The sequence below is a fragment of the Polaromonas sp. genome, assembly GCF_030680935.1.
Taxonomy (GTDB): Bacteria; Pseudomonadota; Gammaproteobacteria; order Burkholderiales; family Burkholderiaceae_C; genus Polaromonas.
Map to the genome: position 1 here is coordinate 1 of NZ_JAUXUP010000057.1, position 56,240 is coordinate 56,240.

The following is a 56,240-nucleotide window of genomic DNA, read 5'->3' on the forward strand; positions in this document are numbered from 1 at the left end:
GCTGAGGTTGCCTGCCAGCGTGATGCTCGGCGTGCCTCCCGCCGCGTCCAGCGTGATGGTCCCGGCGTTGCCGCCCGAGGCCACACCTGCTACTGCGTTGCCGCCGCTGGTGGTGATCGATCCTGCCGTGACGTTGCCGCCTGTGGAGCTGACGCTCACCGCAGCACCGTTGCCGCCTGCCTGGTTGGCACCCACCCCGTTGCCGCCTATGGCGCTGATCGCTCCGCTGCTGGTGATGGCACCGGTCGAACTGATCGTGACGGCACCGCCGTTGCCGCCTGCGCCCAGTGTGCTGCCGACCGTGCCGTTGGCGGTGATCGTGCTGGCGCCCAGCGCCAGGGCTGCGCCACTGATGCTGACGGTGCCGGCGTTGCGCCCGTTGGTCGTGCCGTTTGCAGTACCGCCGCTGCTTGCAATGTTTCCAGTCACCACCGTGCCGCTGGCTGCCGCAACCGTGATGTTGCCGCCGTTTCCGTTAATGCCGCCTGTGGTGGTCAGCGTACCTGTCGTCAGGTTGCCTGCCGCATTGCTCACGCTGATCGAGCCTGCCGCACCGCCTGCGCCCGAGCCTACCGCCGCTCCCGTCTGCGCGGCCAGCGTGCCCAGGCTGATCGCGCCCGCTACCGTGTTGCTCACCGTGATGCTGCCGGCGTTGCCTCCAGCGCCACCTGTGGTCGAGCCAGCCCCGCCGCTGGCCGTGATCGCGCCGGTCTGCGTCACGCCGTTGGTAGAGGTAATGGAGATGGCTGCGCCGTTGCCGCCCGTCTGGCTGGTGCCGGCGCCTACACCTGCCGAGCCGCTGGCCGTGATGGCCGCTGCCGTCACGCCTGCTCCGGCAATGCTCACCGTTCCCGCGCTTCGGCCTGTGCTGTTGGCAGCGGCTGTTCCGCCTGAAGTCGTGATAGCGCCCGCCAGATTCACCACCCCCGTGCCTGTGATGCTCACCGCACCACCATCCCCATTGGCTGCGCCTGTCGTGTTGACCGTCCCCGCGGCGGTGCTCGTCACACTGGCACCGGATAGGATGATGCCCCCGGCCTGCGCGCTTAGCCCCGCAGCCAGTGACAGGGTACCTGCACCGCTGCTGTCGGCATCGGCCTTGAGATTGATGGCGCCCGTCCCAGTGACACCAATGGTTGCAAGGGCGCCCACGGTGATGTTGTTGTTGGCTTCAAGCCGCACGCTGCCATTGGCGGCCATGGTCAGGGGGTTGTTGATCGCAATATCGCGCGTTGCCTGCAAAAACAACTCGTTGAAGCCTGTGACCGTCGATATCTGCACCGTGTAAGTGCCAGGGTCGGGCGCCGTGGCGAAAGCCAGATCGGGCGTGTTCACGGCTTGGTTGGTTACCACCGACGGACTGGATACAGCCGTGCTGAGAATAATGTCCTGTGGATCAAACAGCACATTGCCGCCCACACCCTGAGGCGCTGTGACATCAATAGTGCCCCGCGTATCAAGGTATTGCTTGCCGGAGACTTCTACAAAGCCGCCGTTGCCGCTGTTGCTGCCGCCGCGCGCGGTGATGCCGCCTGCGCTGCGCGTGTCACCGTCAGCCCAGACCACCACCTTGCCGCCATTGCCCTGGTCGATGGCGTCGGCACGGATGATGCTGCCCGCGGCCACATGGGTACGTGTGGCGTTTTGAACCGCGCTGTTCCCGCCCTGGTAGTCGCCGCCTACGAGCACGGTTCCGCCACCCGCCTGACCAGACACGTCAATATGGGCACCCGTCGCGAGCAACACCTTGTCGCCCAGAACCTGCACCGTACCACCGCTCTGTCCCGCTCCGGTGCCGCTGGCATCCAGCGTACCTGCCACATGCACCACGCCGCTGCGCCCCCCGCTGAGCACAATCATGCCGTTACGCTCGGTCGCCGAGGTGGCGCGGATCACACCGGTCTGGTTGACCACCGTGGCCATCGCATCGCCAAGCGCACTGGCCAGCACCGCGACCTGACCGCCGCCTGCGGTAATGATGCCGCTGTTGGACGCCACCGCATTCGCCGCGGCAGCATCCACCGAGAAGCTCACCAAGCCTACGCCGGAGGTATCTATCGACACGCGCGACCCTGCCGCCAGCCCTACGGAGCCGCCATCGGCATTGATGGCACCGGTATTGCTCACGCTTGGTGCGGCCAGCAAGACGTAGCCGCCGCGCGCCGCGTTGATGCTGCCTTGGTTGGTGACCGTTCCCGCACTGCCGTTGTTGCTGAAAATGTAACGGCCCGCCACAAAGTCGTCGTTGCTGATGGACAGGGTACTGGCCACCAGGGCGCCCACATTGACCTGTGCGCCCGGTGCAAACATGACCCCGGCCGGGTTGATCAGGAACACCTGTCCGTTGGCACTGAGTGAGCCATAAATCGACGAAGGGTTCGCGCCAACAACCCGATTCAGCGCCGCAGAAGTGGCATTGGGCTGAACAAACTGCACGGACTGCCCGGCGCCGATGTTAAATGCCTGCCAGTTGAGAATGGCTTTGTCACTGCCCTGTGTAACCACCATGGCATTGGCGCTGGGGGTGCTCACTGTGGCTTGGCCTGCCACCAGGCTGGCGCCTTCGGGCAATGCCGTGGCCAGAGTGGAAAGCCCTGACAGCATGGCAGTCAGCAGCCGCGACAGCAGTCGGCCCGTGCGTATGCGGTAGGTGGCCGTGAGCTTGCGAGACAGGCGCACCACCACCGTGCGTACAGCCCACGGGCGGCAGGCGCGGCTTTTTGACAAGGGGTGGTTCATGATCTTTTTTGCCACGCCGATCAGAACCACTTCTGAGCCGAAACCCATGCACGCGGCGAACGGTCTGACTCGCCGGTGGTGGGGGTGGAGCGCGTGGTGCGCCAGGCCAGATAAGCAGTTACCAGAAAATTGTTGCTTCGCCCGGCCAGAGCGCCAACACCAACGGCACCCAGAGAGATGCGGTTAGTGGCGCCAGTTACGGCGGAATCATCCTGATTGAACCGGACGGTTCCGTAGTCATAAAAAGCCGCCAGGCTGACCGCCTCTCCCGCCAAGCTGACAGGTGCCGGCAATTGGTAGCGGTATTCCATATTCAGCAACAGCCCGGAGTCCCCAATGCCTTCACCGACCGGATACGCGCGAACCCCGGTGGGGCCACCTAGTGCCATTTTTTCTGCGGAGGCCAGATTCCTGGAAGCCCGCTGGGTCTGAAACCCCAGATGCAAGGTGGAGGTATTCCCAAGGAGCTGGGTGCGCTGAAACTCAAGATTGAGTTTGCGGAAGCCGCCCGCCGTCTGCAGTCCACCAGGGCCCTGGTCAAACCCGAGCGTGACAGCGTCCAGCGTGGCCCGGCCCAGCGTCGCGGTCAGCGCATAACTGCTGGTGCCGCCGTTGCCGACTGCTGAATCAACAAAGTTGCCAGAAAGTCCGAAGCGGGCCGCGGCGATACGGCGCTCGCTGTCGTTCGCCGGCGTCGTCAGCTGGTCGATGAATGTTTTGTGCTCCAGGCTGAGAAGGCCGTAAAGATTGGCGTCACGTGAGCGAATCAGCGGCCGGGTCAATGACAGGCCCAGAATGTCGGCCTTGCCCGTTGCACCCAGCGCGGCAAAAGGTGCGCCCAAGGCGTAATCGGTACGCGCAATGCTGGCTGCCAGCCGCGTTCCCGCTGAGTCGACCGGAACAGCGTAGGCCAGGCGGTAGAGATGGCTGCGCGAGGCATTGCTGCCCTGCACCCGCGCGCTCAAAACATCCCCACGCCCAAGCAGGTTGCTGACATTGAGGTTGGCGAAGGCGTTTTGAGCGCCCGCCGCTCGTGCGCCAAAGTTGTCGACCCCGGCCGATCCATCCACCTGTGGCCCCTGTGCATGGATCGTCACCGTGACATCGGCCAGGCCAGGCAGCTGGCCTGGCTCGACCGCGGCGCTGGCCTCGACCCCCGCCAGATCGCGCAGCAGCAAAACCGGCTTGTCGAGCAGGTTCTCACTGATGAAAGCGCCAGACCGCAGGTTGTTGGCCACCACGCGCCGGACGTAAGACGCCGACCCTTCGTGGCCCTCGACCTGCACCCGCACGCGGCCCACCCGCGCCTCAACGACTGCAATGGTGACGGTACCGCCGGTTGCCTGAAAAGCCTGTTCCGGCAGATAGGCTTCCGTCAGCATGAAGCCCTTGGCCCGGTAATAGCGGCTAATCTGCGCTGCCGCTTCTACGAGTCCTGCGAGGTCGGTCGGCCGGTTGATCCGGTCTGCGATCAACCCGGTCAAGGTCGCACTGTCAAAGAGGCTGTTTCCTTCAATGCGAAAGGCTGCGGGCGTGATACGCACGGCAGCCTCGCCGGCTGAAATGGGCTTGGCCGCCGGCAAGGTGATTTGCGGTGCGCCCGGTTGGGGCAACATCGGGATCTGGCGCTGCTGCTCCTGCAATGTTCCGGAGTCCGGCCGCAGTCTTTGCTGCGCAAAACCAGTCGGCCAAGCTAGCGCAGCCTGTAGCACCAGGCAGACGCGAAAAATGGACAAAATGGCCGGGCGTTTCAATCAAGCCTTTTGCTAACAAATTGTTGCAACCTGTTGTTTTAACTGTTTTTTTATCGCTTGACAATTTTCCCGGCTTAATTTGTGGCAGGCCTGCGAATTTGTGCCGTTTTCACTGCAACTGCCCAATAGATTCACAGACACACCTTGGGATTTGAGGCGCCCCAAAATTGCGCTGCCCTGATCCATGCGAAAAAGTCAAAGGCGCTCCACCGATTTGCGTAGATTCACTTACTAGGGTTTTCCCGTTGCGCCCCCTACAATCGCAGACCTTACAAGAAATTGACGGTCCCGACGGGGACCGCCTCCCAGGAGACAAACCCGATGCCCTCAGTGCCCGCCGCCCCCGACAGTCAGGAAAAACGCGAGGAGCTACGCCGAGCGGCGCTGGAGTACCACGAATTTCCGACCCCAGGAAAAATCGCGATTGCCGCGACCAAACAACTTGTCAACCAGCGCGATCTGGCGCTGGCCTATTCCCCCGGGGTCGCCGCTCCTTGCGAGGAAATTGTCAAAGACCCGAACGCCGCATTCAAATACACCAGCCGGGGCAACCTCGTGGCGGTGATCACCAACGGCACGGCGGTATTGGGCTTGGGGGACATTGGTCCGCTGGCTTCCAAGCCTGTGATGGAAGGCAAGGGGGTGCTTTTCAAGAAGTTTGCCGGCATTGACGTGTTTGACATCGAGATCGACGAGAAAGACCCGGCCCGGCTGGTCGACATCATCGCATCGCTAGAGCCCACTTTCGGGGCCATCAACCTAGAAGACATCAAGGCGCCCGACTGCTTTTATGTCGAGCGTGAACTCCGCAAACGCATGAAGATCCCGGTCTTCCATGATGACCAGCACGGCACCGCCATCACGGTTGGCGCGGCCATGCTGAATGCACTGAAGGTCGTCGGCAAAGATCCCAAGCAGGTCAAACTTGTCACCTCGGGCGCCGGTGCTGCAGCACTGGCCTGCCTTGGCCTGTTGCTCAAACTCGGCATTCCGCGCCACAACGTCTATGTGACCGATCTGGCGGGCGTGGTTTACGAGGGCCGCACCGAGCTGATGGACGAGGACAAGATCCAGTTTGCGCAAAAAACCGACGCCAGGACCTTGAGCGACATCATCGAAGGCGCGGACATCTTTCTGGGCCTATCTGCAGGTGGTGTATTGAAGAAGGACATGGTCAGGAAGATGGCGGCCAAGCCCATCATTTTTGCGCTGGCCAACCCAAACCCGGAAATCACACCCGAAGATGTCAAGTCGGTTCGTGACGACGCCATCATGGCCACCGGGCGCACGGATTACCCGAACCAGGTCAACAACGTCCTGTGTTTCCCCTATATTTTCCGCGGCGCTCTCGATGCCGGTGCATCCACCATCACCATCGAAATGGAAATTGCCGCTGTTCACGCCATTGCCGAGCTGGCCCAGGCCGAGCAAAGCGAAGTGGTTGCCGCCGCCTACACGGGGGAAAAGCTGGCGTTTGGCCCGGAATACCTGATTCCCAAGCCTTTTGACCCGCGCCTGATGATGAAAATTGCGCCCGCCGTGGCGCAGGCGGCAGCTGACAGCGGGGTGGCCTTGCGACCCATCACCGACATGGACGCCTACCGCGAGAAGCTGCAAAGCTTTGTATATGCCTCCGGCACTACCATGAAGCCGATTTTTGCCGCCGCCAAGAAGGCGGGCAAAAAGCGTGTGGCCTACGCCGAGGGCGAAGAAGAGCGCGTGTTGCGTGCCTGCCAGATCGTTGTGGACGAAGGTCTGGCCCGTCCGACCCTGATAGGCCGCCCTGTGGTGATTGCCCAGCGCATCGAGAAATTCGGCCTGCGCCTGAGAGAAGAGCTCGACTACGACATCGTCAACGTCGAGCAGGACCACCGCTATCGGGACTTCTGGCAGACCTACCATGGGCTTATGGAGCGCCGTGGCGTGACAGCGCAGATGGCCAAGATCGAGATGCGCCGCCGTCTGACCTTGATCGCGGGCATGCTGCTGTACAAAGGGGATGTTGATGGTCTGATCTGCGGCACGTGGGGCACCACTGCCCACCACCTGGACTACCTGGACCAGGTGATTGGCAAGCGCCCGGGCGTTTGCACCTATGCCTGCATGAACGGGTTGATGCTGCCCGACCGGCAAGTTTTTCTGGTCGATACCCATGTCAACTACGACCCAACGGCGGAGCAGTTGGCAGAAATCACCACCCTGGCCGCTGAAGAAATGATGCGTTTTGGCATCAAGCCCAAAGCCGCGCTGCTGTCGCACTCGAATTTTGGTTCGTCCAACCTGCCCAGTGCGCTCAAAATGCGCCGGACACTGGCACTACTGCGCGAGCAGGCTCCGTGGCTCGAAGTCGATGGAGAAATGCATGGCGATGTGGCGCTTGATGCGGCATCCCGCGCGCTGGTGATGCCAAACAGCACTTTGGCTGGAGAAGCCAATTTGCTGGTGCTGCCCAACATCGACGCCGCCAACATTGCCTACAACCTGCTCAAAACCGCTGCGGGCGGCAATATCGCTATCGGCCCGGTGCTGCTGGGCGCCGCCAAGCCCATGCATATCCTCACCGCCAGCACCACGGTCCGCCGGATCGTGAATATGACCGCACTGACGGTCGCCGATGCCAACGCCTCCCGATGAGACCCAATTAGGTAGCTAGCACTAACTTTTCAACCGTGCTTCGCGCCCACGATCTGCCCAATTTTTGTGCAGGCACTTGCATTTTTCCCCGAGATGGGTCAAACTCTAGCTCTTGAAATTTAAGGGTTAACCCGCCTGCAGCGAAGGCTGTGGCAATTGGCCTTGGTTCAAGAAAGACGTTTTTTTCATGTTGCGAAAAATAGGGCCCGGTTGGCGGCTAAAAGTCGCGGTCGTTCTCGTTGCCGTGTGCGCTGGACTCGGTCCTGTAGCGGTACAGGCCAGAGGGTCTGCTCCCGGCGCCGAAGTCACGACGATTGCAAGCACGGCCTTGCCCGAGCAGGGCCGCAACATGGTCAGGTTGATTTACCAGGGGGGGCCGTTCAAGTACGACAAGGACGGTTCGGTGTTTGGCAACCGGGAAAGAATACTCCCGGCCAAAAATCGCGGATATTACCGCGAATACACCGTCAAGACTCCTGGTGAACAAAGTCGGGGTGCCCGGCGAATTGTTTGTGGTGGTTTTGTTCCCTCTGCACCCGATGCTTGTTATTACACCGATGATCACTACGCGAGTTTTCGCAGAATCGTTCAGTCAGTTCAGCAGTGATCGTCAACTTTGAGTTGTTGACTTAAGAAAGAGACGCGGAGATGGATATGCCACTTCGTACTGTAAGACCCAATATCGTGCAATCCATACGCGCTTTTCGCGTGCAGGATTTGCAGGAGGCCGCCACACAGCTGGGCCACCATTTCCTGTATGCCAACCTGGGCAATGCCCAGAGCAAGCAGGATGTGCTGGACATGATTGCGGCGCAGTACACATTCCCGGCGCACTTTGGTAAAAACTTTGATGCGCTGTACGACTGCATGACGGACCTGGTTCACAAGTCCGGCGCGCAACCTGGCTTTATTGTCTTGCTTGAGCAGATCCCTGCTCACGCCAAGTTCGACAAAGAGGCGCGCGAGCAGCTGCTGGACATCTTCCGGGATGCAGCCGACTACTGGGCGGATGGAAAGTTACCGTTCCGATGTTTCGATTCTTTTCTGTAGCCCGCTCCCCAGACATTGGCCAAGGGGATCGGGCAAATGAGGCCCAGCAAGCAAACAGTGCAGATGGTGATGAGCCGATGCCAACCGACAAATTGCTCGACGTGTCGCCGCTGGCGCTGCGCATGAGCAGCCCCTTCAATGCGGGATACTGGTTGGCCGCCGCCTGAGCTTGAAATCACTTGCATCGCAAAAAAGCCCGTTGAATGACGGGCTTTTTTATGTGGCGAACAAATCGGTCTTCAGCCCATGCTGCGCATGCGCAAGCAGCTATTATTTTTGTAGCGCTCCGGATGCGGTGGTCAGGGCTTGCGCCAGTGCCAGATACTCGGCCACGGGCACCTCCTCGGCGCGGCGCTGCAGATCAAATGCAGGGGCATTTGGGCGCGTATCCAGCCACTTTCCAAGCGAATGGCGCAGCAGCTTGCGCCGCTGGCTGAAGGCCACACGCACCATCTCGCTCAATAGCGCAGCGTCCAGCAGTACCGGTGCGGCGTGAGGAACCATGCGCACCACCGCGCTGTCCACCCGGGGTGGAGGGTCAAAACTGATCGGTGGCACCGCCAACACGTTCTCCATCGCATATCGCCACTGCAGCATCACGCTGAGGCGGCCATAGTCGCTGGTCGCCGGACTCGCCACCATGCGGTCCACCACTTCTTTTTGCAGCATGAAGTGCTGGTCTTCTATGACGGCCACCGCATCGAGCAAATGAAACAGGATGGGCGTGGAGATGTTGTACGGCAAATTTCCAACCACCCGCAGCTTGACGGGCGTAGAGGCCGCCATGGTTTGTGCAAGGGACAGGAAGTCCACCTTGAGGACGTCGGCCTGCAGCACAGTCAGCTGGGGATGCGCGCGCAATTGCTGCGCGAGATCGCGGTCCAGTTCGATCACCGTCAGGTGGCCGAGCCGCTCGGCCAGCGGCTGTGTCAGTGCCGCCAGTCCCGGGCCAATTTCAACCACGGCCTGGCCGGGTCGGGGCGCGATCGCCTGCACTATGCCTTCGATGATCGAACGGTCGGTCAGGAAATGCTGGCCGAACCGTTTGCGCGGGATATGTTTCATGCAATACGCAGCCCCATGGCGATCACGGCCCCAGCCTTTCGCCCTGGACAACGTGGAAAGCGCAAACCACTATTGGGGTGGCTCGCGGTATTCCACATAGGCCCGGCCGCGAACCTCCTGGGCCCAGGCGCTGTAGGCTTCTTCAAACTTTTTCTCACGCAACGTGGCTCGCACGATTTCACGCTGCTCGCGCGGGGAGAGCTTGGCGCTGCGCCGCTCCATCACCTGGATCAGGTGAACGCCAAAGCGCGACACCAGGGGATCGCCCACCTGGCCAGGCGCCAGGCTGTTCATCTGGGCTTCAAACTCCGGCACATACTGGCCCGCAGCGGCCCAGCCTAGGTCCCCACCGTCTTTGGCAGACCCGTCCTGGCTGTTTTCCCGGGCCAGCGCGGCAAAGTCGGCCTGCCCGGCAGCAATGCGCCTCTTAAAGTCCGCCAGGCGTGCAACGGCAGCCTGCTCCGTGAGCTGGGCGCTTGGTCGCAACAAGATGTGCCGTGCCCGGGTTTCGGCCACTGCTGCACCGGGCATGCCGGCACTCTTGCGCTCCAGCACCTTGAGCACATGAAAGCCTGCGCCGCTACGAACCGGCCCGGCAATACCGCCAACTGGCACAGTTTGCGTCGTATCGATAAACAGCTGAGGGTAACGGTCAGAATCACGCAGGCCCATCTGGCCGTCCGCACTGCGGCCGGGCGCACCGGAAAATTCGGAGACGAGTGTCGCGAAATCAACCCCGCTGCGGGCACGCTCTGCAGCAAGCTGAGCCCGTGCCTGAAGGACAGCCAACTGATCCGCGCTGGCGTTTTCCGGAACCACCACCAGAATCTGCGCCAGATTGATCTGCGGGGGCACCCCAGCGCTGCCGGTCTCCTGTTCACGCAGGTATTGGTCGATCTCCTGCTCGGTGACCTTGGACTGCGCCTCCAGTTCGCGCTCGCGAATGCGGTTGAGCAGGAGCTCATTACGCAAATCAGTACGGAACTGCGCAAACACCAGACCCTGGGCGGTCATGCGGTTGCGCAATTCTTCCACCGAAATCTGATTCTGCCGGGCAACATTCAGAACGGCCTCATCCACCATCCCGTCGCCGACCTGAACTCCCTGCTCTTTGGCCAGCTGCAATTGCGCGCGCTCAACGATCATGCGCTCGAGCAGCAGCCGTGCCAGCTCGTTGCGTGGCGGCGTCTGGGTGCCTTGTTGGGCCATTTGTTGCTCGGTGCGCAGCAAGCGGGCACGCACTTCATTGTTGGTGATGGGCTCCGAATTGACCACCGCAACAATGTAGTCGGCCTGACGCTGGCCGATGGCAGAGCCGGCTGGGGCGCCAGAGGTGAATCCGGGCAAGCGCAGCTGGCCCGGCGGTCTGGTCTGGGCCCATGTCGTCCCGACCGACAGGGCCAGCAGCATGGCGGCAACCAGGGGGCGAGTACAACTGTGGGAAATAGTGCTGGATTTAGTCATAGTTGGTAAAGCGGCTGGGCGCAGCGACCTGCTCGCGCAGGTACTGGTATCGCGGAACGTTGGCTTTCAAGGTTTTCAGGGGGCTGGGCCCGATGCGCGAAAAACCGACAAATTCCAGCTGGAATTTGATGCTGGTGCTGTTGGCCACGCGGCTGAGCTGGCTGCGCTCCAGCATTACACGAGCGATCCAGCAACAACCGTCGTATTCAAGGCCCAGAATCATGTCCACAAACTTCTTGTCCGGGACACTGTAGTTCAGGCGCCCGACGCTGTACAAACGGCCACCGCCCAAGCCGCGACCAGGCCCAAGGTCTTTGCCCCTGTCACCCCACAGGTCATTGATCGGCCATTGCCAGCCCACATCGTACTGCTCGCTCACGTTACGCTGGCGCCGATAAACGGCACTGATGACCCGGTAGTTGGTGGGACTGAAGCGCCCGCCTATGGTGGACCGCTCCGAGAGATTGGTTTTGGGGTTGTACTGCACCGTACTGTCAATTGCCCAGGCAGGCGTCAAATTGACAGAGGCCCCAAACAACAGGTCACTCAGACGCTCTGACACCGGCACTTCCCCCGGCGCCCTGACCAGCCTGTCTTTGAACCGGATTCGCTGGGCGACGCCCAGACGCAATGACTCGGCGCCGGTATCAGGATCCAGCAGGCGGGACGTCACACCGGTCGTCAGCATGTGGGAGTCGGAAATGCGGTCGTTGCCGACAAATTCGTTCTCTGTGAACAGCGTGGCAAAGTTGAAAGAGTTCAGGCCCGAGTCGTAATTGGGCAGGATGCTTTGGTCGCGGTAGGGTGTATTGACATAAAAAGCGCGCGGCTCCAGTGTCTGCGTATAAGCCCGACCGAAATAACTGGTCGCACGCTCAAAGGTCAACCCACTGTCGAGGCTGAACGTCGGCACGGTTCGGGACTTGCTGCGCGCGCCATTGACCAGGGGGGCGTCGAACTGATAGGTCGTGGCATTGAGCATCAGCTTGGGCGTGATGTAGCCACCCGGTCGGATCCAGGGTCGGCTGATCTGGGCAAGCGCAAACTCGCGGTTGGCGTTGGGTTGCCGGGTGAGCAGGCGATCTGACTGGAAACGTGTGAAGTCGGTCGTGATGGAGTAATCAAGCCCCTCCACCCCGTACAAAGGCGCATTGATGCGAGTGTAGGTGGCAGTCAGTTGCGGCAGTCGATCGTAGGGTGGCGTGATCGGCGAGTTGACATCCTGCAGGGTCTGGTACGTCAACGTGCGCGCCGTGGTCGCCAAAAACCCTCTTCCCCAGGTGACAGACGCGTCGCTGGCCAGCAAACGCTGGGTCAGGGAGGCGCTGGCGCGAGGAAAATCGCGCCAGTAATTGTCGTCACTGACGCGGTTCAGATTCAGACCGATGCCGAATGCATTGGCAGACGGCAGCCCCGCGTTGTAGGTGTACACACCTGAGTGCAGGTAGTTATAGGACCATCGGGTCGCATCGCGCAATTTGTCGTTGGGCAACAGGCTGGCACGCAGTTCCCCCTTGTAAGTAAGGTCCAGATAGCGAAACTCACTCGCTAGGTCCACGCCGCGTTTGCTCATCCAGTTTGGCGAAAAAGTGGCGTCGCGGTTTGGTGCAATGTCGAAATAGTAGGGAACGATCAGCGTCGCGCCGCTGACGGTATCCACGCCGTAAGTCGGCGGCAGCAGCCCCGACTTGCGCTTGTCGCTGAGCGGAAAGGTGAAGGTTGGCGCCGCAAGAATGGGCACGTTCATGAAGCGCAGCACGCCGCCGGAGGCCTCGCCCACATCCGCTTCCTTGTCGAACTTGATGGTGCTGGCCCTGACGATCCAGGCAGGCATCCAGCTCGGGCCTTCGCCGCGCTGGCAGGTGGTGAACGTGGCATTGGTGGCCATCAGGCGTTTTTCGTCGATGAAATCTGCCCGATCAGCGCTGCCGTAGCCGTTGTTTTGCAAAAATCGGTAATCGGGCGTCAGGAAAAAACCCTCGAAGGTGTCGAGTTTGATTTCGAGCTCGGGCCCGTTGTAGAGATTACCGCTGCTGTTGACGCGTACATTGCCGCGCGCCTTGACCAGATCCGTCGGCTGGTCGTACTCGATGCGGTCCGCACGTATGGACGATGCGCCCCGACGCAGCTCGGCATTGCCATCGACCGTGGTTTCCAGGTCAGGTCGCCCGGTCAGGCGGTCCCCATAGACAAAGGTAGGCAGCTCTATCCCAGGTCCACCCGGTGGCTGCTCGGCCAGCATGGGCGTGCTTCTGAGCTCACCTGGCGCTGGCTCACGCAGGGGTGGCAAGCTTCTGATTGACGCACCAGGCAGTGGCCGCGACTGCCCCTGTAGCACAGGTGACTGCGCAAAAGCCGCCCCCGCATAGCCAAGGCCCAGCGCAGTGCAGGACACCAAACTGAGGGCGGCATGAGCGACCGGAGAGAGAATAAAACGCGAGCGGGATGCGCGATGCATCGGAAGTATGAGATAAACCCGTTTATAAAAACAGGCCCGATTATCCTATGCCCACTCCCCCGTTCCGCCATCTTTTGAATCGCCCGCTGAAGATCAGCCAAAACGCCGCATGACCGACTCCCCCATCGCCTGGCCAGATGCCGCCCGGGCCGACGCCTTTGCCAACTGGCTGCAGGCCCACACCGCAGACCAAGGCCTGCTGCCCGCTACCTTGCGTGCGGCCTCGGCCGATGCCAGTTTTCGACGCTACTTCCGGGTGCAGACACAGGACGGCGCCAGCTGCATCATCATGGACGCGCCACCGGCGCAAGAGGACTGCCAGCCGTTTGTAAAGATTGCCGGGCTGATGACCGGCGCCGGCCTGAACGCCCCGCGCGTGCTGGCCTGGGATCAAGCCCAGGGCTTCATGCTGCTCAGCGATCTGGGCGCGCAAACCATGCTCGATGTGATTGAGCAGCAAACCGAGGCCGCCAGACCCCAGCAAGCCTACGCGCTGTACCGCCAGGCTGTGGACGCGCTGATCACCTGGCAACTGGCCTCACGCCCCGACGTGCTGCCGCCTTACGACGACGCCCTGCTGTCGCGCGAGCTGGCACTGTTTCCGGACTGGTATGTGGCGCAGCATCGTGGCATCACCATCGACAGCACGCTGCGCGGCAAGCTCGATAACCTGTTTGCGCAAATCAAGGCCAGCAACCTGCAATCGCTGGGCGGCGCGCGCGTTTACGTACACCGAGACTTCATGCCAAGAAACCTGATGGTGAGCGAAAAGGTGGACCAGGCACTGGGGGTATTGGACTTCCAGGATGCGGTCTACGGCCCCATTACCTATGACATCGCCAGCCTCATGCGCGACGCCTTTGTCAGCTGGCCGGAAGACTTTGTACTTGAGATCATGGTGCGCTACTGGGAGCAGGCGCGCAAGGCCGGCCTGCCGGTCGGCGACGATTTCGGCGAGTTTTACCGCGCGGTGGAATGGATGGGGCTGCAGCGCCACCTGAAAATTCTCGGCATCTTCGCGCGTTTGACGCTGCGCGACGGCAAGCCCAAATACCTGGCCGACACCCCGCGATTCATCAGCTACGCCCGCGCTACCTGCGCGCGTTACCGCCAGCTCGGCCCGCTGATGGTGCTGCTCGATGAGATTGAAGGCAACGAAACCCGCGTGGGTTATACGTTTTGACCACTTGCCTACAAGTAAAAGACGGCTTGCGCCCTTGCTGGATATGGGTAATCAACTATCAAAACAGTAGCGGCTTGCGCGCCACGTCGTCCTGTCCATGAGCGCCCGGTTTTACGCCGATCTGCCGCTGCACACCGGTGAATCGGTCCAGCTGCCGGCGCACGCGGCGCGCCATGTCCAGGTGCTGCGGCTGCAGCCTGGCGACCTGATCACGCTGTTCAACAACCAGGGTGGCGAGTTTGAGGCGACGGTGGAGCGCATGGGCCGCAGCGAGGTTGCAGTGCGTATAGGCACACATTCGGCGCTGGAGCGGGAAGCACCGCGCCCGGTACATCTGGTGCTGGGCATGCCGGCCAACGAACGCATGGACTGGTTGGTGGAAAAAGCCAGCGAACTCGGCGTGGCCAGCATGACGCCGCTGATGACCGAGCGTGCCGTGCTGCGCCTGAAGGGCGAGCGCGCCGACAAAAAACGCGCCCACTGGCAGGGCGTGGCGATCGCCGCATGTGAGCAGTGCGGGCGCAACCGCGTGCCGCTGATGCACGGCGTCAGCACCTTCAGCGACTGGACGGCGACGCTTGCACCACCCGCACCCGGCGCGCCTCGGCTGTTGCTGTCCCTGCGCGCTGGCACACAGCCGCTGACCAGCGCGCTGGCTTTGTACCCCGGTACGTCGCCGGTCACCCTGCTCAGCGGCCCGGAAGGCGGCTTGAGCCCCGCCGAAGAAAACGTCGCCGTGCAGCACGGCTTTGTACCGGTGACGCTCGGCGGTCGCATATTGCGCGCAGAGACGGCGCCACTGGCCTGCCTGGCCCTGCTCACTCTGGGAGGCGCATGAACCGCAACCTCTGGCTGCTGGCCATTTGCCAGGGCCTGTTCCTGACCAACAACGTCACCTTCATCGCCATCAACGGCCTGGTCGGCTTGAGCCTGGCGCCGCTGGGCTGGATGGCCACCTTGCCGGTCATGGGTTACGTCGTGGGTGGTGCCATGTCTACCGGCATCGTGGCGCACACCCAGAAACATTTTGGCCGCAAAACCTCCTTTCAGCTGGGCCTGATCGTGGCCGTGCTGTCTGCGCTGCTGTGTTGTTATGCGGCGTACACCAGAAACTTCTGGCTGCTCGTGGCGGCCACGGTCATCGCCGGGTATTACAACGCCAACGCCCAGCTCTACCGCTTTGCAGCGGCAGAGCTCGCCCAGGCGTCCTTCCGCGAAAAGGCCGTTTCGCTGGTCATGGCCGGGGGCCTGCTGGGCGCCGTCGCTGGCCCCAATCTCGCTGCGGGTACCCGCACACTGACCGAGGTGCCTTTTGCCGGCGCTTACCTGGCTCTCGCCGGCGTGGCGCTGCTGGCCATGGTGCTGCTGGCTTTTATCCACTTTCCGCCGCCACCCGTGCGGCAAGCCGTCTCGGGTGGTCGGTCCTTGCGGAAAATCATGCGCCAGCCCGTGTTCATCGTTGCCGCCTCCGCTGGCGCCCTGGGTTACGGGGTGATGAACCTGCTGATGGCCGCCACCCCGATTGCCATGCAGGTCTGTGGCCTGCCTTTTTCCGACGCCGCCACCGTGCTGGAGTGGCATGTCATCGGCATGTTTGCGCCTGGTTTTTTCACCGGCCACCTGATCAAGCGTTTTGGCACCCTGCCCATCATGGCGACCGGCTTGGCGCTGAATGTGGTGTGTGTACTGATTGCACTGTCAGGGGTCGAGTTCCAGCAGTTTCTGGTGGCGCTGTTTTTGCTCGGGCTGGGCTGGAATTTCCTCTTCACCGCCAGCACCACCCTGGCTCTGACGGCCTACCGGCCAGAAGAAAAAGACAAGGCCCAGGGTGCGCTTAATTTCTGCGTGTTTGCAGTGCTGGCGCTGTCCTCGCTGGCCTCCGGCGTGCTGGTGACCACGCAAGGCTGGACGCTGCTCAATCTTGGCAGCCTGCTGCCGCTGGGTGTGACCGGCCTGGCGCTGGGCTGGCTGGCCTTGCAACAGCGGCGCGCGCCCGCCGCCTGAAAACTGCTATCAATAAGGTAGCTGCTTGCGCTTTCCAAATAAGGGCTGCAGCCCGATTTAACTTAAAACCGGGAGTTCAGCCAGGCCTTGAGAGTGGCAAACACCGGTGCGGCATCCGGTTCGTTGAATATCTCATGGTACAGCTCGTCAAAACATTTGACGGTGAGTACCTTGGCACCCGGGCCGCCTGCTGCTGCCTCGGCAAAGGCGCGGCTGCCCGCCGGGTTGACCAGCTTGTCTGCGCCTGCGTACATCAGCAGCGTCGGCGTCTCCCATTTGTCGGCCGCAGCCACGGTGGCCGGACCCGCGCTGGCAATGAATTTGGCCAGCCGGGCAGAAATTTTGGCATGCACCAGCGGGTCCGCCAGGTATTTGCGCACCACCTGCACGTCGTGCGAGATGTAGTCCGGATTGAGACCGTTGTTGATGCGCAGATTTGGCGCAATCGCAGGCAAAACGGCCAGCAGCAGTTTCTGGATGGCGTTGAGCCCGGGGTCCAGCGCCGGCGAAGACATTACCAGGCCGTCTACCGGGCGCATGCCAAGTGATACAAAACGCCCCACCACCAGACCGCCCAGACTGTGGCCCAGCAGTATCAGTGGCAGCTGTTTTTCGACACCCGAGGCGCCCTCTGAGCGCGGCAGGCTCAGCGCGCGCTGCCGGGTATCGTCCACCACCTCGGCCAGGTCTTCCAGCAACAGCGCTTCGCTGGACAGGCCACCACGCGCGCCACCCGATTCGCCGTGCCCACGTTGATCGTAGGCTCGCACCGCAAAACCCCAGTCCAGCAATTGCCGGGCCACATGTTCGTAACGGCTGGCGTGTTCGCCCAGCCCGTGAACAATCAGCACCACCGCGCGCGGCGGCAAGGCGCGGTCATGTTGCCAGGCCTGCATCGGCCACTCGTACAAGGCCAGATTTTCACCGTCTCTGGCGGTAAAAGGAGCCAACAGCGCGGTGTCCATGCTGGCGTCGTCAGGCCGGCGCGAGTTCACGGCATTTGGGCGATGACATGTGCCACCGCCGCAGTGATTTTTTTGGCATAGGGCACATGCAAAAACTCGTTCGGTCCATGCGCGTTGCTCTTGGGGCCCAGCACACCGCAGACCATCATCTGGGCCTTCGGAAAGCCCTGGCTCAGCATGTTCATCAGCGGGATGGTGCCGCCCTGGCCGATGGTGCCACAGGGCGCACCGTAATACGCCTGCGAAGCGTCATCGAGTGCCTTGTCAAACCAGGGCGCCGTGCCTGGCGCGTTCCAGCCGGTGGCGCCGCCAGCGCTTTCAAACGTCACTTTGGCCTGATACGGCGCGTTGTCCTCCAGCAGGGCCTTGAGCTCCTGCACCGCACTGGCAGCATCGACCAGCGGCGGCAAGCGTAGCGACAGCTTGAAGGCCGTGTAAGGCCGCAGCACATTGCCGGCGTTGCCCATCTCGGGAAAACCGTCGGCGCCGGTCACACTGAGGGTCGGCTTCCAGGTGCGGTTGAGCAAGGCCTCGACCGGGTCCGTGGTGGTCGGCAGCGCAAAGGTGTTGGCGCCGCCGCAGTCGTAGTGCGCCCACGGAAAACGCTTGTAAATCTGGTCGCCCAGGATTTGCGCGGTGGCTTTGGCCTGTTCCAGCCGCTCGGCGGGAATTTCACAGTGAAAACTTTGCGGCAGCAGGGTGCCGGTCTTGCTGTCTTCGAGCAGGTCCAGCACCTGGCGCATGATGCGAAAACTCGATGGGACCAAGCCGCTGGCATCGCCCGAGTGCACGCCTTCGGTCAGGATCTGCACCTTCAGCACACCACTGGCCATGCCCCGCAGTGAAGTCGTCAACCAGAGCTGATCGTAGTTCCCAGCGCCGGAATCCAGGCAGATCACCAGACCCACCTCCCCCAGACGCGTGCGCAAGGCATCGACATACGGCAGCAGATCGTAAGAGCCGCTTTCTTCGCAGGTTTCGACCAGACCAACAATGCGGGGGTGCGGCACGTTTTGCGCCTTCAGCGCCTGAATGGCAGCAATGCTGGCATACACCGCATAACCGTCGTCGGCGCCGCCGCGGCCGAACAGCTTGCCGTCTTCGTACTTGGGTGTCCAGGGACCAAGGTCGCTGCGCCAGCCGGTGAACTCGGGTTGCTTGTCCAGGTGACCGTACATCAACACGGTGTCGGTAGACGCAGTTTTCGTGGCGGGCACCTCAAAAAACAGCACGGGGGTGCGGCCTTGAATCCGGACAATCTCCAGCTTGAGGCCTTCGACCTTCTGCGCCTCTACCCAGGCTGCTGCATTGCGCATGACGGTTTCGATGTGCCCGTGCCCAGCCCAGTCCGCGTCAAACGAGGGTGACTTCGCCGGGATGGTGATGTAGTCGCTGATCTGTTGGACGATGTCGCCATCCCACCGGGCGCTGACGTCGGTCAGGGCCTGCGCGGTATCGAGAAGGGCGGCGGGTATTTCGCGGTGCAAAGGGGCGTTCATTCGGGCTCCGGAAAGGATTGGCGCAACCGCGTACTGTACGCCTCCCCAGCGTCTGATGCCAGACCGGCTGCGGGTGGGGACCGAGCGCAGCGGGTTATTTTCTGCCCCCAGGTCAACTCAGTCACCGTTGTAGAAAGGCACACCTTGAAAACCCCTGCAGACCGTCCTGGCGAGATCCGCGTTGGCACAGGCGGATGGGCTTACGCACCGTGGCGCGACAGCTTTTATCCGGCAGGACTGCCGCACAGCCAGGAACTGGGCTACGCCGGCCGCCGACTTTGGCGCATTTTTGGCGCTGCTGCCTTACCGGGTGAACGCCTAGGCTTTGCGCCATGTTCTGGACGTGCGCCATGCCAGTTTTCCGTCGCCTGACCACCTGACGCTGGCGCGAAAGTACCACTGCGCCACCGTGTTTAGCGACTCGCCGGATCTCCCGTCTATGGCCGATCTCACTGCTGATTTTGCCTGTGCGCGGCTGATGCGCAGCAAGGCCGGGGGCGAGAACGGTTATGCCCCCGCGGCCCTGGACTGCTGGGCCGGCAGTGCACGCAGGTGGGCCGAAGGCGGGAAACCCACCGGGTTGCCGCATGTTGCCGCGCCGGTCAGGGGCCAATGCCCGCCGGCGCGATGTTTTTGTCGTTTTTAGCAACGGCGCCAAAGAGCGGGCGCCGGCTGCCGCAACGGCGCTGTTGCAGCGCCTCGGGTTCAAGGCGCCGAAGCAACTGCCGCTCCTGCGTCCGGCGGATCAGGGTCCGGCACGCTGCGGCACTCTTCAAATATACGGGCGGTGCATTGTCGGCAGATCGCCGGATCCAGCCGGGTAAAAATGGTAGCGATGGCGCTGCGCTTGTCGGAAAACTGGTGTTCCGGCCCCAGCAAATGTGTGAACCCGGTGGTCTGCCACATCTGGACCACCTCGGGCCGGGGTCGGTGAAAGTACAAATCGCCGCCCATGGCGCGGCGCGCGCTGAGCTCTGCCGCCCACAGCTGGGCACCGGCCAGGTCGATGAAGTTCATGCTTTTGCCCATGACCAGCAAATGCTTTTGTGGTCGGGGCGCGTGGCGCAGGGCGTGCAACCTGTCGGCCACATGCTGCGTGGCGCCAAAGTAGACCTCACCCTCCATGCGCAGCAGTTTGAGTTGCGGACATTCAGGAAGGAAATGGGCCCTCACGCTCGTCACGTCGTGTCCTTCACGAGGTCCTGCGGGCCGCCCCTCGGCGGCGCTGCGCCTGACAGCCTGGTCAATCACCACAAACTGCCGGTCCGGCGCCCGGCTGTCAAAACCCATGGTGCGCATTGCCGGCCTGGAGGTGCGATACAGGAAGGACATCAGCGACAGCAGGGTACCCAGCAAAATCGCAATTTCCAGCCGCATGGTGACGGTGGCTGCCAACGTGGCAAGCGCCACAGCAAACTCTCTGCGGCTCAGGCCAAAAAGCTGTTTCCAGCGTTGCAAGTCCAGCAACGATACGGCTACCAGCAGCAGCAGCGCCGCCAGCGCTGCCATGGGGATCTGCGCCAGAAGGGGTGCGCTGAGCGCCACCAGCACCAGCAGCAGGATGGCTGAAAACACCGCCGCGAGGGGTGTGCGGGCGCCCGCCTCCAGATTCGGCATGGATCGGTTCAGCGAGCCGCAGGACACATAGGACGAAAAGAACCCACCGACGATGTTGGACAGGCCCTGGCCCCGGAACTCGCGGTTGGCATCGATACGCTGGCCGGAGCGCGCCGCCACCGCCTTGGCTATCGAGATGGACTGCCCAAGCGCCACAATAGTCAGGGCAAACGCCAGCCCCAGCAACTCGGACCAGGCCGACCAGCTGACGCGGGGAATGGCGAATACTGGCCAGGGTGTGGCAATCACGCCCAAAATCCGCAACGGCGGCACGACGCCGCTAAAAAAGCGGCTCCAGCCCCAGGCCAACACGCTGCCCGCCACCAGCCCGGCCAGCATATAGGGCCAGTTGGGCCGCAGGTGGCGCAGTAGCAAAGCCGTAGCAAGGGTCACACCCGCCACGGCCAGCGCTGCGGGGTTCAGGTCGCCGAACGTGCTTGTGACATGCATCAACACCGCACCCGCGCCATGTTCTGCGGAAGCGGGCAATCCCAGCAGACCCGGCAGCGCGTACAAGGCTATGAGCACAGCGGCGCCCGACATGAAACCAAAAAGGGCAGCGGGTGAGATGAAATTAGCCAGGCTACCCAGGCGCAGCACGCCAATCAGCCACTGCATCACGCCGACCAGCACCGTCACCGCCAGGACCAGCTGGATATACGCGGGGCTGAAAGCCAGCGCCAGCGGCGAAAGCATGGCAACAAGGGCCAGCGAATTGGCGTTGGTCGGCCCGGACACCACATGCCAGCTGGAGCCAAAAAGCGCGGCGATGATGCACGGAACAATCGCGGTGTAAAGGCCATACTCCGGCGGCAACCCGGCCAGCGTGGCAAAGGCAATGCCCTGCGGCAACACCAGCACAGCACCCAGCAGCGCGGCCTGAGCATCTGCGCGCAAGGTGGCGCCAGAGACCTGCCGCACCCAGCCGCCGAACAGGCGCTCAGACACAGTGGTGGCTGCGGCGGAAAGCGCGTTTTGCTGGGGGCTTGACATGGCCCACAGCATAACGCCGCCGCGTCACACGGCGCCGCTCCAGCGCAGCAGCAGACCGGCCAGCGCGCAAACGGCTATCACCGGGATCACACCCACCTTGTAGCGCAGCAGTGCCACCCCGGCCAACAACATGATGGCCAGCGCCGGCCACTCGATATTGAAAGGAAAGCCGGCTCCAGCCCCTGTCGGGAAAGCGACATGCGCTATAAAAAACAGAGCGAGACTGGCGATCACACCGACCACCGCCGCCGTGATGGCCGCCAGCGGCGCGGTGAAATGTAGTTTGCCGTGGGTGGACTCCACCAGCGGCCCGCCCGCCAGGATAAAAACAAAAGACGGCAGAAAAGTGAACCAGGTCACCAGCAGTGCCGCCAGCGCTGCCCCCTGAAACAGGGCATCGGGCCCCAACACCTCTTTGGTCCAGCCGCCGACAAAAGCCACAAAGGCCACCACCATGATCAGCGGGCCGGGTGTGGTTTCTCCGAGCGCCAGGCCGTCAATCATCTGCGGCCCGGTGAGCCAGCCAAACTGCTCGACCGCCCCCTGGTACACATAGGGCAGCACCGCATACGCACCGCCGAATGTCAGCAGCGCTGCCTTGGTAAAAAACCAGCTCATCTGTGTCAAGGCCCCGCCCCAGCCTTGCCAGGCCACCAGCGCACCCATGGGCAGCAGCCAGAGCACGGCCCCCACGGCCAGCACTGCCGCAAGCCGTGATTTTTTGTAACGCGCGTGCTCGGGCGTGGGGGTGTGGTCGTCAATCAGCGCCCGTCCGTGGCCCGTGGTGGTGGCACCATGTGCGCCACCCGTAGCAAACTGGCCAGGCGCGTAACGCGCGCACAGCCAGCCCGTCAGCGCAGCTGCCAGCACCACCCACGGAAAGGGCACACCCAGAAAGGCAATCGTTACAAAACTGATAGCTGCTACCGCCCATGGGACGGGGGCTTTGAGCGGATTTTTCAATGACTTGCCGCCGATGCGATACACCGCCTGCAACACAATAGCCGCGACAGCGGGCTTGATGCCGTAGAAGATGCCGGCCACCAGCGGCACATCGCCGAACGCCACATACACCCAGCTCAGCGTGATCAGGATGAACAGCGAGGGCAGCACAAACAGCGCACCCGCCACCACACCGCCCCAGCTGCGGTGCATCAACCAGCCAATGTAGGTGGCCAGTTGTTGCGCCTCCGGCCCCGGCAGCAGCATGCAGTAGTTGAGCGCGTGCAGAAAGCGCTTTTCGGATATCCAGCGCCTTTGCTCGACCAGCTCGCGGTGCATGATCGCAATCTGGCCGGCCGGCCCGCCAAAACTGATGAAGCCGAGCTTGAGCCAGAAGCGGAAAGCCTCGCGGAAACTGACCTCTTGAGGCAGCTTGGTGGTCGGCATCATGCGCCGGCGCCTGTCATGGTTTCCGGCTTCCAGCTATGCCCCTCGGGTGACTTTCCCTGCCACACGGCGTGGGCTTCGCTGGCGCACCAGGCGTAGAGCGCGTCGTACAACGGCATCGCGGCTTCCAGCATGTCGTGGTCATCCCCATGCAAGCGGGACAAACCCAGCGAGAAGGCCAGCAAGCCGGCGCATTGCGGCTCCAGCGCCAGCCGGTCGGTGTCGGCCCCGCGCACGATACGGGCCAGGCGGTCCACCGCCGGGTCTTCAATCTCGAACGCGCGAAGCAGGCCATCAAAACTGCACCATTCGCCCTCGTGCGTCAGCGGTGCGCCCGGAAGGTCATAAGCCACCGCCTTCAGCCGCGCCGCTTCGCTGAAGACCTGCGCCGTCGGCACGTAAAAAAATTCGGCACGTGGGTCGATAAACCGGCGTATCAGCCAGGGGCAGGCGATGCGATCAATTTTGGGGCGCTCCCGGGTGATCCAGCGCGACGCCTGCTCGCCGGGTACGCCCCAGTCGGCGCGTTTGCGCATGGTCGGCAGCGGCGTCAAGCGCCATTGGGCGATGTCTTCCGCGCTGTCCACGCCGTCTTCACCACCTTCGATGCCGCCGGCCAGCGCGCGTGCATCCCAGCCTGCGGCACGCAGCAGCGCGGTCGCGTCAGCGCTGACGTTGTGGCCATAGACGCAATACACCACCACCTCGCGCGCCGGCTCGGCGGCGACCAGCGCCGCCACGTCTTCAGGTGCACAGCGCCGGGCCGCGGCGAGCATGCGCGGGCTCTCGGCAAATTTGGCCTCGCGACGGACGTCCAGCAGCAAGGGCGCATTGGCGCGGCCCATGCGGGCGGCGAGTTCTTCGGGGCTGATGCGGGGAACGGATGGGAAAGAGGTGTCCACGGAATACTCCAATGAGTGTTACCAGCGCTTGGACGGGACACCGTCTTTCTGTGAAGAGTCGGGAGGCTGAAATCCCGATGCGTGAATATTAGCAGCCTCGCCGCGCCAACGCCAGCCAGGGCGCTAGCCGTGCTGGAACTTGAACACCGCGCGGCTGGCGCGGGCGTTGGGCCAGAAGCGGATCTCCTGGCCGTCCTGCAGGCCAAACGAGTCAATAATTTTGAGCCGGTTTTTCTGCGCCAGCGCTGTAAAATCCTGCAGGGTGCCAACCCGGATGTTCGGCGTGTCGTACCACTGGTAAGGCAGGACCTTGGTCACCGGCATGCGGCCGCGCAACACCGCCAGACGGTTTGGCCAGTGGCCAAAATTGGGAAACGCGACGATGCCGGCACTGCCTACACGCGCGGTTTCGCGCAGCATGATTTCGGTGTTGTGGAGATGCTGCAAGGTATCGATCTGCAACACCACGTCAAAACTCGCATCGCCAAACATGGCCAGGCCTTCGTCGAGGTTGAGCTGGATCACATTGACGCCGCGCGCCACACAGGCCTGCACATTGGCGTCGTTGATCTCGACGCCGTAGCCGGTACAGCCACGCTCACGGGTCAGGTGCTCGAGCATGGCGCCGTCGCCACAGCCGAGGTCCAGCACGCGCGAGCCGGGCGGCACCAGGCGGGTGATGGACAGCTGATCGGCCGTCAGGCGCGGGGCAAGGTTCAGCATGGCGCCACCTTGCTCTCAAAATAGGCGCGCACCACGCCCAGATAACGCGCGTCATCGAGCAAAAAGGCGTCATGCCCGTGGGGTGCATCGATCTCGGCGTAACTCACGTCGCGCTGGTTGTCGAGCAGGGCCTTGACGATCTCGCGGCTGCGCGCCGGCGAAAACCGCCAGTCGGTCGTGAAGCTCACCAGCAGAAATTTGGCCTTGGCTGCAGAAAGGGCCTGCGTCAGGTCGCCTGCGTGCGTGGCAGCCGGATCAAAATAATCGAGCGCCCGCGTGATCAGCAAATAGGTGTTGGCGTCAAAGTATTCGCTGAACTTGTCGCCCTGGTAACGCAGGTAACTTTCGATCTGGAATTCGACCTCCTGCGTCGAGTATCTGTAGCCGCTGTCATGCCCCACGACAGCTTCGCGAAGCTGGCGGCCGAACTTCTCGTTCATCACGTCATCGCTGAGGTAGGTGATGTGGCCAATCATGCGGGCGATACGCAGGCCGCGCTGCGGCAGTACGCCGTGCCGCCCGTAGTGGCCGCCGTAAAAATCCGGGTCGGTGACGATGGCGCGGCGCGCCACTTCATTAAAGGCGATGTTTTCAGCCGTCAGGTTGGGCGCGCTCGCCACCACCACGGCGTGGCGTACACGGTCAGGGTATTGCAGCGTCCAGCTCAGCGCCTGCATGCCGCCCAGGCTGCCCCCCATGACCGCAGCCAATGTCTGAATGCCCAGCACGTCGAGCAGCCGGGCCTGCGCATCGACCCAGTCCTGCACCGTCACAACGGGAAAGTCGGCGCCGTAAATCTCGCCGCTGTCGGGGTGGCGCTGCATCGGGCCAGTCGAGCCGAAACAGGAGCCGAGGTTGTTGACGCCGATCACAAAAAACACATTGGTATCGACCGGCTTGCCGGGGCCTATCATGGTGTCCCACCAGCCTTCGGACCTGGGCACCTCCACGCCCTGCTCATCCAGATACACACCGGCCACATGGTGCGAGGCATTGAGCGCATGGCAGATCAGTACCGCGTTGGATTTGTCGGCGTTGAGCGTGCCGTAGGTCTCGTAGCTCAGGTCGTAGGCACGGATGGACGCGCCGCTTTGCAAAGGCAAGGCGGCGGCGAAATGCATGGACTGTGGCGTGGCAACAAGCATCGAGGAAAAGCCCCAGAAAACAAAAACCCGGCATCGCTAAAAGCGATTCCGGGTCGTGGATGTCGTCTTTAGCTGTACTTTTTAAGCGCCCGCAAGCTGAGCAAATCGGCGCTGCTGGAAGTATATCAAGCAGGTATCAGCAATGCCAACAAGCCCAGCGCGGCAAAAATCAGGGCCGACACCACGTGCACCACCCGCAGCGGCACGAGCCGTGTGACGCGCGCGCCCAGCCACACCACCGGGGCGTTGGCCAGCATCATGCCCAGTGTGGTGCCCAGCACCACCCAGAACCAGGCGTCGTAACGCGCGGCCAGCATGACGGTGGCAATTTGCGTCTTGTCGCCCATTTCGGCCAGAAAAAACAACATCACCGTGGTGCCGAACACGCCAAAACGAGGCAGGCGCCGGTCGGCGGCATTTTCATCAAGCTTGTCCGGAATCAGCATCCACACGGCCATGGCGATGAAAGATGCGCCCAGAATCCAGCGCAGGGTTTGCGGGCCGATCAGCGTGGTGACCCAGGCGCCCAGCGCACCAGCCAACGCATGGTTGGCGACCGTGGCCACAAAAATACCCAGAACAATCGGCCAGGGCTTGCGAAAGCGTGCGGCCAGCACCAATGCCAGAAGCTGGGTTTTGTCACCCATTTCGGCCAGGGCAACAATGCCGGTAGAGACGAGGAAAGCTTGCATCAGAAAAACTCCGGCCGAATACCCATGACCGCACGGCGTCCCCGGCCTGAAACGGAGGCTGTGCAGTCAAAGGTCTCGCTGGGTTCAGGCAAATGCCCGTCATACTGCTTGCGCCATGTCCGTCCTGAAAGCCAGGCCGGGCAAGTCTGTTGACGCAAACCCCTTGCAGAAGTGCAGGGTGGCTACTCCCCAATGACAGGCCGTATTGTACGTCGCGCATCCTGAAGAGCCTGAGCAGGGTCAGCGCCACACTCACCCAGATTGGTGCGCACTTGTCTGGCGCACTTTTTGCTTGCTTTTGGTGCCGTCTCGGCTTTTCCTGAGATTTCGCACTGAAAAAGATCAAAACACTGAAGGGGCTCTTCATGGACGCACTAAAACAGGGCTCTGATGCCTTGTTCATTTTGTTGGGTGGGATCATGGTTCTGGCCATGCACGCCGGTTTTGCATTTCTGGAACTGGGCACCGTTCGCAAGAAAAACCAGGTCAATGCGCTGGTCAAAATCCTGGTGGATTTTTCGGTCTCCACCGTGGTCTATTTTGTGGTCGGTTACGGCGTGGCTTATGGCACCAGCTTTTTTGTCGGTGCTGAAGAATTGGCCGCAAAAAACGGCTACGAACTCGTCAAGTTCTTCTTTCTGCTGACCTTTGCCGCCGCCATTCCCGCCATCATCTCGGGCGGTATTGCTGAGCGGGCGCGCTTTTATCCCCAGTTGCTGGCCACTGCGGTGATTGTGGGTCTGGTTTATCCCCTGTTTGAAGGTGTGGTCTGGAACCAGCGTTTTGGCGTGCAGGCCTGGATCAAGGACCTCACCGGCGCTGAATTTCATGACTTTGCCGGCTCCATCGTGGTCCATGCAGTCGGTGGCTGGCTGGCCTTGCCGGCGGTGATTTTGCTCGGTGCGCGCAGCAACCGCTACCGCAAGGACGGCGGCATATCAGCGCACCCGCCGTCGAGCATTCCTTTCCTCGCCTTGGGCGCCTGGATTCTGACGGTCGGCTGGTTTGGCTTCAACGTCATGAGCGCGCAGACCATAGACAAAATCTCCGGTCTGGTCGCCGTGAATTCGCTGATGGCCATGGTGGGCGGCACACTGGTGGCCCTGGTGCTGGGCAAAAACGACCCGGGCTTTGTGCACAACGGGCCGCTGGCCGGGCTGGTGGCGGTGTGTGCGGGCTCTGACCTGATGCACCCGCTGGGCGCACTGGTCACCGGTGGTGTGGCCGGTGCGGTTTTTGTGCTGATGTTCACCCTGACACAAAACCGCTGGAAGATAGACGACGTGCTTGGCGTCTGGCCCTTGCACGGCCTGTGTGGCGCCTGGGGCGGTATCGCTGCCGGCATTTTCGGCAGCAAGGCACTGGGCGGGCTGGGTGGTGTCAGCCTGAGCGCGCAATTGATCGGCACAGCGATGGGTGTGGGCTGGGCGCTGCTCGCTGGTTTTGCGGTGTACGGTCTGATCAAGGCCACCATGGGGCTGCGCATGACGCAGGAAGAAGAGTACGAAGGCGCCGACCTGTCGATTCACCGCATCGGCTCCACGCCGGACCGTGAGGTCAACTGGTAGCCAATAAATGTGCTATTGAAATAATAGCTGCCTACGCTTACTGCATAAGGGCTGACGGCCTTTTTGGCTTGTAAAATTCAGCTCGATCGCCATCTCGGCGCCAACCAGCGGTCCAGCGTCCACGGGCCCAGGCCGTAGATCGCAAGGCCCGCCAGTAGCGCACCCCAAAACACATGCTGCTGCAGGGCGGCGGGTGCAATCTCGCTGAGCGCGATCACCGCCACCGCGTTCACCACAAACAGGCCCAGCGCCGAGAAGCGCCCGGCCAGGCCCAGCACCAGCAGCACTGGCAGCACGATCTCGCCAGCCGTGCCCATGAACGCCGCGATCGCGGGGGACAGCAGGGGCACCTTGTATTCGTCGGTGAAAAGCGCCACCGTGATTTCCCAATCGCGCAGCTTGGTCAGTCCCGAGAGAAAAAACACCTGCGCGATGTAAAGCCTGGCCAGCAGCGCCGCCAGCGGTTGCAGGCTGTCGAGCGCGCGCGTGAAGTGGGCCCAGGCGCTCAAGCCGCGTGTTTGCCAATTGGGTGCAGGGTGGGTCATGTGGTCCTCCTCAAGTTGTGTGCAGAGAGCGAACGCCACAAACCACCCCGGTCTGCACCGCTGCACTTAGCCAGCTGTTGAAATCGAAATCGTTTGTTACGCCGCTGGGCAAAGCGTCCAGTGCATCCAGCAAGGAGCCGCCGGCCAGCACCGCGCCCAGCAGGCTGTGCTCGGCAGGGCTGCTCACACGCGCGCAGGGCTTGAAGCCCTGGCGCCAGATCAGCGCATGTTCTGCGCAGCCATCAGCGAGCTTCTGCGCCACTTCTGGCAATGCGGGCTCGCCCAACAGATGGGCGTTGACCAGGCTGGCCACCGGGTACCCGCTGTCCAGCAGGGCCAGCCCCGCGCCAAGGGTAAGGGTGTAGTGCGCTGCATCACCGGAGGCCAGCAAGGCAAACGAGGGCAGGTCGGCATCTACATCGGCTGCGCTGGATGCCAGATGTAGCAGCCACTCCAGCCTGGCCACGTCGACCAGGTAGGGCTCAGTGGACAGCTGCGGCGCCGAGTCGACGAAGTCGGCCAGTGCGCTGCCCCAGCAGGCCATGTCGCCGCGCGTTGGCGGCTGCACCGACCAGAAATGCCGCGCCAGCTGTGCAAAGTCCTCGGCGCCCATCATCTGCGCCAGTACCGGGTAGGCAGCGATCAGCACACGCTCTGCCAGCACCTGACCGTTGGCGCGGTAAGCGCGCAGGCCACGTTGCTGCTGCAGCTCCCGCGCCGCATGGTCTGACGGCAACCAGGGCGCAAGCGCAGCGGCGTCACCAGCGCCCAGCACCGCCTGCAGCAAAGCCTGCTGTTCCGCGTCGCGCTGAAAGCCTGCAGGCGTCATGCTGCTTCTGCCACTTCAGCAGACGGCTGGCAGGCGCGCGCACGGCTGGCTTCGTCCAGCAGGACCTGCAGCGGCGGAACGTCGGTGTCCCATTCCACCAGCGTGGCCAGACCTTGCGCAGAACGACCAAAGCGGTTCGTCGCATGGCGATAGATCTCCCACACCGGCTCGCAGACCCGGCTGCCATGGTCGTCAATCACGATGTCGCCGCAGTCCTGGTGGCCGGCCAGGTGCAGCTCTCCCACCACATGGGCGGGGATCTGTTCCAGCCAGTTTTTGCAGCTGTGCAGGGGATCTACAGTGCTGCCCGCGTAACACTCATTGAGCGCGTTGACATAAAGGTTGTTCACATCGACCAGCAGGCCACAACCGGTGCGGCGGGCCAGTTCTGCCAGAAAAGCCGGCTCCTCCATATCGGAGCTGGCAAAACTGACGTAGGCCGACAGGTTCTCGACCAGCAGCGGGCGCTGGAGCCGCTCCTGGACCTGCTGGACGTTGGCGCAAAGCACATCGAGCGAGCGCCGGTGAAAGGCAATGGGCAGCAGGTCAGCGGCATGCACCACCGATTGGCCCAGAACACCACGCGCGAAACACGCATGGTCGGACACACGAACCGGCTCGATGCGCTCTACCAGCCGCGCGAGCTGGTCCAGATGCCACGGGTCCACACCGGCCGCCGAACCCAGCGCCAAGCCGACGCCATGCAGGCTGATCGGGTAACGCGCTCGGGCTTGATGAAGGAGCGCCAGCGCGGCGCCGCCCTGGCCAAAAAAATTCTCGGAGTGGACTTCAAGAAAGTCCAGCGCAGGCGCACTTTCCAGCAACTCGGCATAGTGCGGATGCCGCCAACCAATGCCTGTGGAAAAGTGGCCTGCGTTTGTCATGAGAGCGAAAACCGGCTTGGCCAAGGGACGGAAAGCTTCGCTCAAACGACAGTTTGCTCAGGGCAAGCGGGTTCAGCTCTTTTTGTCCATCATGGATTTGGCTTTCATCTTGGCCGCATCGGCGGTCATGCCTTTCATGCCGGCGCAAGTGCCCTTGGCCACGTACTTCCACTCATTGGCGTCATCGCTGACCTTGGCCTGACCAGCGCAAGAGTGGGTGCCGCTGAGGTTGGCGCAATCGTTCTGACCAGCCTTGGCAATGCCGTAGCATTTTTCTTTTTCCTGGGCAACAGCAGGCGTTGCAACCAGCAGGGTGGACAACAGGGAGGCTGCAGCTGCAGCAATCAAGGCGCGTTGGTTCATTTGAAAATCTCCGGTGGGTTTGCAGAAGTTGAAAACTTAACCAGCAGAGAAGAAATTTCTGACTGGTTAGAGCTTAGTCCGGCGCGCGGCGGCTTTCTTACAAAAAATTTTCAGGCATCCGCGCGCGGGCTTGCGCCCCTTACAGCAAGTCGGCGATCCGGTCCCACGCCTCGGGCGGAATGCGGCCGGAATAGCGCTCCACAATCTTGCCGGATTTGTCGATCAGATAGCCGGCCGGCAACTGGGCATGGGCGCCCAGGTTGTCGCGGTAGCTGCTGTCGCCCATCCAGAGCTGCACAAACTGCTGCTTGGTGGGTACCGTGCGGGAGATGATGCGCTCGTAGTCCAGCACATCCTGCATGCGCTTGTCTGTCGCGACGGCCACCAGCTCAAACGGTTTGCCGGCCCAACCCTCGTAGTTGGTGCGCAGCTCGGGCATTTTGTCGCGGCATACGGCGCAGCCGGTGGACCAGTACAGCACCAGCACCACCTTGCCTTTGAGCGAGGCGAGCCTGAAGGGTTTGCCCTCCACCGTGCGGCCTTCGATGTGCGGTGCGGCGCCAGCACTGTCCGCCTTCGCAGCGGGCGGCGGTGTCTGCGCCTGCGCGGCGGCGGCCAGCCCCAGCGCCACAAAGGCGAGAAGGGCGGCCACAGACCGACCCGAACGGCGAGGACCAATGGGCGGTGATGTGCGATGGGCAAGTTCCATGGGGTGTCCTTGGTGGGTGGCGGCGACAGCTGGTACAAACAGGTTGGTCGCGGCTCAGCCGGAATCCTTACGGCTCTGTTTGCATTTTTTTCCGCACGCCCATACCGTGGTGCGCTGCGCTGCGGCTAGACTTGCCATCCATGGCCACCTTTGAAGAGCAACTGGTAGAACAGCGCACTTACCTGCTGCGCTTTGCAAGGCTGCAATTGCGCAATGATGCCTGGGCTGAGGACGTTGTATCGGAGACGCTGCTTGCGGCACTGGCAAAACCACAAGCCTTTGGCAACCGCTCGCAACTCAAGACCTGGCTGGTCGGCATTCTCAAGCACAAGGTGATCGACCAGATCCGTAGCAACGCGCGTGAAGTGGCGGCGCCCGACCATGGCGCGGATGACGAGGGCGATGAGCTGGACCGGCTGGTGTTCAAGGCCGACGGTCACTTTGCCAGTCCGCCCGGCGATTGGGGTGACCCGCAGCAAACCCTGCAGCAAAGCCAGTTTTTCAAGGTGCTGGACGCCTGTGTCGAGCGCCTGCCACCAGCCCTGGGGCGCCTGTTTCTGATGCGCGAGTGGCTGGAGCTTTCCTGCGAAGAAGTGTGTAAGGAACTGTCGCTCACGCCGACCAACCTGTATGTTCAACTTCACCGCGCCCGCCTGCGACTGCGGGAATGCCTCAACATCCACTGGTTTGGTCAACAAGGGGGCTGAGGCATGAAACCGGGCATCATTCCCCTGCGGCGGACCTGCCGGCAAGCCGCCGCCTTGTTGATCGCGCGTGAAGACCGCGCGTTGGGCCTCTCCGATACGCTGGCCCTGCGCCTGCACCTGCTGGCCTGCAAAACATGCCCGCAGTTCGAGAACCAGCTCCTCACGATGCGCTTGGCCATGAGCCGCTGGCGCCACTATGCGGCGGTCGACGAAACGCAGCCGCCCCTCCGCAGTGACAAATAGTTGACCAATGCGGCTTCCTGGATGCGGCAGACGTTGCGCCTGTCTCGGTGGTAGAACCCAAGCACTGGACGTCCACAAAAAGGTAAGAATCTGTTTATCTCGACCCGCAACCAGATCAGGCAACTTTTTTTGACCGGGCGCAAAAAGCGAGCGCCAGCTTACCTTGCAAGGCGCATAAACATGGAATTTGGAAAATCCCAGTCCCGCCAGCTGTTCTCGCTGGTGGCGTGCCACACGCCCGTTTGACAGGGCGCGCAAAGGCAAAACGGCCCGCCAGCCCAGTGCTGGCGCGGGTTTGGCCTGGCTAGGTGTAAACGATGCTTGCTTGTGTTATGCATATCTGTCGCATAATATGCGGGGTGTGGATAAGTTCCACACAGGTTAGGTGATCGGTCAGTTTCGCGCGCTACAGCGGTACGTTTGAAGATTTGTTGTGCTTTCGGGACCCCATCGCTTTTGTTATTGTGTTTTAGAGGAGTCCCTTCATGGGCAACAAACTTTACGTCGGCAATCTGCCGTACTCGGTTCGCGACGAAGACTTGCAACAATCTTTTGGCCAGTTTGGCGCTGTCACCAGCGCTAAAGTCATGATGGAGCGCGACACCGGTCGTTCCAAAGGCTTTGGTTTTGTCGAAATGGGCAGCGATGCCGAAGCCCAGGCGGCTATCACCGGCATGAACGGCCAGCCTTTGGGCGGCCGTAGCGTTGTCGTCAACGAAGCCCGTCCGATGGAAGCTCGTCCTCCACGCACTGGCGGCTTCGGCGGCGGTGGTGGTGGTGGCGGCTACGGTGGTGGTGGCGGCGGTGGCGGCTACGGCGGTGGTGGTGGCGGTGGCCGCTCCGGCGGCGGCGGTAGCGACGGTGGTTTCCGCAGCCCCTACGGCGGCGGCGGTTCCGGCGGCGGTCGTTCCGGCGGCTCTGGTGGTGGACGCGGCGGCTACTAAGCCCTGCACCGCGGCCCCTTCAGCGTCTGGCTGAAGAAAGCTCAAAAGGCTTCAAGACTTCGGTTTTGAAGCCTTTTTGCTTTTCGCCTCCTATACAGCGGGCTTGAGCAGCTATTATTTTTATAGCAATGACTAGCTGGCATCCTGCCGGTGTTTGCGCGGCCGGCCAGCCAACGCCTTGTCCAATACAGCGTTGGGCAACAAACGCAGCAACTTGGCCACCACCCCCATTTGCCACGGGATCACCCGGTAGCTGGCGCCCGCCTCTATTGCCTGGAAGGCCTTTTCGGCAAACGCGTCGGGCTGCATCAGGAAAGGCATGGCGTAGCGATTTTTTTTGGTCAGTGGCGTGTCGATGTATCCGGGACACAAGGTGACCACGCTCACGCCGGTGCCGCGCAGCTCTCCACGCAAACTCTCGCAGTAACTGATCACCGCTGCCTTGCTGGCGCAGTACGCGCCATGCCCCGGCAAGCCGCGAATGCCCGCCACACTGCCTATGCCCACCAGCGCACCCGAGCCGCGCTGCAACATGGCATCCATAAACGGATGAAAGGTGGCGGCCAGTCCGATGTTGTTGGTTGCAAAAGTTTGCGCCATGACGTCCAGATCGGCGCGTACCGCCGTGTCCATGCCGACACTGATGCCGGCATTGGCCACCACCACATCCGGAATGCCCTGGGACGCCAGGCAGTCGCGCCCGGCGGCCACAATGCTGTCGCTGATGGCCACATCGGCGCTATAAATATGATAGCTGCTTGCGCTTATCCCATGAAGGGCGGCCCATGATTGGACCTCAGAAATGCGGCGCGCAGCCAGCGCAAGCCGGTAGCCGGCCCGGTAAAACCGAAGTGCCAGCGCCTGCCCGATGCCGCTCGATGCACCTGTGATGAAAACCAGTTTCGACATGAAAGCCCTCCGCCAGACTGAATGGTCTGGCCATTAACGCTGCAACTCAAGGTGCAGAGGCGGCTTTGCGCGGCACCAGCAACACCTTGACACGGCCATGGAGGTCAGCCACCCGGTCGAGATTGTCGTAGGCAAAGGTGTCGCCGGCAAAGCGGTCACTGCCGCGCGTGATGACTACCGGCAAGTGCGATTTGACGCGCTCATCGGTCACAAAAACATGCAAGAACTCACCCTGAAATTCGAGCCTGGGAACTTCCTGGCCGTCGGGATCCACCCCCGCCTCGCGCACCACGCGCGCGTTGCCGATCAGCTGCACCTCGGAGCCATCCCCGTTGGTCAGGGCGCGGTCACCGGTCGAGGTGGTCAGACGCCCCTTGATGCTGTAGCTGCGAATCAGCGCCTTGTCAATTTCAAGCGTGTCGGTATCCGGATAGTGGCGCAACTCAGCCCCGGAAACATCGCTTTTGAGTTGCCCAACGTCGTCGAAGGTCTTGATGCCAAACCTGCGCATGTAGTAATCGGGCTCACTGCCTACCACCCGCTGGCCATCAGGCGGAAGCGAAGCCGGGGTGTTTCTGACCAGCCAATAGGTGCCCAGCGCGAGCAGACCCATCAGCAACACCGGGATATAGATGGACGTGCGCTCCCAGAACAGCGAGAGCCGGTCCAGCCAGATACGCCAGCCGGGCACGCGACTGCCGGAAGGGCCTTTGTACGCAGCCGTCGCCATCAGCATGTGTAGGCCTGCAGCAAACCGGCGTACCGGCCGCTCGCCACCATCAACAGATCGCAGAACTCGCGCACCGCGCCGTCACCGCCCCGCGCCTGCGTCACGTAACTCGCCAGCGCCTTGACCTCTGCGTGCGCATTCGCCGGGGCGCAGCTGACCGCCACCCGGCGCATCACCGGCAAGTCTGGCCAGTCGTCGCCCATAAACGCTGCCTGCGACCAATCGAGCCCCAGCGCCTCGAGGGTGCTCTCGGCGGCGGGGCGTTTGTCTTCAGTGCCGAAATGGGCATGCACCACGCCCAGGGCCTGCAGACGCGCACGCAACACGGCACTGTCGCGCCCGGTGATAACCGCCGGCGTGATGCCGGCGCGCTGCAACAGTTTCAGGCCGTGGCCATCAAGCGAGTTGAAGCGCTTGAGGGTTTCGCCCGCCGCATACAGTCCCGGCTGCATGGCCCGCGTGTCGCCTTGCGCGTACTCGCCGAAATACAGGCCGCCGTCGGTGAGCACACCATCAACATCAAAAAACGCCACCTTGACAGGCTGGGCGAGCAGCAACAGCTGGGGCGGAAAATTGAGCACGGGTGAATGCGGTTTCATCAATAGCTTCAAATCACTTTGGCACGCAGCAAGTCGTTGCTGTTGAGCGCACCACACAACCGGTCGTCCTCATCGATCACCAGCACGCTGGTGATGCTGTACTGCTCCATCAGCGCCACCGCCTCGACCGCCAGCGCACTGGCGCGCAGCGTGCGCGGCCCGGGGTGCATGACATCGACCGCCTTGCTGGTTCGCAAGTCCACGCCTTTTTCGATCAGGCGGCGCAAATCGCCATCGGTGAAGATGCCGCGAACCCGGCGCTCGTCGTCCACCACCGCAGAAGCGCCCAGCCCCTTGCGGCTCATCTCGCGCATCAGTTCGGGAAACCCGGTTTGCAGCCCGACTGCAGGGACCGCGTCGCCGGTACGCATCACATCGCTGACATGGGCCAACAGCTTGCGCCCCAGCGCGCCACCCGGGTGGGAGCGGGCAAAGTCTTCTTCCCTGAATCCGCGCGCGTCGAGCAGGGCCACTGCCAGCGCATCGCCTAGCGCCATCTGGGCCGTGGTGCTGGCGGTCGGCGCCAGGTTGAGGGGGCAGGCTTCGAGATCGACCGCACTGCTCAGCACAATGTCGGCGTGCCGCGCCAGCGTGGACTCTGCCCGCCCGGTCATGGCCACCAGCGTCACGCCGAGCCGCTTCAGGGCCGGCAAGATGACCGCCAGCTCCTCGACCTCGCCCGAGTTGGAGATTGCCAGCACGATATCTCCTGGCGCCACCATGCCGAGGTCGCCATGGCTGGCTTCAGCCGGATGGACAAACAGCGCCGGCGTACCGGTCGAGGCCAGCGTGGCAGCGATTTTTCGCCCAACGTGCCCGCTTTTACCCATGCCCATCACCACCACGCGGCCCTGACCACTGAGCATAAGCAGCACAGCCTGCGCAAACTGCGGGCCCACCCTGGCCTTGAGACCCAACACAGCGGCAGCTTCGATTTCAAAGGTTGTGCGGGCCAGAGCCAACGCTCGTGCCGGGTCGTATTTCGCGGGATCAAAACTCATGCATGCATTCTATAGAGCCCCCTCCAAACGCCTGCGCCGCTGGGCCCGCGGCCACCGGAATTGGCTGGCGGCGCCCTCTGGTGCACACTGGCCATCAGCTACCATCAGTCCATGAGCGCTCTGGAACTGACCCTGCTTTACCTTCTGGCTGCGGTGCTGGGTGTGGTGGCCTGCCGCTCATTGAAGTTGCCGCCCATGCTGGGTTACCTCGCGGTCGGTGTGGTGATAGGCCCGAACGCGCTGGCCGTGGCTGAAAACTCGGAGGGCGTGCGCCATCTGGGCGAGTTTGGCGTGGTTTTTCTGATGTTTGTGATCGGGCTGGAGTTCAACCTGCCCAAGCTGCGTTCGATGCGGGGCCATGTATTTGGCCTGGGCCTGCTGCAGGTGGTGGCCACCATTGTGCTGGCGACCTTGGGCTCGCTGTTTCTGGCCACGCTGGCGCCTTCCTTGTGGAACATGTCCTGGCAAACAGCGCTGGCACTGTCGGGTGCCATGGCCATGAGCAGCACGGCGGTGGTGGTCAAGCTGCTGTCGGAGCGGCTGGAGATGGACTCCGAACATGGCAAGCGGGTCATCGGTGTGCTGCTGTTTCAGGATCTGGCCGTGGTGCCCCTGCTGGTGCTGATTCCTGCTCTGGGCTCTTCCCCGGAAAACCTCTTGATGGCGTTGGCAATTGCCGGCCTCAAGGCGACCGTGCTGGTCGGCCTGCTGCTGACCGGCGGCCAGCGGGTCATGCGCTGGTGGCTGACACTGGTGGCCAGGCGCAAAAGTGAAGAGCTTTTTGTGCTCAACCTGCTGCTGGTCACCCTGGCGCTGGCCTGGCTGACAGAGCTGGCCGGGCTCAGCCTGGCGCTTGGCGCGTTTATAGCGGGCATGCTGATTTCAGAAACCGAATACAAACACCAGGTGGAAACCGACATCCGGCCGTTTCACGACGTCCTGCTGGGTCTGTTTTTCATCAGCATAGGCATGATGCTGGACTGGCGGCTGGTGCTGGAGCGCTGGCCGCTGGTGCTGCTGCTGCTCAGCGTGCCGGTGCTGTTCAAACTGGTCATGATCACGGTGCTGGCAAAGGGTCTGGGCGCGACCACTGGCGTGTCACTGCGCACCGGTCTGTACCTGGCGCAGGCCGGTGAATTCGGCTTTGTGCTGCTGACGCTGGCCCAGGGCAGCAACCTGGTGCCACCGGCACTGCTCAACCCGATTCTGGCCAGCATGGTGTTGTCCATGCTGGCCACGCCTTTCATCATCATGTACAGCAACCGCATCGTGATGAAGTTCGTCGCCAGTGAGTGGCTGCAGCAGTCGCTGCAGATGACCACGATTGCCCGCAAGTCCATCAACACCAGCAAACACGTCATCATTTGTGGCTATGGCCGCTGTGGTCAGAATCTGGGCCACATGCTCGAGCGCGAAGGCATTCCCTACATGGCGCTGGACCTGGACCCGGACCGGGTGCGGCAGGCGGCAGCTGCCGGCGATTCGGTGGTGTTTGGCGATGCGGTCCGCCTGCAGTCGCTGATGGCGGCTGGCCTGGCCCGTGCCAGTGCTGTGGTGGTGACCTACCTGGACACCGCCAGCGCGCTCAAGGTGCTGGCCAACACACGTGCCCACGCACCCACGGTGCCGGTGATCGTGCGTACCGTGGATGACCGCGACCTGGAAAAACTGCAAGCCGCCGGGGCCACCGAGGTGGTGCCGGAAGCGATCGAGGCCAGCCTGATGCTGGCCAGCCACGCGCTGGCCCTGGTCGGTGTCCCCATGCGCCGTGTGATCCGGGTGGTACAGGACCAGCGCGACGCGCGTTACAACCTGCTGCGCGGTTATTTTCGCGGTGCCGACGACGACACGGCCGCCGAGCTGGAGCAAGAGCGCCTGGCCACCGTGACCCTGCCGCTGGGCACCCGCGCCGCTGGCAAGCCATTGGGAGAATTTGCGCTGCATGCAGCGGGTGTGCGTGTGGTCAGCCTGCGCCGCAGTGGCGGCCACGTGCTGGCCGTCGGCGACGACACCGGGCTGGAGGGTGGCGACACGCTGGTGCTGTCCGGCAAGTCCGAGGCGCTGGCGCTGGCCGAGCAGAAACTTTTGCGCGGCTGAGCGCTCCCACCTGCATGGAACGAAGACTTTTTACCGCCGCTTTGCTGGCCGCGCCCTGGGCAGCCCAGGCCCAACCCGACGATCTGGCTGCGCGACTCAGGGCTGGCGGCTGTGCCGTGTTGCTGCGCCACGCCCAGACCGATCCGGGTATCGGCGATCCGCCCGGCTTTCGCCTGGATCAGTGCAGCAGCCAGCGCAATCTCAGCGAGGAAGGCCGCGCCCAGTCGGTACGCATAGGGCAATGGTTCAAAAGCCGTGGCCTGCAATCCCGCACCGTGCAGTCCAGTGCCTGGTGCCGCTGTGTGGACACCGCCAACCTGGCTTTCGGTCGCCATACCGTGTGGCCATCGCTGAACTCATTTTTTGGCGGGGTGGACAGCAGGGGCCCCCAGACGGCAGCGCTGCGTGCGGCGCTCGCGCGTATTCCGGCCGGGCAGTTTGAAGTGTGGGTGACCCACCAGGTCAACATCAGCGCGCTGAGCGGCGAGGGCACGTCCATGGGCGAAGGGCTGGTGCTGGATGCGCGGGGCAAAATGGTGGCCCGCAGCACTTTCACTTGAGCCCATGTCCAACCCCACGCCCCGCACCGACGACTCCTTCAACTACGGCCCTTACCTGCGCAGCCACATCCGCACCGTGCCGGACTGGCCGGCGCCCGGCGTGCAGTTTCGCGACATCACGCCGCTGCTGCAGAATCCCAAGGTGTTCCGGGTGCTGATCGACGCGTTTGTGCACCGGTATATGGACCCGGCACTGCGCCCGGATGTGGTGGCCGGGCTGGATGCTCGCGGCTTCATTCTGGGCGCCGTGGTGGCCTACGAGCTGAACATCGGCTTTGTGCCCATCCGCAAAAAAGGCAAGCTGCCCTTCACCACCGTGCAGGAAACCTACGAGCTGGAATACGGCAGCGCCACCGTCGAGCTGCACACCGATGCGGTCAAGGCCGGCGACCGGGTGCTCCTGATTGATGATTTGATCGCCACCGGCGGCACCATGATGGCCGGCAAAAAGCTGCTTGAAAAACTGGGCGCCAGCGTGATGGAGGGGGCGGCGATTGTGGACCTGCCAGAGCTGGGCGGCTCTGACAAATTGCGCGCCAGCGGCTTGTCACTTTTCACGCTGCTGGATTTTTCGGGTCACTGACAGCGCATCGGGCGCTATCAAATCAATAGCTGCCTGCGCTCGCCCGCCAAGGGCTGGAGGCCATTTTTATCTTGGAGTCTGCCTTGCCAGACGACCGCGGCCTTCGCCTTCAGTTCAGGTCGCCGTACTGCGTGGCGCTCAGCGCGGGCACCGCCGCCGGCGAGTCCGGCATCTCGGTGTCTTCAAAGCCCGTGAGCAGGGTGTAAGACCTCGGGCCGCTGCGCGTGGCGACGCCCTGCGCAGCTGCCAGCACGGGCCCTGCGGCCGAGGCAGCGACCAGCGCCTGCTGGAAAGCCGCGACCTCATCGGCCTGGATCGGTTCATAGCGCGATGCGAGGGGCGCAACAGCGGCCGCCTGGGGCACGGCAACGGCGGCCAGTGGCACTGGGGCGGACACCGCGCTGGTGCTACGGGGCTGACCGGCTTGCGGCCGGCCCACAGACACCATCTCATTCATGCGCCAGTACACCGCCGTCACACGGATGTTGTAACGCGACTTGGCGTTTTGCGCGATCATGACTTCAATTTCGGCCAGCCTATCGGTCTGCCCGCCAAACTCCTGCCCAAGGTCCATCATGACCATGAACTGGTCGCCGCGCGGGTCCAGCGACAACACCTTGAATTTATAACTGGCCGACAACACCCCGGCACGGATCATGGCCTCGCGCACGGCGGCGTACAGCAACTCCCGTTTGGCATGGCGATGAGACTTCTGGCCACCGGCGCTTGGCGGGTTTTTGGCGGGCAATGAGGGATGGGTGTTGGGCCGCGAGCCGGCAGCGGGCCGGGTGCGGTCGTCACGGGGCAGGCCAGAGCTGTCAGGCTCAGCCAGGGCCTTGCGGGCGACGCGCTGTTCTTTGCTGGGTTTGCCCGAGAACCAATTGAGAAGTGACATGGCGCCTTGCCTGTGAAGCGACGGCTGCTATGCGCGACCGTCTGGTGGTGTGACAGGAATTTCCCTGCCACTTTTTCAGCCTAGTTTACTGAGTCCCCGCAGAAAAGTCGGTGACATCTGCCGCTTTGCCGATGTCCAAAGAATCACCGGCGCCGATTGTCTGCAATAAATCACGGTGTCGCGGGTCGTCAGAACCGCCCGGCCTTTTCAGCGCCGTTCTCAGGTAACCGCCACACGCTTGGGCCGATTGCACAGCCGTTTGGCCAGCACCGCACCCAGGGCAAGCGTCAGCTCCAGCGCAATCGGGCTCTGCCGGTTGGCCAGCTCCTTGAAGCGCAGCGCCGTCAGGCACCACAGCTTGCAGGCGTTGGTGGCCTGAACACTTGCGCTGCGCGGCAGGTGCGAAAAAAAGGCCCCCTCGCCCACGACCGAACCCGCGGCCACCATGGCCAGGCGAATACGGCCTTTCTCATCCTGGTAGTGAACACTTAAAGTGCCGCTTTCAACCAGATAAAGGGTTTGATCTGAGGCACCCTGCTCAATCAGCGACTGCCCCTGCTGCAGCGCAAAGGGTTGCATATAGGTGGCCAGAATGGCCCACTGCTGCGTGCTGAACTGGCAACGCATCGCATCGCTGGCGTGGCTGTGCGACATGGCCGTGGCCAAGCCCTGGATATCAAAATGGAAGTCGGCAGGCAGGGGTGCGTTCATGGTGCACGGAAGATACCCCCCAGCGCCCGTTGCCCGCAAGGTGCGTTAACTGTCCTTTACACCTGATACATGGCAAACGCACCAAGTAGTGCACCTGCGCCCGCGCCGTCACACGGCTATTTGCCGATGCAGAAGCGGGAGAAAATTTCCCCCAGCAAGTCGTCGGCGGTGAACTGTCCGGTGATTTGTCCCAGCGCGTTTTGCGCCTGGCGCAGGTCTTCGGCCAGCAGGTCCAGCGCTGGCACTGACGCGCGCAACTGGCTTGCAGCCAGTTCCAGCCGGGCCGCCACTTCGCGCAATGCGGCCACATGCCGCTCCCGGGCCATGAACACCCCCTCGGGCGCGGCCTGCCAGCCCACCACCTGCAGCAATTGGGCGCGCAGTTGCGGCAGGCCCGCGCCGGTTTTGGCAGAGATCAGCAATCCGGCATGCGCCTTGTCCAGCGCAGAGGGGCCGGCCATGTCGGACTTGTTCCAGACATCGATGACCGGCGTATTCTTGGGCAGTTTTTCGGCAATGACCCTTGCTATGTCTGCGTCAGCAGCTATGTAATTGATAGCCACTTGCGGGTCGTCTGGTGTCTGCTGGCGGCTCAGGTCGTGCAAAAAAAGCACCGCATCGGCGCTGTGGATTTCCGCCCAGGCGCGCGCGATGCCGATTTTTTCGACCTCATCGACTTCCGGCAGCAGGCTGTCGCGCAGGCCCGCCGTGTCCACCACATGCAGGGGCATACCTTCTATCTGAATCAGCTCGCTGACCTTGTCGCGTGTGGTGCCTGCCACCGGCGTGACAATGGCCAGCTCGGCCCCTGCCAGGGCATTGAGCAGCGAACTTTTGCCGGCATTGGGCTGGCCGGCGATCACCACCTTGATGCCTTCGCGCAAAATCGCGCCCTGCTGTGCTCGCTGCAATACCGCGGCCAGCGTCTGCTGCAAGCGGTCCAGCTGGCCCTGGGCGTCGGCCCTTTGCAGAAAATCGATGTCTTCTTCCGGGAAATCCAGCGTTGCCTCAACCAACATGCGCAGATGCACCAACTGGTCCAGCAGAGCGTGGATCTCTTTTGAAAATTCGCCGGACAGCGAACGCGCAGCGGAGCGTGCAGCGGTTTCGGTGCTGGCGTCGATCAGGTCGGCAATCGCCTCGGCCTGCGCCAGGTCGATCTTGTCGTTCAGAAAAGCGCGCTCGGTGAACTCACCGGGATTCGCCGGGCGCAGCCCGGCCAGCAGCGGCTGCCCTGTTTTGCCATCGATGGTCCCCGCCGCCTCCAGGCAGCGCGCCAGCAGCAATTGCAGCACCACCGGCCCGCCGTGGGCCTGCAACTCCAGCACGTCTTCGCCGGTGTAAGAGTGCGGCGCGGGGAAATAAATCGCCAGGCCCTGGTCTATGGGTTTGCCCTCGGCGTCGCGAAACGGCAGGTAAGTCGCCTGTCTGGGCGTCAGGGCGCGTCCGCAAAGCGCCTCAACCAGCGCTGCAATGTGTTTGCCGGAGACCCGCACAATGCCCACTGCACCACGCCCGGGGGCAGTGGCAACGGCGGCAATAGGGTCGTGGTGACGCGCAAGCATTTGGCGCAATGGTAAAGGGCCGCGAAGCGGCCCTTTTTTTATTTGAACTTCGGCAGGTTGAACTGCGGCGGCACACCCATGCGCGTATTGATGACCCACTGCTGCGCAATCGACAACACGTTGTTGGTGATCCAGTACAGCACCAGGCCGGCCGGGAAGAAGAAGAACATCACGCTGAAGATCAGCGGCATGAACCACATCAGCTTGGCCTGCATCGGGTCCGGCGGCGTCGGGTTCAGGGCCGTCTGCAGCATGGTGGTGAAGGTCATCACAATCGGCAGGATGAAGTAAGGGTCAGGCGATGACAAATCCTTGATCCACAAGATCCACGGTGCGTTGCGCATCTCGACCGAGCTCAGCAGCACCCAGTACAGCGCGATGAACACCGGAATCTGGATCAGGATGGGGAAGCAGCCACCCATCGGGTTGACCTTTTCGTCCTTGTACATCTTCATCATGGCCTGCTGCATTTCCTGCGGCTTGTCCTTGAGCCGCTCGCGCATTTCCATGATCTTCGGGTTCACCGCCTTCATCTTGGCCATGCTGGCATAAGCCTTGGCGTTGAGCCAATAAAAAGCAGCCTTGAGCAACACCACCAGCGCCACAATGGACCAGCCCCAGTTCTGCAGGAAGCCGTGCAGCTTGTCGAGCAGCCAGTACAGCGGCTTGGCCAGAATGGTCAGCCAGCCATAGTCCTTGACCAGCTCCAGGCCGGGTGCAATGGCTTCCAGCTGTTTTTCGATCTGCGGGCCGACAAACAGCTTGGCTTCCATGGTTTTGGTCGTGCCTGGCGCAATTTCGCCCAGCGCGGTGATCATGCCCACCGCATACAGGTTGGTATCAACCTTGCGCAAGAAGATATCGCGCTGCACGCCGTCGGCCAGCATCCAGGCCGACGCAAAATAATGCTGCACCATGGCTACGTAGCCGTTGGTCGACCGCTTCTCGACATCGACCTTGTTTTTCTCGATGTCGCTGAACTCAACCTTCTGGTATTTCTGGGCTTCGGTGTACAACGCCGGGCCGGTGAAGGTGGAATAAAACGACGACTCGCCCGGCGGTTTGTTGCCGTCACGCACCAGTTGCAGATAGAGCTGGGGCGATGCCGCAGCGGTACCTGTATTGATGACGTCGTGCCGAACGGCCATGTCATAAACGCCGCGCTTGAGGGTATAGGTTTTGACCAGCTTGATACCGCCGACGTCGGCCGATTCAAATTTGATGTCCAGGCTGTCCTCGCCATCCTTGAGCGTGCGCTCGCCGGGCACTGCAGTCATGAGTGTCTTGTGCGTCGGAAAACTACCGCCTGCCGCGCTGGCGATCAGGCCGGATTGCGCCACATAGACCCGCGCCGCACTTTGATCCAGCAACACAAAACCGGCCGACTGATCGGTCATGTCCTTGTGCTTGAGGAAGGAAGAATGCACCGGTGTGCCTCCTTCGGTGTCAAAGGTCACGCTCAGCACGTCGGTGTTGACGACCACACGCTCTTTGGTGGCCGACGGCGTGGTCGCTGGCAGGGCGCCCGGCAGCGTCGCTACCGGAGCCGCGCCGGGCACAGACGTCGCTGGCACAGCATTGACGCCTGCCTGAGGAACGGGCGTGGGCACGCCGGCGGCGCTGGCGGCCTTGGCGGCGGGTGCAGCCGTGCTGGCCACCGGCGACGGGAAAAACGTGGCTTTGTGGCCGTTGAACAGCTGCCACTGGTCCCACAACAAGACCATGGAAAAACCAAAAATCACCCACAAAATGGTGCGGCGGATGTCGTTCATGACGGTTTCTTTTTAGAGGAGGTCGAAGTCACAGGTGTGACCAGGCGGGTGAAAAGGGGAAAGCGGCCGGCGGCTTTGCGCGGTGCCGACGAGGGCACCGGGTCATACCCGCCATGGCACCACGGGTGGCAGCGTGCCAGCCGGTGCAGTGTGAGGTAGCTGCCCTTGAGGGCGCCATGTTGCTGCAGCGCCTGCAGCGAATACGCCGAGCAGGTGGGCTCAAAACGGCACGAAGAACCGAGCCAGGGGCTGAGCAGAAGGCGGTAGCCCTTGACCAGCAGCACCAGGGTTTTCTGTGGCAAGCGGGCCAGCCGCAGCGCGTTGCGGCGAAAGGTGTACAGCAGACTCATGCGGCCCGCGCTCCGGCCTGCAACAAGTCCTGCACTTCGCTGCGAACCAGCTGCTTGAGTGCTTCCGAGCTGGCGCTGACAAACTCCTTGCGCGAGAAATCACGGCGCAGCCTGACCACCCAGGCGGTGTCGGGGATGCGGGGTGAAAAGTCGGCGCTCACGGTGTAGATCTGCCTTTTGATGGCGTTGCGCGTCACAGCGCGTTTGGCCCAGCGTTTGGGCACCATGGCCCCCAGCCAGAGTCCGGGTACCGGAAACAGCTCTGGTGTGTCATGGGTCTTGCTGGCGACGGTGTGCGTGTTCATGGCATCCAGCGCATTGCGGTGCAATGCGAAATGCGTGGTTCTGGCAACAATGGCGCCGGCAAGCACCGCCTGAAACTGGGGCCGGGTTTGAAGCCGCTGCACAGGATGCAAGCGTCTGCTCGAAAGCGGCGGGCCTGCGGAAAACGCAGCTTATACAGCCAGGCGCTTGCGGCCTTTGGCGCGGCGGGCAGCAATCACTGCGCGGCCGCCACGCGTTTTCATGCGGGTCAGAAAGCCGTGCGTACGTGCGCGCTTGACTTTGGAAGGTTGGTATGTGCGTTTCATGATGGGTCCTACAGGCTAGAAAGCTCCCTTTGCAAAATTGCACTCGCTGCAATTTTTGCGATTCGTGATCCTGGCGGCTGTACAACACAGCCAACTTTGCAGGTCAGCGTGACGCGCACCGCCTGACAGCAAGCCCATCCAGAAAATGAACTTCCTCTCGCGTGCCACCCCGCTACGAATCTGGGAAACCCACGATTATCGCAGATTTCCTAACGCTGGCAACAAGTTAGACCCAGCATTGGCGGTAAAAGCTGAGATCGTTGCCCTGCCTGTCTGGGCTGATATCTAGGTTAAAACCCGCAGCAATTTTTTTGTGGATAACTCTGCCGCCAGACTACAATGCCGGGTGCCAAAAATTAATAATATCCACAAGCAAAAGCATGCTGGCAACTGCGACCATCCGGGCCCAACCCCCCATGCGTGAAGGCGTCGCTCACAGTCCCAGCCATGAGCTTTGGCAAAGTTGTGTGGACCATCTGGCGCAAGAGTTGCCCGAGCAGCAGTTCAACACCTGGATCCGCCCGCTGGTTGCAGACGTCGCCGCCGACCTGTCCAAAGTCACGATTCAGGTCGCCAACCGCTTCAAGCTGGACTGGATACGGGCCCAGTACGCCGGCCGCATTTCTGCCCTGCTCGAGAAAATATCCGGCCACAGCATTCATCTTGAGTTAGCGCTCGCTCAGCGTGAGGCCTCCGTCCGCTCTGCGCCTTTGACGCGCAGCTTTGAGGGCAACGGCGTGGCTGAGCCCGCTGCGCTGGGTGTGCCCGACGACGTTGCCGGCGCCCCTTTCAAAAACCGGCTGAACACCGCGCTGACTTTTGACACCCTGATCGAAGGCACGGCCAACCGCATGGGACGGGCTGCCGCCATGCATGTCTCCAGCAGCCTGGGCCAGTTGTACAACCCCCTGTTTATCTACGGCGGCGTCGGTTTGGGCAAAACCCATTTGATGCACGCCATCGGCAACAAGCTGCTGGCCGACAACCCGGCCGCCAAAGTTCTCTACATCCATGCCGAACAATTTGTTTCGGATGTGGTTAAAGCCTACCAGCGCAAGACTTTTGACGAGTTCAAGGAGCGTTACCACTCGCTGGATCTGCTGCTGATCGACGATGTGCAGTTTCTGGCCAACAAAGACCGCACACAAGAAGAGTTTTTCAACGCCTTTGAGGCCTTGCTGACCAAAAAGTCTCACATTGTGATGACCAGCGACACCTACCCCAAAGGCCTGACCGACATCCACGAGCGCCTGGTTTCGCGTTTTGATTCTGGCCTGACCGTGGCCATCGAGCCGCCCGAGCTGGAGATGCGCGTGGCCATTCTGATCCGCAAGGCCGAGGCTGAAAGCGCCGTCATGCCCGAAGAGGTCGCGTTTTTTGTCGCCAAAAACGTGCGCTCCAACGTGCGTGAGCTCGAAGGTGCGCTGCGCAAGATCCTGGCTTATTCGCGTTTCAACCTGAAAGAAATCTCTATCCAGCTCGCGCGCGAGGCGCTGCGCGACCTGCTGTCCATCCAGAACCGCCAGATCTCGGTAGAAAACATCCAGAAGACGGTCGCCGACTATTACAAGATCAAGGTCGCCGACATGTATTCCAAAAAGCGGCCGGCCAGCATTGCCCGCCCGCGCCAGATTGCCATGTACCTGGCCAAGGAGCTGACCCAGAAGAGCCTGCCTGAGATCGGTGAGCTGTTTGGCGGCCGCGACCACACCACCGTCTTGCACGCGGTGCGCAAGATGTCTGCCGAGCGCCAGCAGATGACCGAGCTCAACCAGCAATTACATGTGCTGGAACAAACCCTGAAAGGCTGAAGTGGCTACTTTTTCAGTCTCTTTTCCCCAGTTGCAGGTCAGTCTGACAACTTTGGGGACAAGTTTTGAACAACCCATCACTTATCCACAGGGCGGGTGGATTTCTGAAAGTTGTTCATATTTGGCAGCAGGGTTGAGGGGACGTCTGACCACAAGGTTAAACAAGCGCCAAGTAGTTGATCAAAAAGAAGAAAATAGGGCTGTCCACAGAAACGTGCCGCCCTTATCTACTACTACTAATTTGAATTAAAGAAATAAGAGGTTAAGACAGTGATTGTTCTCAAAGCCACTCAGGATAAAGTTTTAGCGGTTCTGCAATCGGTCGCCGGCATTGTGGAGCGCAGGCACACGCTGCCTATCCTGGCCAACGTGCTGATCCGCAAGACGGGCTCGCAGTTGCAGCTGACCACCAGCGACCTTGAAATCCAGATTCGCACCACCGCCGAGCTGGACGGCGACAGTGGCAACTTCACCACCACGGTGGGCGCTCGCAAGCTGATCGACATCCTGCGCTCCATGCCCAGCGACCAGACGGTGTCGCTGGAGTCGGCGCAGAGCAAGCTGATCCTCAAGGGTGGCAAAAGCCGCTTCACGCTGCAAACCCTGCCGGCTGAAGACTTTCCGCTGGTGCAGGAAGCCGCCAACTTTGGCCCCAGCTTTTCGGTGCCGCAAAAGGTGCTCAAAGAGCTGCTGAACCAGGTCTCGTTTGCGATGGCGGTGCACGACATCCGCTACTACCTCAACGGCATTTTGTTTGTGGCTGAAGGCAAGCAGCTGAGCCTGGTGGCCACCGACGGCCACCGTCTGGCGTTTTCATCGGCCACGCTCGACGTCGAAGTGCCGCGCCAGGAAGTGATCCTGCCGCGCAAGACAGTGCTCGAGATGCAGCGCCTGCTCAGCGACAAGGAAGGCGCGATCGAGATGCAGTTTGCCGGTAACCAGGCCAAGTTCAGCTTCGAAGGCATGGAGTTTGTTACCAAGCTGGTCGAGGGCAAATTCCCCGACTACAACCGCGTCATCCCCAAAAACCACAAAAACATCATCACCCTGGGCCGCGTGCCGCTGCTGGCCAGCCTGCAGCGCACCGCCATTTTGACCAGCGAGAAGTTCACGGGTGTGCGCCTGAACATCGAGCCCGGCACCCTGCGTGTGGCGTCCAACAACGCCGAGCAGGAAGAAGCGGTGGACGAGCTCGACATCGACTACGCCGGTGACGCGATTGAAATCGGTTTCAACGTGACCTACCTGATCGATGCCCTGACCAACATGGAGCAGGACATGGTCAAGATCGAGCTGGCTGATTCCAACAGCTCGGCGCTGCTGACCATTCCCGACGATGCGGCCTTCAAATACGTCGTGATGCCGATGCGGATTTAAGCGTATCTACAGTACAAAAAAACACACTGCCACCTTACCGAACCCGCTTGCCAAAGCGGGTTTGGTCATTGAAGAGATTGAGAAAACGTAGTTATGACGCAAGAAAATCAAGCCAGCGAAGCCACTCCTGTTGAACCAGGCCCTGTCGGCGAAGGTGTTCATTCGGGTGAAGGCGGCGAGGGCAGCTCCAATTTCCAGCCCAAGATCGACTCCAACCAGGCCGGCGCGTCTGAAGGCTATGGCGAGGGTTCGATCCAGATCCTGGAAGGCCTGGAGGCCGTGCGCAAGCGCCCTGGCATGTACATCGGCGACACCTCGGACGGCACCGGCCTGCACCACCTGGTGTTTGAGGTGGTCGACAACTCGATTGATGAGTCACTGGCCGGCCATTGCGATGACATCATGGTCACCATCCACCTGGACAACTCCATCAGCGTGGTGGACAACGGCCGGGGCATCCCGACCGGCATCAAGATGGACGACAAACACGAGCCCAAACGCTCTGCGGCCGAGATTGCGCTGACCGAGTTGCATGCAGGCGGCAAGTTCAACCAGAACAGCTACAAGGTATCGGGTGGCCTGCACGGCGTGGGTGTGAGCTGCGTGAATGCGCTGTCCAAAATGCTGCGCCTGACCATCCGCCGTGAAGGCAAAGTCCATGTGATGGAGTTTTCCAAAGGCTTTGTGCAAAACCGCATCGTTGAACAGGTGGGCGGTGTGGATGTGTCACCCATGCAGGTGCTGGGTGATACCGACAAGCGCGGCACCGAGGTTCACTTTCTGCCCGACACCGACATCTTTCAGCAGAACAACGACTTTCATTACGAAATTTTGAGCAAGCGCCTGCGCGAACTGAGCTTTTTGAACAACGGCGTGAAGATCCGCCTGAAGGACGAGCGCAGCGGCAAGGAAGACGACTTTGCCGGCGCTGGTGGTGTGACGGGTTTTGTGAACTTCATCAACAAGGGCAAGACGGTTCTGCACCCCAATGTGTTCCACGCCATGGGTGACCGCCAGAGCGACCAGAACACCAACATCGGTGTTGAAGTCGCCATGCAGTGGAACAGCGGCTACAACGAGCAGGTGCTGTGTTTCACCAACAACATTCCGCAGCGCGACGGCGGTACCCACCTGACCGGCCTGCGCGCCGCGATGACCCGCGTTATCAACAAATACATCGACGACAGCGAGCTGGCCAAAAAAGCCAAGGTTGAAGTGACCGGCGACGACATGCGCGAAGGCCTGACCTGCGTGTTAAGCGTGAAGGTGCCAGAGCCCAAGTTTTCCAGCCAGACCAAAGACAAGCTGGTCAGCTCTGAGGTGCGCGGCCCGGTGGAAGACATCGTCAGCAAGCTGTTGACCGACTACCTGCAAGAGCGGCCCAACGACGCCAAGATCATCGTCGGCAAAATCATTGAAGCCGCGCGTGCGCGTGAAGCCGCCCGCAAGGCGCGCGACATGACACGCCGCAAAGGTGTGCTGGACGGCATGGGCCTGCCCGGCAAGCTGGCAGACTGCCAGGAGAAAGATCCGGCGCTGTGCGAAATCTACATCGTCGAGGGTGACTCTGCCGGTGGCTCTGCCAAGCAGGGCCGCGACCGCAAGTTTCAGGCAATCCTTCCGCTGCGCGGCAAAATTCTGAATGTCGAAAAAGCGCGTTATGAAAAGTTGCTGACCAGCAATGAAATCTTGACGCTGATCACCGCCCTGGGCACCGGCATCGGCAAGGCCGGCGGCACCACCGGCAATGACGACTTCAACGTCGCCAAGCTGCGTTACCACCGCATCATCATCATGACCGACGCCGACGTGGACGGCGCGCACATCCGCACCCTGCTGCTGACCTTCTTTTACCGCCAGATGCCAGAGCTGGTGGAGCGTGGCCACATCTACATTGCGCAGCCACCGCTGTACAAGGTCAAATCCGGCAAGGAAGAGCAGTACCTGAAAGACAGCGCGGCGCTGGACAGCTTCTTGCTGAAAATTGCATTGAAAGACGCATCGGTACAAACCGGTGCCGACCCAGCCAATGGCAAAGGCACCTTGCTGACCGGCGACACCCTGGCCGAGCTGGCGCGCAAGCACCAGCTGGCAGAGTCGGTCATCAGCCGCCTGCGCGGCTACATGGACGCGGAGGCACTGAAAGCCATTGCCGACGGCGTGGCCCTGAACCTGGACACGGTGGAAGACGCCGAGCGTTCAGCCGTGTTGCTGCAAGCCCAGTTGCCGACGGCCGAAGTGGCGGGTGAGTTTGATGTGCGCAACGACAAGCCGATTTTGCGCATCAGCCGCCGCCACCATGGCAACGTCAAGAGCAGCGTGCTGACGCAGGACTTTGTACACGGCGCCGACTACGCGGCCCTGGCCGAAGCAGCCGCCACCTTCAAGGGCCTGATGAGCGAAGGCTCACGCGTGATGCGCGGCGAAGGCGAGCGCCAGAAGGAAGACAAGGTAGAGACCTTCCGCCAGGCCATGGCCTGGCTGATCGTTCAGGCCGAAGGCGCCACCGCACGCCAGCGCTACAAAGGCCTGGGCGAGATGAACCCGGCCCAGCTGTGGGAAACGACGATGGACCCCACCGCGCGCCGCCTGCTGCGTGTGCAGATCGACGACGCGATTGAAGCCGATCACGTGTTCACCATGCTGATGGGTGATGAGGTGGAGCCAAGGCGCGAGTTTATTGAGACGAATGCGCTGCGGGCTGCGAATATCGACGTTTAGAGGCACGGTTTCTGGCCGTACGCCGGGAGAGGCCGGCGAAGAGTGGGCGAAAACACCATGAAAATCCACCACCAGATGTTGGAATTTCATGGTGTTTCTTTTGGGGTAGGCCAATCCCCACGTTACCCAAGGGAAGCCGGTTAAGTACAATCTGACTAGACTGACCAGATTGGAGGCTCTTATGTCTACATGGCAACTGCAGGAAGCAAAAGGCAAATTCAGCGAGGTGGTGAAACGCGCGCTGAGCGAAGGGCCCCAGGGCATCACGGTGCGCGGCGAGCCCGTGGCTGTGTTGGTCTCTTGCGCAGACTACGCGCGGCTGACGCGTCCGAAACCCGGATTTGTCGAGTTCATGCGCGGCTCACCCATGGTCGGTGTGAAACTGAAGATTGAGCGAGAGGGCGGCCTCACGCGCGAGATCGCGCTGTGAGCTACCTGATCGACACCAATGTGCTTTCGGAACTGGTGCGACCCAAACCGGACGCCGCCGTGCTGCACTGGTTTTCCAACACACCAGACGACGCGCTGTTTTTGAGCGCCTTGACGCTGGGCGAAATTCGCAAAGGCGTCGAAAAAATGGCCGACACCAAGCGACGGGAAAAACTGCGCCTCTGGCTGGAGCACGATCTGCGCGACTGGTTTGGCTCGCGCATCTTGCCAGTGGGTCCGGAGGTGGCCGATCACTGGGGCCGCTTACTTGCTCAGGCAGGGCGTCCCGTGCCCGCCATCGACAGCTTGCTGGCTGCCACGGCCTTGCACCATGACTTGCGGCTGGTTACCCGCAACACCAGGGACTTTGATTACGCGGGGCTGGAGCTTGTGAATCCGTGGTTGACCCTGGCCAGCTGACGTTGCTGGCCTGAATACCGCGCATGAGCTGCATCGCCGTCATCGACTTTGAAACCACCGGCCTGTCGCCCGCCATGGGCGACCGCGCCACCGAGGTGGCCATTGTGCTGGTTGAAAACGGCTGCGTGGTGGACCGCTTCCAGAGCCTGATGAATGCGGGCATACACATTCCCGCCTTCATTACCAGCCTGACCGGCATCAGCAATGCCATGGTGGCCGCTGCGCCCGATGCCGACACCGTCATGCTGGCTGCCAGCCGCTTTGTCGGCAATACGCCCATGGTGGCGCACAACGCATCGTTTGACCGCAGGTTCTGGCAGGCCGAGCTGACCCGCGCCCACCTTCAAGCCAGCCAGCCCTTTGCCTGCACCATGCTGGTTTCCAGAAGGCTGTACCCCCAGGCATCCAGCCACAAGCTGGGCGTGCTGGTGGACTACCACCACCTGCCCCGCGCCGGCCGGGCCCACCGGGCGCTGGCTGATGCGGAAATGGCGGCCTCATTGCTGGGCCAGATTCAGCACGATCTGCGCACCCGCCATCGCGTGGGCAAGCCCGACCACGCTTTGTTGATGAGCCTGCAACGCTGCGCGAAGCCGGCTGTTTCTGCGTTGATGGCGAAGTACGCGAGTGTCTGAGTGCCGCTTAAGCGCTATTAATTTGGTAGCTGCTTGCGTACGTCTATCAAGGGCTGGAGCGCTGAAACACTCATAATCTGCAGCATGATGGGCCCGGTGTGACCATGGACCCGACCGCGCGCCGCCTGCTGCGCGTACAGATCGACGACGCGATCGAAGCTGATCATGTGTTCACCATGTTGATGGGTGATTAGGTTGAGCCGCGCCGCGAGTTTATTGAGACGAATGCGCTGCCGACTGCGAATATTGACGTTTAGAGGTGTAGTTCAGCGAGTTATGTAGCCGAACCGGGTTGCATGTGCTCGAAGGAAATCAGGTCCGGGGTGAAATCTGCCAGGCAAATTGATCTCTTTTCCGTCGTGACGCAACAGAGCTTCTGAAAGAAAGGAGTTTCCTTTTTCTTGGGACAGCTTTGTTGATATGCGTATCGAATAGTTCGGAAGCACGGTAAAAAGTCCTTGATCGTAGGCACGATCATGAAGCGCCGAAAGGCAAAGTCCATTTGCTGGATTCAGCCGATTCGCTATGTCATGTGTCCACGGCACGATGTGGCTTGCGATCAGCAGCTTCTCATTTCTTAGTCCCGAGATGCAACACGTGGTGTTATAGCTGTTCAGTATCGCCTTACGAAATACATATTGATTTTTTCTGACCTTCACCAACGCTTCTCGGGTTAGGCCTTCTTGAAAAAGATACGAGGCATCTGCTGCAGACGGCTGGCTTGCTTCCGCCGCATCTTGATATGTGCCAACCACGTCTTCATACGCCTCGCTCGCGATTAGCGTGGTTTTTGTCCAATCGTCTTCAAACTCACTCCACACCGATTTGTCTAGCGGTGTGACGTTGTCGGACGCTTTGACGGGCTGATTCGCCAGCAGAGGATCGAGTTGAGTTAATGCCCGGAGTTTGGCTGAGACAGCCTGCCGGGGTTTTCCAAGCTGGTCGGCGAACTCAGATATTGCTGTTGATGCACCCCTAAGTTCTGAAGGCTTCAGTTGCAAGTACAGATAGAAGGCGGCAAGTAACTGATCATGGGTCCAACTCTGCCGATGTTCGTCTAATACTTCGAAGACAAATTGACTGGGCCTATTTGTCTTCAGCTTTACAGAGAGGATGGCCAACTCCCCACGATATTCAAACTCCATGTGATGTCGAGGGCGGTGAAACAAGTGAATGGTCTCTCCACGAGATTTTGCGGCAAGCATCCGCTCTTCAGCGAAGTGGTCATTCGGCCCCTCCCACTGGAGAACATCTTCGTTTAGGACATCTTTGTAGCTCGTGGCGGAGAGCTGCTTTTCTTCCGTGACGAAGAGAATTATTTTGTTGTCACCAGCGGGCGTTACGACACCGCGGGCGAGGGCTTGGTAAGCCCTGTATCCCCAAAGGCTCGCCAGGGCAGGGCGGGACCAGTGACTACCAACGTGAATATCTGCGAAGGAAACAGCCATTGGTCTTTAGATTTCTAGAGATCGGGCCTTGATCTTGCCGGAGTGGAGCTTGTTTGGCAAATTCGGAGGAGGAGCTTGTTTGCCAGCGATTGCGCGTTTACGTACGCAAAACTCCTGTGCGATATAGCAAACATCCCAATCGCCGTAGCACTTGTTCCCATAGACCAAAGTGCCTTCAACAACGTCTAGTTCACCTGTAGTGGTAGAGGCGGTCGGGAAAAACCTGGTCGTGTCTCGCTTGTTGGCAAAGCGAAGCACCAGCCGTTGCGCGTAGTGTGTTTGCACGTACAAAAGAGGCCCGATCTTTGGTCCAGCGAAGCCGCGTTGCTTGACCGCTTGCTGTGGAAAGTCTCGCCCATGTGACAAGGACAGATAAAGACCCGGACGGTGAGGCATCTCGCCCCATTCGGGAAGGGCCTTGAGTACTTTATTCATTCGCTGCTCGCAATCCAAAATGCACAGGTTATCTATGCACGGCAGCGTTGTGACCCAGGGCTTTACCTGGGTGGGGAATCACAGTGGATTTGAAACGGAAAGCCCCAACTTATTTATCCCCAATCGAGTTTCCAACTCACTCGAACTTTTTGGGTTCTCTTGACCGTTTGGATCTTGGCGATCAGACCTGCGCGGTGAGCAGACCCGAATAGAAACACACCTTTCTCGAAGTGATTTAGTCGACAGAACTCGTACACTTTAGTGACCATGGCGGTTTCACGTTTTGAGTTGTACGCCTTCCATTCGCTGTATCCCATCGAAAGTCGTTCGTCGTTCATCTTTTCAAGTGCCGTAGCGATAGTGACATCAATTCGCTGAAACATGCGATCGTTCAGTCGGCTGTTGAGATATTCAAATCCACTGTTGTACGTGAGAGATGTCTGTTCGTTCAACATGCTCCTGAGATCGGGACCTGCGTGGAGCACTCGGTCGACGACTTCATCAAATTTGCTCTGTTTGAAAGACGAAGGATCAACGGTATCCACTGGAATGTGGAGAACTGAGTGGTGTTTCAGGTACTCATAAAGTGCTTTGACTTCCAATATGTCTCGGTGGAATGAGTCGTTCTTTTCCAGAAATTTCTGGTACGGAATTTCTTCAAAGAGGACGTCTGGCTGGAAGAGTTCGAGAATGCGAGCCAGCTCACTGGAGTTGCATCTTCCATTTTCCTGATGGACCGACCCAAGCAACACTATTTCAGGCATATCTAGCAGTGAAGTGCAAACTGACGATCACGGTCCTTCTTCCGTTGGTCCTTGATCCAGTCTTGCATTTGCCCACTTTGCGGCTGACGAGCCATTGCATCTAGATACTTGATGTGTTCATCAAGTGCCTTGCATTCACTGGCGTTGCTCGATGGCGAGCCTCCTGTAGGGGCAAAGGCCGATACTGATGGTGCGGCTGGTTGGATGTGGTCAGCCGCCGCCTTCTGCGCAGGCGTCAACCCGGCCATCAGGTTGTGGTCTGATTTGGTTACGACTTGCGTACTTGCAGTACCTTGCGGGCAAGCGTTGTCGCTGTAGAGCGTTTTGCCGTTGACCACGCATTTGCTGACGATGTGGGTACCTGGTGCTGGTGGTGCAGGAGCTGCTGACTGAGGTGGTGCTGATGTCTGCGGTGGCGGTAAGGGCTGGCTGGTTGCTGACGTGTCCTGTCTGGTCTTTGGGGGCGATGCGCGATCGCTCGGGGACTCCCAGACCCGGTAGCCCGCGTACACCAGCGCAAGCAGTACCAGCGCTGTCGCTATCCAGTGTATTAAGGGTCGCTCTGGCGCTGGGCCGAAGGGCCTGTCGGCGTTGTCGCGCTTCATGAATTCCGGGTCCATCTGCTTTCCCTGCCTGATTGTTTTCGGTAACCATACCTGAACGGCAGGCGTCGAATGACTGGGGTTTTCGTTGTCAGGCTATGTTGTGCTGGGTAGCGCCCACTTTAAAGTCACCCCGAGATACCCATGCCAACGCCTCGAGGCTGTGGC

Annotated in this window: 52 protein-coding genes, 2 pseudogenes and 1 riboswitch; of the genes and pseudogenes, 21 read left to right on the top strand and 33 right to left on the bottom strand. The window is 61.4% G+C overall.

Translation table 11 applies throughout. The features are described 5' to 3' along the window. Together Q8L50_RS14055 and Q8L50_RS14060 are read right to left on the bottom strand one after the other, a co-directional pair. Window positions 1-2,739: S-layer family protein (locus Q8L50_RS14055; RefSeq protein ID WP_305349260.1), on the bottom strand; the 2,739-nt coding region annotated here is incomplete at its 3' end. 20 nt (window positions 2,740-2,759) lie between these two features. Further along, window positions 2,760-4,493 (bottom strand): ShlB/FhaC/HecB family hemolysin secretion/activation protein, encoded by a 1,734-nt coding sequence (locus Q8L50_RS14060; RefSeq protein WP_305349261.1) that lies wholly within the window; start codon window positions 4,491-4,493, stop codon window positions 2,760-2,762. Between the two features lie 321 nt (window positions 4,494-4,814). Here Q8L50_RS14060 and Q8L50_RS14065 point away from each other — a divergent pair, with 321 nt between their 5' ends. The 3 genes from Q8L50_RS14065 to Q8L50_RS14075 all read left to right on the top strand — a co-directional run bounded on the left by Q8L50_RS14065 (window position 4,815) and on the right by Q8L50_RS14075 (window position 8,177). Beyond that, window positions 4,815-7,127 (top strand): NADP-dependent malic enzyme, encoded by a 2,313-nt coding sequence (locus tag Q8L50_RS14065; RefSeq protein ID WP_305349262.1) that lies wholly within the window; start codon window positions 4,815-4,817, stop codon window positions 7,125-7,127. 187 nt (window positions 7,128-7,314) lie between these two features. Next, window positions 7,315-7,734 carry a ribonuclease domain-containing protein gene (locus Q8L50_RS14070; protein WP_305349263.1) on the top strand — a complete coding sequence of 140 codons (420 nt, stop codon included), beginning with the start codon at window positions 7,315-7,317 and terminating at the stop codon, window positions 7,732-7,734. Between the two features lie 41 nt (window positions 7,735-7,775). After that, window positions 7,776-8,177, top strand: coding sequence for a barstar family protein (locus Q8L50_RS14075; RefSeq protein WP_305349264.1), 402 nt, complete (start codon window positions 7,776-7,778; stop codon window positions 8,175-8,177). A gap of 270 nt (window positions 8,178-8,447) precedes the next feature. On the opposite strand, the gene rsmA is transcribed toward Q8L50_RS14075, so the two are convergent. The 3 genes from rsmA to Q8L50_RS14090 all read right to left on the bottom strand — a co-directional run bounded on the left by rsmA (window position 8,448) and on the right by Q8L50_RS14090 (window position 12,996). Next, the gene (rsmA, locus tag Q8L50_RS14080; protein WP_305349265.1) at window positions 8,448-9,242 is read right to left on the bottom strand and encodes a 16S rRNA (adenine(1518)-N(6)/adenine(1519)-N(6))-dimethyltransferase RsmA; all 795 of its coding nucleotides are present in this window, start codon (window positions 9,240-9,242) and stop codon (window positions 8,448-8,450) included. Between the two features lie 69 nt (window positions 9,243-9,311). Then, the gene (locus Q8L50_RS14085) at window positions 9,312-10,652 is read right to left on the bottom strand and encodes a peptidylprolyl isomerase (RefSeq protein ID WP_305349266.1); all 1,341 of its coding nucleotides are present in this window, start codon (window positions 10,650-10,652) and stop codon (window positions 9,312-9,314) included. Window positions 10,653-10,698: 46 nt separating this feature from the next. Next, entirely contained in the window at window positions 10,699-12,996 is a 2,298-nt protein-coding gene (locus Q8L50_RS14090; RefSeq protein WP_370869806.1) for an LPS-assembly protein LptD, read from the bottom strand. A 277-nt stretch (window positions 12,997-13,273) separates the two neighbouring features. Here Q8L50_RS14090 and Q8L50_RS14095 point away from each other — a divergent pair, with 277 nt between their 5' ends. From Q8L50_RS14095 to Q8L50_RS14105, 3 genes are all read left to right on the top strand, one after another. After that, window positions 13,274-14,347 carry an aminoglycoside phosphotransferase family protein gene (locus Q8L50_RS14095; RefSeq protein WP_305349268.1) on the top strand — a complete coding sequence of 358 codons (1,074 nt, stop codon included), beginning with the start codon at window positions 13,274-13,276 and terminating at the stop codon, window positions 14,345-14,347. Between the two features lie 97 nt (window positions 14,348-14,444). Next, on the top strand, window positions 14,445-15,185 hold the full coding sequence (locus Q8L50_RS14100) for a 16S rRNA (uracil(1498)-N(3))-methyltransferase (RefSeq protein WP_305349269.1): 741 nt from the start codon (window positions 14,445-14,447) through the stop codon (window positions 15,183-15,185). After that, window positions 15,182-16,351: an MFS transporter gene (locus Q8L50_RS14105; RefSeq protein WP_305349270.1), complete on the top strand. Its 1,170-nt coding sequence runs from the start codon at window positions 15,182-15,184 to the stop codon at window positions 16,349-16,351. Before Q8L50_RS14100 ends, Q8L50_RS14105 begins: the two co-directional genes overlap by 4 nt. A 62-nt stretch (window positions 16,352-16,413) precedes the next feature. Here the strand turns inward: Q8L50_RS14105 and Q8L50_RS14110 are convergent, their stop codons facing one another. Beyond that, on the bottom strand, window positions 16,414-17,316 hold the full coding sequence (locus Q8L50_RS14110) for an alpha/beta hydrolase (RefSeq protein ID WP_305349336.1): 903 nt from the start codon (window positions 17,314-17,316) through the stop codon (window positions 16,414-16,416). Window positions 17,317-17,342: 26 nt separating this feature from the next. Further along, window positions 17,343-18,815 carry a M20 family metallopeptidase gene (locus tag Q8L50_RS14115; RefSeq protein WP_305349271.1) on the bottom strand — a complete coding sequence of 491 codons (1,473 nt, stop codon included), beginning with the start codon at window positions 18,813-18,815 and terminating at the stop codon, window positions 17,343-17,345. A gap of 144 nt (window positions 18,816-18,959) precedes the next feature. On the opposite strand from Q8L50_RS14115, the pseudogene Q8L50_RS14120 reads away from it, so the two are divergent. Continuing rightward, window positions 18,960-19,639: pseudogene (locus tag Q8L50_RS14120) on the top strand (DUF72 domain-containing protein). Here the strand turns inward: Q8L50_RS14120 and Q8L50_RS14125 are convergent. The 6 genes from Q8L50_RS14125 to Q8L50_RS14150 form a co-directional block, all read right to left on the bottom strand. Next, window positions 19,521-21,425: a SulP family inorganic anion transporter gene (locus Q8L50_RS14125; protein ID WP_305349272.1), complete on the bottom strand. Its 1,905-nt coding sequence runs from the start codon at window positions 21,423-21,425 to the stop codon at window positions 19,521-19,523. The pseudogene Q8L50_RS14120 and the gene Q8L50_RS14125 sit on opposite strands and share 119 nt — an antisense overlap. A gap of 24 nt (window positions 21,426-21,449) precedes the next feature. Beyond that, entirely contained in the window at window positions 21,450-22,817 is a 1,368-nt protein-coding gene (chrA, locus tag Q8L50_RS14130) for a chromate efflux transporter (protein ID WP_305349273.1), read from the bottom strand. Then, window positions 22,814-23,716, bottom strand: a complete 903-nt coding sequence (locus Q8L50_RS14135) for a chromate resistance protein ChrB domain-containing protein (RefSeq protein WP_305349274.1) — start codon at window positions 23,714-23,716, stop codon at window positions 22,814-22,816. The genes chrA and Q8L50_RS14135 overlap by 4 nt, the downstream gene beginning before the upstream one ends. Window positions 23,717-23,839: 123 nt before the next feature. Next, window positions 23,840-24,439, bottom strand: coding sequence for a methionine biosynthesis protein MetW (metW, locus tag Q8L50_RS14140; RefSeq protein WP_305349275.1), 600 nt, complete (start codon window positions 24,437-24,439; stop codon window positions 23,840-23,842). Beyond that, window positions 24,433-25,584 carry a homoserine O-acetyltransferase gene (locus Q8L50_RS14145; RefSeq protein WP_305349276.1) on the bottom strand — a complete coding sequence of 384 codons (1,152 nt, stop codon included), beginning with the start codon at window positions 25,582-25,584 and terminating at the stop codon, window positions 24,433-24,435. Before Q8L50_RS14145 ends, metW begins: the two co-directional genes overlap by 7 nt. Before the next feature lie 125 nt (window positions 25,585-25,709). Continuing rightward, window positions 25,710-26,276, bottom strand: a complete 567-nt coding sequence (locus Q8L50_RS14150) for a TMEM165/GDT1 family protein (protein WP_305349277.1) — start codon at window positions 26,274-26,276, stop codon at window positions 25,710-25,712. A gap of 1 nt (window position 26,277) precedes the next feature. Next, a riboswitch (yybP-ykoY riboswitch) is annotated at window positions 26,278-26,479 on the bottom strand. A gap of 162 nt (window positions 26,480-26,641) precedes the next feature. Between Q8L50_RS14150 and Q8L50_RS14155 the strand changes: the two genes are divergently transcribed. Continuing rightward, entirely contained in the window at window positions 26,642-27,844 is a 1,203-nt protein-coding gene (locus Q8L50_RS14155; RefSeq protein WP_305349278.1) for an ammonium transporter, read from the top strand. A gap of 77 nt (window positions 27,845-27,921) precedes the next feature. Here the strand turns inward: Q8L50_RS14155 and Q8L50_RS14160 are convergent, their stop codons facing one another. From Q8L50_RS14160 to Q8L50_RS14180, 5 genes are all read right to left on the bottom strand, one after another. Continuing rightward, complete coding sequence (locus tag Q8L50_RS14160; protein WP_305349279.1) at window positions 27,922-28,389, bottom strand: DoxX family protein; 468 nt, start codon at window positions 28,387-28,389, stop codon at window positions 27,922-27,924. Window positions 28,390-28,399: 10 nt separating this feature from the next. Beyond that, window positions 28,400-29,218: a putative DNA-binding domain-containing protein gene (locus Q8L50_RS14165; RefSeq protein WP_305349280.1), complete on the bottom strand. Its 819-nt coding sequence runs from the start codon at window positions 29,216-29,218 to the stop codon at window positions 28,400-28,402. Beyond that, the gene (locus Q8L50_RS14170; RefSeq protein WP_305349281.1) at window positions 29,215-30,102 is read right to left on the bottom strand and encodes a DUF692 domain-containing protein; all 888 of its coding nucleotides are present in this window, start codon (window positions 30,100-30,102) and stop codon (window positions 29,215-29,217) included. The genes Q8L50_RS14165 and Q8L50_RS14170 overlap by 4 nt, the downstream gene beginning before the upstream one ends. A gap of 72 nt (window positions 30,103-30,174) precedes the next feature. Next, window positions 30,175-30,465, bottom strand: a complete 291-nt coding sequence (locus Q8L50_RS14175) for a DUF2282 domain-containing protein (RefSeq protein WP_305349282.1) — start codon at window positions 30,463-30,465, stop codon at window positions 30,175-30,177. Between the two features lie 139 nt (window positions 30,466-30,604). Continuing rightward, window positions 30,605-31,174 carry a TlpA disulfide reductase family protein gene (locus tag Q8L50_RS14180; protein WP_305349283.1) on the bottom strand — a complete coding sequence of 190 codons (570 nt, stop codon included), beginning with the start codon at window positions 31,172-31,174 and terminating at the stop codon, window positions 30,605-30,607. Window positions 31,175-31,314: 140 nt separating this feature from the next. Between Q8L50_RS14180 and Q8L50_RS14185 the strand changes: the two genes are divergently transcribed. From Q8L50_RS14185 to Q8L50_RS14195, 3 genes are all read left to right on the top strand, one after another. After that, window positions 31,315-31,881, top strand: coding sequence for a sigma-70 family RNA polymerase sigma factor (locus tag Q8L50_RS14185; RefSeq protein ID WP_305349284.1), 567 nt, complete (start codon window positions 31,315-31,317; stop codon window positions 31,879-31,881). Between the two features lie 3 nt (window positions 31,882-31,884). After that, complete coding sequence (locus Q8L50_RS14190; RefSeq protein WP_305349285.1) at window positions 31,885-32,124, top strand: zf-HC2 domain-containing protein; 240 nt, start codon at window positions 31,885-31,887, stop codon at window positions 32,122-32,124. A 485-nt stretch (window positions 32,125-32,609) separates the two neighbouring features. Further along, window positions 32,610-33,068, top strand: a complete 459-nt coding sequence (locus Q8L50_RS14195; RefSeq protein WP_305349286.1) for an RNA-binding protein — start codon at window positions 32,610-32,612, stop codon at window positions 33,066-33,068. A gap of 132 nt (window positions 33,069-33,200) precedes the next feature. On the opposite strand, the gene Q8L50_RS14200 is transcribed toward Q8L50_RS14195, so the two are convergent. The 4 genes from Q8L50_RS14200 to Q8L50_RS14215 are packed head-to-tail and all read right to left on the bottom strand — an operon-like array spanning window position 33,201 to window position 36,307. Continuing rightward, window positions 33,201-33,977: an SDR family oxidoreductase gene (locus Q8L50_RS14200; RefSeq protein WP_305349287.1), complete on the bottom strand. Its 777-nt coding sequence runs from the start codon at window positions 33,975-33,977 to the stop codon at window positions 33,201-33,203. A gap of 46 nt (window positions 33,978-34,023) precedes the next feature. Then, the gene (lptC, locus tag Q8L50_RS14205; protein WP_305349288.1) at window positions 34,024-34,713 is read right to left on the bottom strand and encodes an LPS export ABC transporter periplasmic protein LptC; all 690 of its coding nucleotides are present in this window, start codon (window positions 34,711-34,713) and stop codon (window positions 34,024-34,026) included. Next, the gene (locus tag Q8L50_RS14210) at window positions 34,707-35,306 is read right to left on the bottom strand and encodes an HAD family hydrolase (protein WP_305349289.1); all 600 of its coding nucleotides are present in this window, start codon (window positions 35,304-35,306) and stop codon (window positions 34,707-34,709) included. The genes lptC and Q8L50_RS14210 overlap by 7 nt, the downstream gene beginning before the upstream one ends. A gap of 8 nt (window positions 35,307-35,314) precedes the next feature. Then, complete coding sequence (locus tag Q8L50_RS14215) at window positions 35,315-36,307, bottom strand: SIS domain-containing protein (protein WP_305349290.1); 993 nt, start codon at window positions 36,305-36,307, stop codon at window positions 35,315-35,317. Window positions 36,308-36,418: 111 nt separating this feature from the next. On the opposite strand from Q8L50_RS14215, the gene Q8L50_RS14220 reads away from it, so the two are divergent. Genes Q8L50_RS14220 through Q8L50_RS14230 form a run of 3 tightly spaced genes read left to right on the top strand, consistent with a single transcriptional unit; the run spans window position 36,419 to window position 39,547 of the window. After that, a complete protein-coding gene (locus Q8L50_RS14220; RefSeq protein ID WP_305349291.1) occupies window positions 36,419-38,404 on the top strand; it encodes a monovalent cation:proton antiporter family protein in 1,986 nt (661 codons plus the stop codon). Between the two features lie 14 nt (window positions 38,405-38,418). Beyond that, entirely contained in the window at window positions 38,419-38,964 is a 546-nt protein-coding gene (locus tag Q8L50_RS14225; RefSeq protein ID WP_305349292.1) for a histidine phosphatase family protein, read from the top strand. A 4-nt stretch (window positions 38,965-38,968) separates the two neighbouring features. Further along, complete coding sequence (locus Q8L50_RS14230; protein WP_305349293.1) at window positions 38,969-39,547, top strand: adenine phosphoribosyltransferase; 579 nt, start codon at window positions 38,969-38,971, stop codon at window positions 39,545-39,547. 109 nt (window positions 39,548-39,656) lie between these two features. Here the strand turns inward: Q8L50_RS14230 and Q8L50_RS14235 are convergent, their stop codons facing one another. The 7 genes from Q8L50_RS14235 to rpmH form a co-directional block, all read right to left on the bottom strand. Then, complete coding sequence (locus Q8L50_RS14235) at window positions 39,657-40,442, bottom strand: hypothetical protein (RefSeq protein WP_305349294.1); 786 nt, start codon at window positions 40,440-40,442, stop codon at window positions 39,657-39,659. A 219-nt stretch (window positions 40,443-40,661) separates the two neighbouring features. Then, window positions 40,662-41,153: a Crp/Fnr family transcriptional regulator gene (locus Q8L50_RS14240; protein ID WP_305349295.1), complete on the bottom strand. Its 492-nt coding sequence runs from the start codon at window positions 41,151-41,153 to the stop codon at window positions 40,662-40,664. Between the two features lie 116 nt (window positions 41,154-41,269). Continuing rightward, window positions 41,270-42,718: a tRNA uridine-5-carboxymethylaminomethyl(34) synthesis GTPase MnmE gene (gene mnmE / locus Q8L50_RS14245; RefSeq protein WP_305349296.1), complete on the bottom strand. Its 1,449-nt coding sequence runs from the start codon at window positions 42,716-42,718 to the stop codon at window positions 41,270-41,272. Between the two features lie 38 nt (window positions 42,719-42,756). Further along, window positions 42,757-44,490, bottom strand: a complete 1,734-nt coding sequence (gene yidC / locus Q8L50_RS14250; RefSeq protein ID WP_305349297.1) for a membrane protein insertase YidC — start codon at window positions 44,488-44,490, stop codon at window positions 42,757-42,759. Then, window positions 44,487-44,840 (bottom strand): membrane protein insertion efficiency factor YidD, encoded by a 354-nt coding sequence (yidD, locus tag Q8L50_RS14255; RefSeq protein ID WP_370869807.1) that lies wholly within the window; start codon window positions 44,838-44,840, stop codon window positions 44,487-44,489. Before yidD ends, yidC begins: the two co-directional genes overlap by 4 nt. Further along, entirely contained in the window at window positions 44,837-45,247 is a 411-nt protein-coding gene (locus Q8L50_RS14260) for a ribonuclease P protein component (RefSeq protein ID WP_305349338.1), read from the bottom strand. Before Q8L50_RS14260 ends, yidD begins: the two co-directional genes overlap by 4 nt. A gap of 48 nt (window positions 45,248-45,295) precedes the next feature. Continuing rightward, window positions 45,296-45,430, bottom strand: a complete 135-nt coding sequence (gene rpmH, locus Q8L50_RS14265; RefSeq protein WP_007862708.1) for a 50S ribosomal protein L34 — start codon at window positions 45,428-45,430, stop codon at window positions 45,296-45,298. 416 nt (window positions 45,431-45,846) lie between these two features. Between rpmH and dnaA the strand changes: the two genes are divergently transcribed. The 7 genes and pseudogenes from dnaA to Q8L50_RS14300 form a co-directional block, all read left to right on the top strand. Beyond that, window positions 45,847-47,241 (top strand): chromosomal replication initiator protein DnaA, encoded by a 1,395-nt coding sequence (dnaA, locus tag Q8L50_RS14270; RefSeq protein WP_305349298.1) that lies wholly within the window; start codon window positions 45,847-45,849, stop codon window positions 47,239-47,241. A 270-nt stretch (window positions 47,242-47,511) separates the two neighbouring features. After that, window positions 47,512-48,618 carry a DNA polymerase III subunit beta gene (gene dnaN / locus Q8L50_RS14275; RefSeq protein WP_305349299.1) on the top strand — a complete coding sequence of 369 codons (1,107 nt, stop codon included), beginning with the start codon at window positions 47,512-47,514 and terminating at the stop codon, window positions 48,616-48,618. A gap of 93 nt (window positions 48,619-48,711) precedes the next feature. Continuing rightward, window positions 48,712-51,339, top strand: a complete 2,628-nt coding sequence (gene gyrB / locus Q8L50_RS14280; RefSeq protein WP_305349300.1) for a DNA topoisomerase (ATP-hydrolyzing) subunit B — start codon at window positions 48,712-48,714, stop codon at window positions 51,337-51,339. A 181-nt stretch (window positions 51,340-51,520) separates the two neighbouring features. Beyond that, window positions 51,521-51,769: a type II toxin-antitoxin system Phd/YefM family antitoxin gene (locus tag Q8L50_RS14285; RefSeq protein ID WP_305349301.1), complete on the top strand. Its 249-nt coding sequence runs from the start codon at window positions 51,521-51,523 to the stop codon at window positions 51,767-51,769. Then, the gene (locus Q8L50_RS14290; RefSeq protein WP_305349302.1) at window positions 51,766-52,188 is read left to right on the top strand and encodes a type II toxin-antitoxin system VapC family toxin; all 423 of its coding nucleotides are present in this window, start codon (window positions 51,766-51,768) and stop codon (window positions 52,186-52,188) included. Before Q8L50_RS14285 ends, Q8L50_RS14290 begins: the two co-directional genes overlap by 4 nt. 23 nt (window positions 52,189-52,211) lie before the next feature. After that, window positions 52,212-52,823, top strand: a complete 612-nt coding sequence (locus Q8L50_RS14295; RefSeq protein WP_305349303.1) for a PolC-type DNA polymerase III — start codon at window positions 52,212-52,214, stop codon at window positions 52,821-52,823. Between the two features lie 101 nt (window positions 52,824-52,924). Continuing rightward, window positions 52,925-53,080: pseudogene (locus tag Q8L50_RS14300) on the top strand (hypothetical protein); the annotation flags it as partial. A 9-nt stretch (window positions 53,081-53,089) separates the two neighbouring features. On the opposite strand, the gene Q8L50_RS14305 reads toward Q8L50_RS14300, so the two are convergent. The 4 genes from Q8L50_RS14305 to Q8L50_RS14320 form a co-directional block, all read right to left on the bottom strand. After that, window positions 53,090-54,271 (bottom strand): HNH endonuclease, encoded by a 1,182-nt coding sequence (locus Q8L50_RS14305; protein WP_305349304.1) that lies wholly within the window; start codon window positions 54,269-54,271, stop codon window positions 53,090-53,092. 6 nt (window positions 54,272-54,277) lie between these two features. Next, window positions 54,278-54,706, bottom strand: coding sequence for a hypothetical protein (locus Q8L50_RS14310; protein ID WP_305349305.1), 429 nt, complete (start codon window positions 54,704-54,706; stop codon window positions 54,278-54,280). A gap of 113 nt (window positions 54,707-54,819) precedes the next feature. Further along, window positions 54,820-55,470 carry a hypothetical protein gene (locus Q8L50_RS14315; RefSeq protein ID WP_305349306.1) on the bottom strand — a complete coding sequence of 217 codons (651 nt, stop codon included), beginning with the start codon at window positions 55,468-55,470 and terminating at the stop codon, window positions 54,820-54,822. Between the two features lie 2 nt (window positions 55,471-55,472). Next, entirely contained in the window at window positions 55,473-55,808 is a 336-nt protein-coding gene (locus tag Q8L50_RS14320) for a hypothetical protein (protein ID WP_305349307.1), read from the bottom strand. Window positions 55,809-56,240 lie beyond the last annotated feature (432 nt).

Coding starts and splice junctions, on each gene's coding strand:
- Q8L50_RS14065 (WP_305349262.1), top strand. CDS start 4,815: ATGCCCTCAGTGCCCGCCGCCCCCGACAGTCAGGAAAAACGCGAGGAG.
- Q8L50_RS14070 (WP_305349263.1), top strand. CDS start 7,315: ATGTTGCGAAAAATAGGGCCCGGTTGGCGGCTAAAAGTCGCGGTCGTT.
- Q8L50_RS14075 (WP_305349264.1), top strand. CDS start 7,776: ATGGATATGCCACTTCGTACTGTAAGACCCAATATCGTGCAATCCATA.
- rsmA (WP_305349265.1), bottom strand. CDS start 9,242: ATGAAACATATCCCGCGCAAACGGTTCGGCCAGCATTTCCTGACCGAC.
- Q8L50_RS14085 (WP_305349266.1), bottom strand. CDS start 10,652: ATGCTGCTGGCCCTGTCGGTCGGGACGACATGGGCCCAGACCAGACCG.
- Q8L50_RS14095 (WP_305349268.1), top strand. CDS start 13,274: ATGACCGACTCCCCCATCGCCTGGCCAGATGCCGCCCGGGCCGACGCC.
- Q8L50_RS14100 (WP_305349269.1), top strand. CDS start 14,445: ATGAGCGCCCGGTTTTACGCCGATCTGCCGCTGCACACCGGTGAATCG.
- Q8L50_RS14105 (WP_305349270.1), top strand. CDS start 15,182: ATGAACCGCAACCTCTGGCTGCTGGCCATTTGCCAGGGCCTGTTCCTG.
- Q8L50_RS14110 (WP_305349336.1), bottom strand. CDS start 17,316: ATGGACACCGCGCTGTTGGCTCCTTTTACCGCCAGAGACGGTGAAAAT.
- Q8L50_RS14115 (WP_305349271.1), bottom strand. CDS start 18,815: ATGAACGCCCCTTTGCACCGCGAAATACCCGCCGCCCTTCTCGATACC.
- Q8L50_RS14125 (WP_305349272.1), bottom strand. CDS start 21,425: ATGTCAAGCCCCCAGCAAAACGCGCTTTCCGCCGCAGCCACCACTGTG.
- chrA (WP_305349273.1), bottom strand. CDS start 22,817: ATGATGCCGACCACCAAGCTGCCTCAAGAGGTCAGTTTCCGCGAGGCT.
- metW (WP_305349275.1), bottom strand. CDS start 24,439: ATGCTGAACCTTGCCCCGCGCCTGACGGCCGATCAGCTGTCCATCACC.
- Q8L50_RS14145 (WP_305349276.1), bottom strand. CDS start 25,584: ATGCTTGTTGCCACGCCACAGTCCATGCATTTCGCCGCCGCCTTGCCT.
- Q8L50_RS14150 (WP_305349277.1), bottom strand. CDS start 26,276: ATGCAAGCTTTCCTCGTCTCTACCGGCATTGTTGCCCTGGCCGAAATG.
- Q8L50_RS14155 (WP_305349278.1), top strand. CDS start 26,642: ATGGACGCACTAAAACAGGGCTCTGATGCCTTGTTCATTTTGTTGGGT.
- Q8L50_RS14160 (WP_305349279.1), bottom strand. CDS start 28,389: ATGACCCACCCTGCACCCAATTGGCAAACACGCGGCTTGAGCGCCTGG.
- Q8L50_RS14165 (WP_305349280.1), bottom strand. CDS start 29,218: ATGACGCCTGCAGGCTTTCAGCGCGACGCGGAACAGCAGGCTTTGCTG.
- Q8L50_RS14170 (WP_305349281.1), bottom strand. CDS start 30,102: ATGACAAACGCAGGCCACTTTTCCACAGGCATTGGTTGGCGGCATCCG.
- Q8L50_RS14175 (WP_305349282.1), bottom strand. CDS start 30,465: ATGAACCAACGCGCCTTGATTGCTGCAGCTGCAGCCTCCCTGTTGTCC.
- Q8L50_RS14180 (WP_305349283.1), bottom strand. CDS start 31,174: ATGGAACTTGCCCATCGCACATCACCGCCCATTGGTCCTCGCCGTTCG.
- Q8L50_RS14185 (WP_305349284.1), top strand. CDS start 31,315: ATGGCCACCTTTGAAGAGCAACTGGTAGAACAGCGCACTTACCTGCTG.
- Q8L50_RS14190 (WP_305349285.1), top strand. CDS start 31,885: ATGAAACCGGGCATCATTCCCCTGCGGCGGACCTGCCGGCAAGCCGCC.
- Q8L50_RS14195 (WP_305349286.1), top strand. CDS start 32,610: ATGGGCAACAAACTTTACGTCGGCAATCTGCCGTACTCGGTTCGCGAC.
- Q8L50_RS14200 (WP_305349287.1), bottom strand. CDS start 33,977: ATGTCGAAACTGGTTTTCATCACAGGTGCATCGAGCGGCATCGGGCAG.
- lptC (WP_305349288.1), bottom strand. CDS start 34,713: ATGCTGATGGCGACGGCTGCGTACAAAGGCCCTTCCGGCAGTCGCGTG.
- Q8L50_RS14210 (WP_305349289.1), bottom strand. CDS start 35,306: ATGAAACCGCATTCACCCGTGCTCAATTTTCCGCCCCAGCTGTTGCTG.
- Q8L50_RS14215 (WP_305349290.1), bottom strand. CDS start 36,307: ATGAGTTTTGATCCCGCGAAATACGACCCGGCACGAGCGTTGGCTCTG.
- Q8L50_RS14220 (WP_305349291.1), top strand. CDS start 36,419: ATGAGCGCTCTGGAACTGACCCTGCTTTACCTTCTGGCTGCGGTGCTG.
- Q8L50_RS14225 (WP_305349292.1), top strand. CDS start 38,419: ATGGAACGAAGACTTTTTACCGCCGCTTTGCTGGCCGCGCCCTGGGCA.
- Q8L50_RS14230 (WP_305349293.1), top strand. CDS start 38,969: ATGTCCAACCCCACGCCCCGCACCGACGACTCCTTCAACTACGGCCCT.
- Q8L50_RS14235 (WP_305349294.1), bottom strand. CDS start 40,442: ATGTCACTTCTCAATTGGTTCTCGGGCAAACCCAGCAAAGAACAGCGC.
- Q8L50_RS14240 (WP_305349295.1), bottom strand. CDS start 41,153: ATGAACGCACCCCTGCCTGCCGACTTCCATTTTGATATCCAGGGCTTG.
- mnmE (WP_305349296.1), bottom strand. CDS start 42,718: ATGCTTGCGCGTCACCACGACCCTATTGCCGCCGTTGCCACTGCCCCC.
- yidC (WP_305349297.1), bottom strand. CDS start 44,490: ATGAACGACATCCGCCGCACCATTTTGTGGGTGATTTTTGGTTTTTCC.
- yidD (WP_370869807.1), bottom strand. CDS start 44,840: ATGAGTCTGCTGTACACCTTTCGCCGCAACGCGCTGCGGCTGGCCCGC.
- rpmH (WP_007862708.1), bottom strand. CDS start 45,430: ATGAAACGCACATACCAACCTTCCAAAGTCAAGCGCGCACGTACGCAC.
- dnaA (WP_305349298.1), top strand. CDS start 45,847: ATGCGTGAAGGCGTCGCTCACAGTCCCAGCCATGAGCTTTGGCAAAGT.
- gyrB (WP_305349300.1), top strand. CDS start 48,712: ATGACGCAAGAAAATCAAGCCAGCGAAGCCACTCCTGTTGAACCAGGC.
- Q8L50_RS14285 (WP_305349301.1), top strand. CDS start 51,521: ATGTCTACATGGCAACTGCAGGAAGCAAAAGGCAAATTCAGCGAGGTG.
- Q8L50_RS14295 (WP_305349303.1), top strand. CDS start 52,212: ATGAGCTGCATCGCCGTCATCGACTTTGAAACCACCGGCCTGTCGCCC.
- Q8L50_RS14305 (WP_305349304.1), bottom strand. CDS start 54,271: ATGGCTGTTTCCTTCGCAGATATTCACGTTGGTAGTCACTGGTCCCGC.
- Q8L50_RS14310 (WP_305349305.1), bottom strand. CDS start 54,706: ATGAATAAAGTACTCAAGGCCCTTCCCGAATGGGGCGAGATGCCTCAC.
- Q8L50_RS14315 (WP_305349306.1), bottom strand. CDS start 55,470: ATGCCTGAAATAGTGTTGCTTGGGTCGGTCCATCAGGAAAATGGAAGA.